A 57671-nucleotide genomic window follows, 5' to 3' on the forward strand; every position below is an offset into this window, starting at 1 on the left:
CGGTTCGGCGCCGAGCTCGCCGACGCCCTGGAGGAGCGCGCCGTCACCGTGCTGTACTGCGTGCCGACGCTGCTGGCGACCATCCCCCGGGAGCTGCCGCGGATCCGCAGCATCATGGTCGGCGGCGAGGCCTGCCCGGCCCAGCTCGTCGAGCGGTGGAGCCGGCCGGGGCGCCGCATCCTCAACACGTACGGGCCGACCGAGACCACCGTCACCGCGACCGTGGCCGAACTGCGGCCGGGCAGGCCGGTCACCATAGGCCGGCCGCTGCCCACGTACACGGTGGTGCTGCTCGACGAGCAGCGCCGGGCGGTCCCCGACGGGGCGGTCGGGGAGATCTGCGTCGGCGGCCCCGGCGTCGCCGCCGGTTACATCGGACGGCCGGAGCTGACCGCCGACCGCTTCATCGAGCATCCGCTGGCCCCTGAGGGCAGCCGGCTCTACCGCACCGGGGACCTCGGCCGGATCACCCCGGACGGCGAGATCGCGTACCTGGGGCGGGCCGACGACGAGGTGAAGGTCCGCGGCTACCGCATCGATCTCGGCGAGATCGACAACGTCCTGCTGGAGGACCCCGGCGTGGCCGAGGCCGCCACCGCACTGGTCGCGATGCCGCACGTGAGCGGCAACGGGAACGGCAACAGCAACGGGAACGGCACCGGGGACCACCGGGAGCTGTCCGCGTACATCGTCCGCACGGCGGGCGGCGGCGACGAGGACCTCGACGGGAACGCCCTCGTCGCCCGGCTCCACCAGCGCCTGAGGCACCGGCTGCCCGCCTATATGGTCCCGCCCTTTCTGGACTTCCTCCCCCAGCTGCCCGCCATGCCGAGCGGCAAGGTGGACCGCAAGCGGCTGCCCGCGCCGACCGGCCGCCGGCTGACCGGCGGCGGCCGGATCGTCGCTCCCGAAGGGGAGTGGGAGACCCGGGTACGGGACGTCTGGGCGGAGGTGTTCGGGATCCCGCCGGAGAGCCTGTCGGCCGAGGCGGACTTCTTCGCCGAACTCGGCGGGCACTCGCTGCTCGCCGCGCAGGTCGTCTCGCTGCTGCGCAGCCGCGGCATCGGGACCGGCACCGGCCCCGCGCTGCGCGACCTCTACGCGAACCCGACCGTACGGCGCCTCGCGGAGCGGCTGGCCACCGCGGCCGGCATCGCCGGCCCATCGGGCGTCAGCAGCCCGGAGCTCACCGGCAGTTCCGGCGGCACGGGCGGCATCGACGGCATCGGCAGCATCGGCAGCATCGGCGGCACCGCCAACGGGCACCCGCTGCACTCGGCCCCGCCGGTCCGCCCGCTTCCGCTCCGCCACGGCAGCGGCCGAATAGCCGCCGCCGGACTGGCCCAGGCCGGCGCCCTCTACGTACTCCTCTTCCTCTTCACCCTCCCCCTGGCCATCGTCTTCGCCTGGCGGGGCGGCGCGTTCACCTTCCGCTCGCCGGTGCCGGTCGCGCCCATGGCCGCCGTCCTGATCAGCTACGTCGCCGTCCGCTGGCTCGTACCGGTGGCCCTCGCCCGCCCCCTCGCCGCCGGCATCCGCCCCGGCCGCTACCCCCTCTGGGGCACCACCTACCTCCGCCTCTGGGCCCTGGGCCTGCTGCTGAGCGTCAGTCCCCTCCGCGAGCTGAGCGGCTCCCCTTTCATGAGCGGCTACCTGCGGCTGCTCGGCGCCCGCATCGGACCGCGGACGACCATCGCCACCAACACCGTCCCGCTGCCGGCCCTGCTCCACGTGGGCGCGGACGCCTCGATCGGCTACGGCGCCGCCCTGCGCGCCTGGCGCGTGGCGGACGGCTGGGTCACCGTCGCCCCGATAGAGATCGGCCCGGGGGCGTACGTCGGAGCGCATGCGGTCCTCGAACCGGGCGCCCGCATGGAGGCGGGGTCCGGGCTCGGCGAGCAGTCGGTGATCGGCCAGGGCGAGGTGGTGCCCGCCGGGACGCGCTGGGCCGGATCGCCGCCGTCGCCGGTCGCGATGCTGGCGCCCCAGGTGGAGGCGATGCTGCGCGCCGGCGACCGGCAGCCGGCGTGGCGACCGCGCCACCTCGCCGCCGCGCTGCTCGGGCTCGGCTTCCTCGAAGTCCTCTCCCTCGCCGTGGTGCTGCCGAGCACCGCCCTGTGCTGGGTCACCTGGCTGGCCTGGGGCACCCTGCCCGCCGCGCTGACCGTCTTCTTCCTCGGCGGCCCGCTGTACGTGCTCACCGCCTGCGCCGCGGTCGCCCTCGCCAAGCGCCTGATCCTGCCCCGGTCTCCGGTCGGCAGCCACCCCGTCCGCAGCGCCCTCGGCATCCGCAAATGGCTGGCCGACAAGCTGCTGGAATTCAGCCTGATCGCCACCAACTCCCTCTACGCGACGCTCTACACGGCCCCCTGGCTGCGGCTGCTCGGCGCACGGATCGGCCGCGGCGCCGAGGTCTCCACCGCCGCGCACCTCGACCCTGATCTGCTGACCCTCGGCGAGGGGAGTTTCGTCGCCGACATGGCGGGCGTCGGGACGGCCGCCTTCGCGGGCGGGCAGTTCGCCGCCCGGCCGACCGAGGTGGGGCGGCGCGCGTTCGTCGGCAACGCCGCCTGCCTGCCGGCCGGGACGCGAACCGAGCCCGGCTCCCTGATCGGCGTCGGCACCGTCCCGCCCCAGGACGACGTGCCGGCCGGCACCTCCTGGCTCGGCTCCCCCGCGATCCTCCTGCCGCACCGCCAGAGCAGCGGCGACTTCCCCGAGGAGCTGACCTTCCGCCCCACCCGCACGGCGGTCCGCCTGCGGCTGGCCATCGAGTACTTCCGCGCCACGATGCCCGCCTCCGTCCTGGGCGTCACCACCTTCCTCGCCCTCCTGGCCCTCTCCGGCGTCGCCCACCGCCCGACCCTGGCCCTGCCCGTGCTCCTCGCCCCGGTCCTCCTCATGGGCGCCGGCCTGACGGTCATCGCCTACTGCGCGGCGGTCAAGTGGCTCGTCGTCGGTACGTACCGGCCGCGCGTCGAACCCCTCTGGAGCCTGTTCGTCCGCCGTACCGAATTCGTCACCGGCCTCTACGAGGCAGCCGCCGTCCCGGCCGGCGCCGCCGCCCTCGCCGGAACCCCGTTCCTGCCGCCCGTCCTGCGCCTGTTCGGGGCCCGGATCGGCCGGCGCACCTGGATCGGCACCACGTTCCTCACCGAGTTCGACCTGGTCGACGTGGGCGACGACGCGGCGATCGGCGCGGGCGTAAGCTTGCAGACGCATCTGTTCGAAGACCGGGTCATGAAGATGTCGAAGGTCACCGTGCGGGCCGGCGCCACCGTCGGCACCCGGGCGATCGTGCTGTACGACGGCGTGGTCGGCGAGGGCGTCTGGCTCGACGCGCTCTCGCTGGTGATGAAGGGCGAGTACCTCACCCCCGGCACCGCATGGCGCGGCATCCCGGCCCAGGGCCTGGCCCTCCGGTCGGCAGACCCCTCGCCCCCGCCCCAGCTGACACCCCGCCCCGACAGCCACTCACGGTGAGAACCCATGCCACCAGCCACCGGTTTCCTCGACTCCGTCCGCCGCGCCTTCGGCGCCCGGGAAGAGCCCGGCGCCGCGCCGCTCCCCGAGCCCGGCGGACGCCCCCTGGCCCTCGTCTACCGGGGCCCGGCCGCCCGGCCCGCCGGCTGCTCCGAGGCGGTCGCCTCGCTCCTCAGCTCCGGCCCCTGGAACCTCGACGTCCGCTACACCGGCCCGCACGAGGAGATCCCGCTCTCCGCCGCGTCCCTGGCGCATGCTCACCTCTACGCCCAGCCCGGCGGCGGCTCCCTCGCCCCCGCCTACCGCCGCATGAAGAAGCACACCGACGAGATCCGCGCCTACGTCCACGGCGGCGGCCACTACCTCGGCTTCTGTCTTGGCGGCTACCTGGCCGGTGACGACCCCGGCTTCGACCTGCTCCCCGGCGACACCGACCAGTACATCGTCACGCCGGGCGCCACCGTCGACCACGACCGCGACACCGTAGTGGAGACCCGGTGGCGCGGCGTCCCCCGCACCGTCTTCTTCCAGGACGGCCCGCACTTCATCCTCGACCCCGGCGCCGACGCCACCGTGCTCGCCACCTACCCGAACGGCACCGTCGCCGCCCTCGTCGCCCCGTACGGCGCCGGCAAGGTAGGCGTGGTCGGCCCCCACCCCGAGGCCACCGACGACTGGTTCCTCGACGAGGGCCTCACGGTCCACCAGACCCGGGACCTGGGGGTGGACTTGGTGGACGAGCTGCTGTCCTGACCAAATACCGTGCCGTGCCGTCACGTTGAAGGTTTGTGTGCGACGCGGCGTACCCTCAGCAGTCGTCGAAGTAGTGGGGGTAGTACGTGTGCTTCGTCGAGACCTGCTCGGGCGTGAGGTCGGGCACGGTCATGCTTCCCGTGTTCAAGGCATCGTGGTTCGACCAGCCGCCGACGTCGATTCGGCGTCCGCCGCCATCCATATACCAGTCGGCGCCGAGCAGTTGCGCGACGAGGTCGGCGTGCATGACGAAGGCGCGAGTCGCCTGAGTGACGATCCACTGCGCGTGCTCCCGCTCCTGCGCCGACTCGCGACAGCATCGAGCCGCCATCTGCCAGAGCTTTGGCCACTGCACGCCGGGCGTCAGCGGGCCGATGTACGCAACCTGCTGGTCGTCCACGAGTCTCGACGCGTAGCCGAACACGGGGCCGAACATCGAGAACGCCGTGACCCTGCCTGTGCCCTTGTGGGCGGCTTCCGGCACGCGGATTCCTCCTGGGGACGGGCCGGCGTCCGGGCCGGTGGGCCCGGACGCCTGCGTGAACTACCTAGCAGCAGGGGCCGTCTCCACAGCAGGCCGGAGGGTTGCAGTCGGCCGCGGTACCCCACAGCCGCTCGTCCGCCTCGAAGCCCTGTGCCTTGAGGCGCCCGACCACATCGGTCATGAGGGCACGGGTGCGCACCTTGCTGTTCGGCCTGTGGTGGAGGAAATAGCCGAAGTTCTCCTGACACCAGTCGGCGTACTCCTCCGTGTGGAGCATGAAGATGTGCCAACCGGCGTCCACCTGCTTGCTCGGAGCCATCTCGTCACCGGCGTTGGTGCTGCCCATGACGTAGCACATGGCGATGGCCTCGCTCTGGACGCATTCGGCGACACAGCGCTCAAGGCCGTACTCCTCGGCGCAGAAGTCCACCAGGCGCTCAAACAGCTCCGGCGAGACGAGATGCCGACCTTGCCGGGGCTTGACCGACTGCTCTGAAGCGACTGTCATGGTTTCTCTTCCCTTCCACGGACTGTCCCGAAGGTAGGGAAGGCAGAGGGGGACGGTCCAAGAACTTGCGCGTACTTGCGCGCATTCACCCGAGCGCGTGGATGGCTTCTGCGATCAGGGCTCGGGCGTGCTTGCCGTACCTGGCAATCGAGACCAGCTCGGAAAACATACGCTCGTAGGTCTCGATTTCGCTCGGCTGCTTCACGGTTACTTGTGCAGTGGCAAGCTCGATGAGCACTTGCTCGTTGCCGAAGATCCAGAAGCCTTCCAGCGGCCACATGCGGCGGTTGACCGTGAACGGAACGATGCCGAGGCTCACTTGTTGCCGAGAGGTCACGGTCAACAGGTGTCCAAGCTGTGCGGCCATCACATCGGAGTTGCCGAACCGGGCACGCAATGCAGCTTCTTCCAGGATGATTCCGAAGCGCCGCCCCGCATCTCGTAGTATGTGCTGACGCCTCATGCGCACATCGACCGCTGCGTCCACGTCGTCAGGTAGGTGCCGGAAGGCAGAAATGGTGCCCATGATGGCTCGTGCATAGTTCCTGGTCTGCAAGATGCCGGGAATGACGCTCGGCTCGTAGATACGAAAGTGCTCGGTTCGTTCGTAAAGCGAAACGTGGGCTTGTTGGGCATGCCGCATGCCGTCACGCTGGAGCCTCCGCCACTCAACGTACATCCCTTCGATGCCGTGAGCGGCGGCAAGGAGATCCGGATACGCCTCGGGGGCGCCACACAATTCGGCGTAGGCGCGCAAGTCTGCGTCTGCCGGGAAGGTCTTGCCGTTCTCGATCCGGGACGCCTTGGACTCACTCCAGCCGGCACGGGCCGCAAAGGCCCGTGCCGTCATGCCGTTAGATTTCCGGATCTCTTTGAGCCGTTGCCCCAGGGCATGGCGGGCTGCCTGGGCGGCAGAATAGGGGGAGTTGGGCACCGGGGCGTCGTCCGGTCTCGTCAGACCGGGCGATACTCCGAGTGCGGGATGGCGCGTTCCCATACGGCTTCGAAGGCGCTGACGCACAGGTCACGAATCTTCGGATCGGTCGTCAGCTCCATCCAGTCTTCCGGGCTCTCTCCGTCTCCGGTGAAGTGCAGGACCAGGACAAGTTCGTTGTCAAAGACCCAGAAGTCGTTGCCAGGGAAAGCGATATCTGTCGCTCGGCGACGGGGAAGCCAGGCGATCTGCTCGCCCGCCCTTACGTTGGCGTCGGAGACATGGTGCTCGAACCGGAGGTAGTCCGACTCGGGTACCGAGAAGACCCGCGCTCTCCGGATCACAGCCCCGCGGTCTGTCGCCTGTCGGACCCACGTGAGCCATCGGCGCCGTTCGGGCTCGTTGTCCTCCGGAAGGTTGCGCTTTCCCGCCTTCCAGGCGATGAAGCTCGGGTCGGACTCCATGTACCCGTCGCGCATCTCCAGGTGAATGGCGGAACGCTGAGTCGAGGCCAACAGGTCCTCAAACGTTGGGGGCTTCGTCACCCTTTGCCTCCAGGAAGAACTGAACCATGCGCCGCGGGATCTCCACTACGTCTTCGTGCCCCGGGATGTCCATCTGGGACCGGCGTTTCGTGTCTGTGACCTTGAATCCCTGTACAAGGTAGCTGTTGCTCTCATCGTCCAGGTAGACCGTGGGGGAGCCCCCGTCCTTGCTCTCAGGGTCCTTGCCGAGCTTGTGCAGCGCCATGATGACCTCCTCGCTCGAAGAAGACGATCTCTGCGTGCGATTTTGCACCCGCCTCATCCTGGGGCGCACTCACCTTGCACGGACTTGCACGATCGTGAGGCAGCGATCGACCTGGCGCCACATCACTTGGGCCGCCGCTTCGTATCGTTGTTGATCTTCTTGACCTTCTCGCCGAGGTCCCCGGGGTCACCCGCCGGCTTCTTCTCGCTCACCGCCGGTCCGCCTCCAGGATCGTGCACAGCCTCTCGGCCTGGTGGAGCAGGAGGAGCGGGGGCACGATCTTGTCCACCATCACACCGCGAGTCGTACTGACGGTCGCGACAAGCGGCGGCTCGGCGTTGAATCCGGCACCGCGCAAGGCTTCGTGCAGCCGCCTGCACATGTCGTCCGCTTCCTGGTCTGCGGTCCGAACTCCCGTACCTGTCACCGTGGTTCTCCCCCAGGGCTCTTATCGCTACTGTCTGCGACCAGACTGCTGCGATGGGTCTATCGTCACCAGTAGCTGAGTGCCGGAGCGTGATCGAGGTGAAGGGCATATGCCACGAGTCAGGGAAGTGGACCCCGGGGAGGGGCTTGAGCAGTACATCGGCAGCAAGGTGAGAGATGCCCGTGTGGACAAGGCCAGGGCCAAGGCCGAGGGCTGTGAGTGGTCCCAGTCGTACCTGGCCAAGCGGGTGTTCGTGAGTCAGACGCGTATCTCCGAGGTGGAAACGGGAGACGTGCCGCCGGACAGGGACCTGGCGGGCAAGTTGGAGTCGGTGCTCGACCTGCCCAGGGACTGCCTGGTGGACCTGGTCAGGATCTTGGAGCAGGGCACGGTTCTGGACTACGCGAAGACGTATCTGAGGCGTCAGGACAAGGCCCGGATAATCCACACCGCAGGATCCATTGTTCCGGGCTTGCTCCAGACTCCTGACTACATTCGCGAGCTGCTGCTTACTGGACAGGCCGGAGACCCCACAGACCTCGATTCTTATGTTGAGCAGCGCATGGCGCGGCAGAAGCTGTGGGAGCAGGCTGACCCGCCCTGGATGTCGGCCGTCATCGACGAAGCCGCCCTCTACCGGGCAACGGCTCCTCAGCTGGAGCGACTGCTGGAAGCGCAGGGGTCGCCCAACATCACCATCCAAGTTCTGCCGTTCGGTGCTGGGCACATCACTGGGCACATCATTGGAACCATTGCAGTCCTGACTCTTCCCAACGGAGCCAGAGGGGCGTACACGGAGGGATTTCTCACTGGTAGCTACTCTGAAGATGCCGCAGAAGTCATCAAGTACCAGCGGATCTATGACCGGTTCGCCGCCAGCTCGTTGACTGCTGAGGCATCCACGGACAAGATCCACGAAGTAGTGAAGAGGTCCAAGTGAGCCAGACCCCTCCCCCTCCCAACTGGCACAAGTCCTCCTACAGCGGAGGCGTCGGCAATGACTGCGTCGAGGTCGCCGACAATCAGCCCCACGTCCTCATACGGGACAGCAAGCTGAGTGACGGTCCCGTGGTCGAGATGACACGCTCCGCCTGGTCCGCGTTCATCGGCACCGTGGCCAAGTAAGCGCTTGGGCGGGACCGTCCGCGACGGCCCCGCCCAAGCGCTCACAGCAACTCCCAACCAGTAGCTACTTCTTCGGCAGCCACCGCTTCCACACGTCCGGGTGCTCGTGCACCCAGCGCTTGGCCGCCTCGTCGGCGGAGAGGCCGTTCGAGGCGATCATTTCGGAGACCTCGTTCTGGTCCTTCTTGTCCCAGCTGAAGTTCTTCAGGAACGCCACCGCGGAGCTGCCGCTCTTGGCGAAGTCGGTGTTGAAGTACTTCTGGAGGGGCGTGGTCGGATACGCGCAGTCGATGGACTGCGGGTCCTTGGTGCCCTTCGCCGCGCAGGCGTCGGTGTACTTGGGGAGTTTGACCTCCACCATCGGCACCTGGTTGAAGAGCCACTGGGGCTCGTACCAGTACGTCAGGAAGGGCTTCTTCTGCTTGGCGAACTGCTGGATCTGGGTGATCTGCGCCGCTTCCGAACCGGCGAAGACCACCTGGTAGTTGAGGCCCAGGTTCTTCACCAGCGCCTTGTCGTTGGTGACATAGGACGGCGAGCCGTCCATCAGCTGGCCCTTGCTGCCGCTCTCCGAGGTGCGGAGCTGGTCGGCGTACTTGTTGAGGTTCTTCCAGTTGAGGACGTCGGGGTGGGCGTCGGCCCAGTACTTGGGGACCCACCAGCCGATGTGGCCGGTGACGCCGTTGCCGCCGCCCGCCGTGATCGTCTTCTTGTCCTGGACGTAGCGCTTCTCCTGGTCGGGGTGGCCCCAGTCCTCCAGGATCGCGTCGACGCGGCCCTGGCTGAGCGCGTCCCAGGCGGGGATCTCGTCCACCTGAACGGTGTCGACGTGATAGCCCAGTTGGTGCTCCAGGAGGTATTTGGCGACCGCGACGTTGGACTGGGCGCCGACCCACGTCTGCACGGAGAGCGTGACGGACTTGGAGCCCTTGGCCGCCGCGAACGGCGACGCCTGCTTGGTCATGTCGGCCTTGCCGCAGGCGGAGAGGGCCAGGAGCAGGGCTCCGGCCGTCGCCGCCGAGGTGGCCACGAGCTTGATGCGTGTACGGGTCATGGTCAGGCTCCCTTCCCCGTCGTCCGCCGTTCCGTCGGCTGGGTGACCCGGTCGAGCATCAGGCCCAGGCAGACGATGGCGACGCCCGAGACCAGGCCGAGGGCCAGGTTGCCGGTGGAGAGGCCGGTGACGACGTCGTAGCCGAGGGCGCCGCCGCCGACCAGGCCGCCGATGATGACGACGGCGAGGACGAGCACCACGCCCTGGTTCACGGCGAGCAGCAACGCGGGCCGGGCCAGCGGGAGTTGGACCTGCCGGAGGGTCTGCCAGCGGGTGGCGCCGAGGGAGCGGGCGGATTCCATGGCGGCGGGATCGACCTGCCGCAGGCCCTGGGTGGTGATGCGGATGACGGCCGGCAGGGCGTAGACCACGGCGGCGGCGACGGCGGGGGCGCGGCCCACGGCGAACAGCGCCACGACCGGGATGAGGTAGACGAACTGCGGCATCGTCTGCATCACGTCCAGGACCGGGCGCAGCAGCGCCTCGAAGCGCTTGCTGCCGGCGGCCAGGATGCCGATGCCGAAGCCCAGTGCCAGGGTCACCACCAGGGCGGCGAGGACCTGGGAGAGGGTGTCCATGGACGGGTTCCACACACCCAGTACGCCGATGGCGGCCATCGCGAGGACGGCGGTCAGGGCGGTGCGCCAGGTGCCGATGAGCCAGGCCAGGGCGGCGACGACGAGCAGCACGCCGTACCAGGGCAGCGCGGTCAGGCCGTTGCGCAGCGGGTTGAGCACCCAGTTGGTGAAGTGCGCGGCCCAGTCGGCGGTGCCCCCGACGACGGGGACGCCGGAGTAGAGGTGGCCGACCATCCACTCCTTGAAGTCGTTGACCGGGCGGGCGATGGCCACCGTCGCACCGGACGGCCAGACCGCCGAGCCGGCCAGCCGGCCGGCGAGCGCGAACGCGGCGGTGAGCACCGCGATCCCGGCCCAGGCGGGCCAGCCGCGCAGCCACGTGGGGCCGGTGGCACCGGTGTTGGCGCCCAGACGTTCGCCGGCCGCCGCGGTGGTGCGGTCCATGACGATGGCGAGCAGCACGATCGGGATGGCGGCGGCGAGCGCGGAGCCGACGTCCACGGAGGCCAGCGCCTGGTAGACGCGGTCGCCGAGGCCGGCCGCGCCGATCATCGAGGCGATCACGACCATGGACAGCGCCATCATGATCGTCTGGTTGACGCCGAGGAGGAGTTCCTTGCGGGCGAGCGGGAGCCGGGCGGTGAGCAGCCGCTGGCGTCCGGTGGCGCCGAGCGAGGAGGCGGCCTCCAGGACGCCGGCGTCCGCGCCGCGCAGTCCGAGCGCGGTCAGCCGCGCCATCGGCGGCGCCGCGTAGACGACGGTGGCCAGCAGCGCGGCCGGTACGCCGATGCCGAAGACCAGCACGACGGGGAGCAGGTAGGCGAAGGCGGGGAGCACCTGCATGGTGTCGAGGACCGGGCGCAGGATGCGGAAGAGGCGGTCGGAGAGGCCGGCGGCGAGGCCGAGCAGCGCACCGACGGCCACGGAGGCGGCGACCGCCACGACCATCAGGGCGAGCGTCTGCATCGTCGGGATCCACATCCCGAGCAGCCCGCTGACCAGGAAGGAGACCAGCGCGGTGGCGGCGATCCGGAGGCCGGCGACCCGCCAGGCCAGCAGCGTCAGACCGGCGGTCACGCCCGTCCAGCCCAGCGCGAGCAGCAGCAGGTAGACGGCGCGTACGGAGATCACCACGGCGTTGCTGAGGTGGCCGAGGAAGTACACGAACAGCCAGTGGCTGTCACGGTTGTTGATGATCCAGTCGCTGGTCTTGCCGAGCGGGCCGGAGACGTCGACGGTCAGTGCGCCGGGCCAGGCGGCGCCGGACCACTTCGCCTGGACGAGCGGGACCAGGACCGCCGCGGCGACGGCGAGCAGCAGGAGCTTGGCGAGGCCGCGGCGGCGCAGCAGGGCCGCCGCCGGACCGAGCCGGTCGGCGGAGCCCAGCGCGCCGGGCGTGGTGGTGGGTGCTGCGGTACTCATGCCCGACCCCGCTTCACGGTGCCCGTCGGCATGTTCATCGCGGCGGCGCGCTGGGCCTCGCGCCAGTGGCGCAGCAGGGCGGCGCGCAGCCGGGCGCGGCGGCCGGCGGCGGGGGCGCGGGGGGTGACGGCGCGGGCGGCGCCGCGGTGAGAGGCTACGGCGTACATCAGGCGGCCACCTCACCGTGCTCGTCGTGCTGCGGGCCCTGGAGGCGGGCGACCACGTTCAGCAGACAGGCGTGGTCGACGATGCCGAGGCAGCGGGTGCCGTCCACGACGCGGACCGGGCCGCCGGTGCGGGCGACCGTCTCGATGGCGTCGGAGATCAGCGTGTCGGGGGCGAGCGCCGGGCCGTCGCCGTCCTCGCCGTCCTCGGCGGGGCGCATCGCGCGGCGCACGGTCAGCACCTGCTCGCGCGGGACGTCCCGGACGAAGTCGCGGACGTAGTCGTCGGCCGGCGAGCCGACGATCTCCTCGGGGGTGCCGAGCTGGACGATCCGGCCGTCGCGCATCAGCGCGATCCGGTCGCCGACCCGCAGCGCCTCGGCGAGGTCGTGGGTGATGAAGACCATGGTCCGCCCCTCCTCGCGGTGCAGGCGGACGACCTCCTCCTGCATGTCGCGCCGGATGAGCGGGTCGAGCGCGCTGAACGGCTCGTCGAACAGCAGGACTTCGGGGTCCACGGCGAGCGCGCGGGCCAGGCCGACGCGCTGCTGCTGGCCGCCGGAGAGCTGGCCGGGGCGGCGCTTCTCCAGTCCGGCGAGGCCGACCTTGTCGACCATCTCGGCGGCCTTCTCGCGGCGCTTCGCCTTGCCCATGCCCTGGATCTCCAGGCCGTAGGCGACGTTGTCGACGACCGAGCGGTGCGGCAGCAGGCCGAAGTGCTGGAAGACCATGGCGGCCCGGCGGCGGCGCAGTTCGCGCAGCGCGCCGCGGTCCATGGCGCGGACGTCCTCGCCGTCCATCTCCAGTTTGCCGCTGGTCGGCTCGATCAGGCGGGTCAGGCACCGTACGAGGGTGGACTTGCCGGAGCCGGAGAGCCCCATGACGACGAAGACCTCGCCCTTGTGGACGTCGAAGGAGACATCGCGCACGGCGGCGGTGCAGCCGGTCTTCTCGCGCAGTTCCTGGGCGCTCAGCCCGGCGGCGTCGGCGTCGTCCGGAATGCGGTCGGCCTTCGGCCCGAAGACCTTCCACAGGTGCCGCACGGAGAACACCACGGGCCGCTCGTCCGGCCCGCCGTTCGCCGCGGTGTCGGTGTTGTTGCTGTTGCGGCTGTTTCCGTCGTTCTTACGGGGGTTGGGCACATCGGATGCGCCGACGGAGGTGGTGGCCATCACGCATCACCTCCTTGGGTCGGGGTCGCGTGAAGCATGTGGGCGCACTTCTCCCCCACCATGAGCACGCCAATCATCGGATTGACCGCCGGCATCGTCGGGAATACCGACGCGTCGGCGATCCGGATGCCGTCAAGTCCCCGGATCCTCAACTCCGGGTCAACAACGGCGAGTTCATCGTCGGCGGCGCCCATCTTGCAGGTGCCCGCCGGGTGGTAGACGGTGTGCGCGGCCTTGCGCACCAGCTCACCGATCTCCGCGTCGTCGGTGACCTCGGGCCCGGGGAAGACCTCCCGCTTGAGCCACTTGGCGAACGGCTCGGCCTGGGCGACCTTGCGGGCCAGCTTGATGCCGTCGACGAGGGTCTGCCCGTCGTAGTCGCCCTCGTCCTCGAAGTACCTGAAGTCCAGGGCGGGCTTGGCCTCGGGGTCCGCGGAGGTGAGGTAGAGCCGGCCGCGGGCGCGGGACTTGGGGATGTTGGGGGTCATCGACACACCGTGCTCGGGGCGCTCGTAGCCCAGCCGCTCGGGGTTGTCGGTGAACGGGATCTGGTAGAAGTGGAACATCAGGTCCGGGCCCTGGTGCTCCGGGTCCCGCTTGACGAACAGCCCGGCGTCCGAGTCCATCGCGGAGTTCCCCGGGATCGGCCCGTTGGTCTCCCACACGATCACCGACTCCGGGTGGTCGATCAGGTTCTCCCCGACGCCCGGCAGGTCCAGTACGCAGTCGATGCCCAGCGCCTCCAGGTCCTTCCGGGGCCCGATGCCGGAGTGCATCAGCAGCCGCGGGGTGTCCACCGCGCCCGCGCACACCAGCACCTCGCGCGCGGCCTCGACGTACACCTCCTCGCCGTCCTTGGTGCGGACGTGGACGCCCTTGGCGCGGGTGCCGTCCAGCTCCAGCCGGTGGGCCCAGGTCTCCAGCAGCAGCGTGAGGTTGGGCCGGTCGCCGGCCTCCATGTGCGGGTGGAGGTAGGCGACGGAGGCGGACGACCGCTTGTTGTTCTCCGGGTGGTACGAGAGGTCGAAGAAGCCGACGCCCTCGTCGAAGGGCCGGTCGTTGAAGCCCACGACCTCCGGCACGCCGAGCGCCGTCTGCGCCGCCTCGACCCAGTCGGTGGCGATCTGGTTCTGGTCCTTCTTCGCCACCCGCACGATGTTGTTGCGGAGCTTGCCGAAGAACGGGTCCATGTCGGCTGCGCCCCAGCCGGTGGCGCCGGCCGCCTCCCACTCGTCCCAGTCGGACGGCAGCGGCTTGAAGGAGATCAGCGTGTTGTGCGAGGAACAGCCGCCGAGCACCTTGGCGCGGCTGTGCAGGATGTGCGAGTTGCCGCGCGGCTGCTCGGTGGTGGTGTAGCCGTAGTCGAGGTCGCCGCCGAGCAGGCCGAGCCAGCGGCGCAGCGTCAGGACGTCCTCACGGTCGATGTCGGAGGGGCCTCCCTCGATCACCGCGACGGTGATGCCGGGGTCCTCTGTGAGGCGGGAGGCGATGACGGAACCGGCGGTGCCACCGCCGACAACGACATAGTCGTACACGGGCATGAGGGGTGTGCTCCTTACTGCAAAAGGTGCGCGGGGTCCGGGAGTCGAGGGGGCTGCCAGGGACGTGCGGGGGTCAGCCCGCGAACCAGCGCACCGGCTCCGGCCGGAGGTTCTCGTAGATGTGCTTGCTCTCGCGGTACTCGTCGAGCCCGGAGGGGCCCAGCTCCCTTCCGATGCCGGACTTGCCGAAGCCGCCCCACTCCGCCTGCGGCAGGTAGGGGTGGTAGTCGTTGATCCATACGGTGCCGTGCCGCAGCCGGGCGGCGACCCGGCGGGCGCGCGCGGTGTCGGCGGAGAAGACCGCGCCGGCCAGCCCGTATTCGGTGTCGTTGGCGAGCGCGACGGCCTCGTCCTCGGTGGTGAAGGTCTCCACGGTCAGGATCGGGCCGAACGTCTCCTCGCGGACCACCGTCATCTCGCGGTGGCAGCCGTCGAGCACGGTCGGCGCGTAGAAGTAGCCGCCGGCCGGCCGGACGTCGCTCGGCTCGGGGCGGGCGCCGCCGCAGCGCAGCTGCGCTCCTTCGGCCAGCGCCGAGACGACGTACGCCTCGACCTTCTCCAGCTGCTGCTGTGAGACGAGCGGGCCGCACTCGACGCCCTCGGCGGTGCCGCGGCCCAGCTTGATCTTCTCGGCGCGGCGGGCCAGTTCGGCGACGAAGCGGTCCCGTACGGACTCCTCGACGATCAGCCGGGCGCCGGCCGAGCAGACCTGCCCGCTGTGGATGAACGCCGCGTTCAGCGCCTGGTCGACGGCGGTGTCGAAGCCCTCGTCGGTCGCGCAGGCGTCGGCGAACACCACGTTCGGGTTCTTCCCGCCCAGCTCCAGGGCGATCTTCTTGGCGCCGGAGACCGCCGCCGCGCCCGCCTTCGTACCGCTGGCCAGCCCGCCGGTGAACGAGAACAGGTCCACGTCCGGGTGCTCCGCGAGCCGCTGCCCGACCGGCAGCCCGGCCCCGGTGACGATGTTGGCGACGCCGGCCGGGAGCCCCGCCTCGATCAGCAGCCCGATCAGGTGGACGGTCGACAGCGGGGTGACCTCACTGGGCTTGATCACAAAGGTGTTGCCGGCCGCCAGCGCCGGCGCGATCTTCCAACTGGCCTGGAGCAGCGGGTAGTTCCAGGGCGTGATCAGCGCGCACACGCCGACCGGCTCGTGCACCACGACGCTGTGCACATCCGCCGACCCGGCGTCGACGACCCGTCCGCCGCTCTCGTTCACCACGAGGTCGGCGAAGTAGCGGAAGGCGTTGGTCACGTCGTCGACGTCGACCCGCCCCTCCTCCAGCGTCTTGCCGGTGTCCCGGCTCTCGATCAGCGCGATCTCCTCGCGGTCGCGCTGGAGCAGGTCGGCGACCCGGCGCAGCAGCGCGGCACGCTCGGCCACCGCCGTACGCGGCCAGGCGCCGGCGCCGCCGTCGAAGGCCCGCCTGGCCGCCGCGACCGCCGCGTCGGCGTCCTCGGCACCGCCCTCGGCCACCAGCTGGAGCGTCGTCGCGTCGGCGGGGTCCAGGACCTCCCGCGTGGCGCCGGACGCGGCCGTCAGCCACTCCCCGCCTACGTGAATGGTCGCGCTTGTCTCGGTTGCCGACACGTCGATTTTCTGCCTTCCAGTTACCGATGCGTTCTCGCCGCTGACACCAGGGATTCAGTCAGCAACGGGAACCCCTCCCCGAAAGCCCTCCACCTATGCCCAAACATCCACGGAAAGTGACCCGAGTCACGCGAGCCGCTCCGCATGCGCCCGATTCGCCCGGAACGTACCCTGATTAGCCGTATGCCCTCACGGGATTCCCTCGGGACCGGAGGTAGCGAGATGACCGGCACCCGTCGCACCCTCACCGCCCTGACCTGCGGCGCAGCCCTCGTCGCCGCGACCGTCGGCGGCGGCGCCACGGCAGCGGCCGACGACTCCGGCAGCGAGGGCGACCTCGCGGACAAGACGGCCCAGCAGATCTCCGACGACGCCCTGCACGAGCTCCTCGCCGCGAAATCCCTGCGTCTGCGCAGCGCGACCAGCACCGACCCCACCCGGCTCGATCTCACGCTGGACCGCGACGGCAACTGCGCCGGCCACATCAGCCGGGGCCCGCTCGGCCGGGTCGACCTGATCAAGCGCGGCAAGGACGTCTGGCTGAAGCCCGACGCCGCCTTCTGGAAGAGCCAGCTCCCCGGCGGCGACGGCACCGCCGCCGCCAGGGTCTACCAGGACCGCTTCCTGCACGGCACCACCGACGACGCCTTCCTCCGGGGCCTGACCGCCGCCTGCAACCTCCGCGACTTCCAGCAGGAGGTCGTCGCCACCCCCGAGCCGTCCGCCCCTCCCCCCTCCCCGTCGTCGTCCCCCTCGTTCACCCTCACCAAGGGCAGGCCGACCACCGAGGAAGGGACCCCCGTCCTCCCCGTCACCGAGACGACCCGCGACGCCGCCCAGACCGTCTACGTCGCCATCGAAGGCAGGCACTACCCCCGGAAACTCGTCACCGAGATCGACCACCAGACCGGCACCATCCAGCTCAGCGACTACGGCCGGCCGGTCCCCTCCCACACCCCCGGTCCCGGCGCCACCGCCGACATCTCGGCTCTGGAGGGCCCCCTCCAGAGCGTCTGACCCGCCCGCCCCGCCCACAGGGCTGCTCGGGTAACGCCCGGCGAGCCGTCGGTGGCGGGGGTGCGAGGGGCGCGAGACACTGCGGGCATGGCGAGCAAGGCACCGAAGGCAGTACTTCAAGGCGGCCCCGAGGGCATCCCGGAGCGGATCGTCGAGGTGGATCCGGACGGGGGCGATCTGAAGGTTCCGTACCGCGGTGGCTACGAGCACTTCCGGATCACGAAGCGGGAGTGGGACACGGCCCAGGGGCGGCTGCCCGTCTACGAGTGGTGGGAGCGCACGGAGCTGCCGGGATAGCGCCGACAGCTCCGTGCCCGGCGGTCGGCCCGCGGGCCGGCCGCCGGATCAGCTCGTGGGGGCGAAGGACTCCAGGGCCGTGCGCTCGGTCTCCTGCTGCCGGGGCCAGTCCGTGGCCGGCCCCAGGACGAGGACCGCGAACTGCCGGCCGTCCGCGGCGGTGAACGCGGTGTCGACGGCCTGGACGCGGATGCCGAGCCGGTCGCTGTCGTAGGCGTAGACCAGCTGGGAGCCGCTGGGGCCGGGGGGCCCGGAGAGCGGGCCGAGGCTGATCTGCCGGTAGCCGGGGTTGCCGGCGAGCCCCTGGGACGCCTGCTCCAGGGCCTGCTGGGGGGTGAGGTTCGGTTCGGTGATCTGGAAGATCTGGAGCAGATAGCGGGAGTCCGCCGAGGTGTAGAAGACGCCGGTGGACCGCTCGTCGCGCTGCCAGCCGTCGGGGACGGCGAGGGTGAAGCCCTTGGTGTCGTGGACGAGGTGGTAGCCCGCCGGGGCGACGGAGGCCGTGGGCGAGGCGGTCGGCACACCGGGCGCGGTGCCGCCGGTGGCGGGCGCCGTGGGGGCGGTGACGGGGGCGGTGACGGAGACGGAGACGGACGAGGTGGGCGGGTGGGCGGCGGGCGGGCGGTCCGGGGCGCGGAAGAGGAGGTAGGCGCCGCCGGCACCGATGGCCAGGACCGCCACCACCGCCGCGGCGATGAGGGCTCTCGTACGGCGACCGGTGCCCGGGGCGGGCGGGAAGGGCGGGAAGGGAGCTTCGGGCGCGGGCGGGAACGGCGACTCGTGGGCAGGCGGGAACGGCGACTCGGGCGCGGGCGGGACAGCGGACCCGGCGGTCGGCGGGGCCGGGGTGCCGGACGAGGCGAACGGCGGCCAGGGCACGTCGGGCGGCGGGGCGCCGGCACCGGACGCCGCGCGGTCCGCGGACGGGGTGGTCGTCGGGCGGGGCGGCACGGGGCCCGTGTACGGGTGGACGGGGCGCGGGGGCCCGGTCTCCCAGGACTGGGTCTCGTCGTTCCAGCGCGGTGTGGATCCGTCGGGCATGGCCGGTCAGCCTCCCAGGAGGGCACTGACCGCCTGGACGACCGAGGCCCCGGAGGACAGCAGGCCGACGACGGAGCCGGCGTCGGTCAGCGCGGTGCGCAGCCGGGCCAGGCGGCCGGGGGCGGCGGCGCCGGTGTCGGTGATCTCGCCTTCGGTGTCGGCGAGTTGGGCGGTCAGGGCGGTGATCTCGGGGCTGCCCACGAGCCGTTCGAGGTCCTCGCGCAGGGCGCGGACGGCCTGGAGGAGTTCCTGCTGCGCCGGGTCGGGGGCGGGGGCGGAGCCCTGGTGGTGGGTGACGGTGTTGTGGTTGCCGATGGCGAAGGCGCCCTGGACGCTGCCGATGTGGATCCCGTGGATGCCCGTGCCGGACGTGTCGTTGCCGTCGTGTGCGCCGTTGCCGGGTGCGTCAGCCGTTGCCACGCTGGGGCCTGCCCTTCTTGGACGCGGAATCGCGCTGGATGGTGTTGTCGCCGTTGCTGACGAGGGTGTTGTGGTCGCCGATGCCCACGGCGCCCTGTGCGGACTCGACGTAGACACCGCCCTCGGCGACATTGACGATCCGCTGCTCGAATTCGTCGGTCCGATAGCCGGCGTCGTGCAGCGCGGTGGTGACCCCGGCCGCCACCCGGGCCTGAATGGTCTTCAGATAGCGGGCCACGTCCATGTCCTGGAACAGCGATGCCTCGCCGAAGGAGCCCAGCTCACGGACCGAGGCGGCGGGCCCCTCGGGGAGGGCGCCGCCGTTTCCGCCGGTGAGCAGCCGCCAGGTGGACCGCAGCCCGCGCAGCAGGGTGAGGACGGCCTCGCCGGCGGCGCGCGGGGTGTGGGTCAGCGCCCAGACCGCCGTGCCGAAGTGGTCGTGGTGGCGGTAGCGGTGGGCGATCCGGTCGGCGTCCTGGAAGAGCTGGCGCAGCGGCCACAGCACATGCGGGGCGACCTCCATCATCAGCATGCCGCCCTGGGAGTGGACCCGCACGAAGACGGTGGTGACCACGCCTTCGTTCCAGCCGCCGACCCTGATCCGCAGGAAGTGCCGGCGGGTCTCGCCGCCCTCCTCCAGCGCGGCGGCCCGGTGGGCCTCGAACGCCGCGGGGTCGTACGGTGCCGCCGCGCGGGTCGGCAGCCCCTCGGCGGGGAGGAAGACGCACTCGTCGATCTCCAGGGCGCGCAGCCGGTCGCGCACCGCCGGCGCCGTCTCCGGTGACCCGGACGGCACGCGCAGCGCCTCGACCAGCGGGACGATACGGGCCAGGATCGCGCCGTTGTCGAGCGGTTCGGGCGCGCGGTCGGTCCGGGGGACCAGCTCCACCGAGAGCGACCAGGGTTTGAACGCCTCGCCGGCACCGCAGAACGGGTCGGCGGCGCGGTACATCACCAGCGGTCCGTGCTGCTCGGCCCGGACACGGTGCCGCAGCCGCTGGAAGCGGATGCCCTCGGCCTGCTCGGCGGGGTCGGACAGCACGTCCGGGAAGCGCTCCCGGGACAGTTCACGGGCCAGCGCATGGGCGAACCGGCCGCGCTGCAACGCAACCAGCACGGCCAGCACCACCGGCAGCAGCAGCGCGACCCAGACCGGGAACAGCGCGGCGAAGCCGGACGAGCCGGAGGAACCAGTCACGGTCGCGGCGGAGCCGAGGCCGGCATAGGAGCCCGGCCCCAAGGCGCCGCCGAGGGCGCCGGACCCCGAGGAGCCGGAGAAGAGGTTCTCCAGCAGCCAGGAGAGCGGGGACGCGAAGCTCGTCACGGCATCGTCCCCGCTGAACGCCGCCACCGCCAGCCCCACCACGAGGAGGGTCAGCGAGAGGCGGCCGTACCAGCGGAAGAGGAAGGACAGGCCGCGGGCCAGCCACTCCGGGAGCGGCGCCCGGCGGACGAAGCGGCCGAGCCCCAGCAGGACGACCGGGACGAGATAGGCCGCCGCCAGCCACTGCGACAGCGGGAGGGCCACGATCCAGACGAGCAGCATCAGCGCCGCCCAGCCCAGTTCGAGGCGGCGGGCGCGCAGGGCGTGGGCGAGCACCCGGGCGGCGTCGATGCCCAGGGACGGCGCGGCGAACCGCTCCTCGTGGACGTACAGTTCGTCGATGACGGCGTCCCGGAACGCCTCGTCCATGTACGTGCCGGCGCACAGCAGGCGGGTGGCGTCGCTGGCGGCCGGCGGAACGGGCAGGACCGGTGGGAGGGACGCGGCGGCCGGCGCGGCGCCCGCGGATTTCCCGCCCGAACCCTCGGGCGGGCCCTTGCGCAGCCGTGGTGGACCGTCCGGCTCCTCCGGCTGCGCAGACACATCCATACCGCTCATCGGCCTCCCCCGTCACCGCTGTACCGACTGACCACCCGCCTCAACGCGCCGGTGTGCGGGCGCTGTTCCGGCAGCGCGCCGCTCTCACCCGTACGTGGCAAGGAAGCCGCAGCATAGAGGAGCGCGCCGCGCGGCGCACCGCGATTCGGGCCGTCAAACGGTTGAGCCCGCACGGCCGTTGGGACCGTGCGGGCTCGTCGGGGCCGCTGGGGTGGCTCAGATGAGGCCGAGACCGCGGACGGCCTCGCGCTCCTCGGCCAGCTCCTTGACCGAGGCGTCGATGCGCTCACGGGAGAAGTCGTTGATCTCCAGGCCCTGGACGATCTCGTACGCGCCGTCCTTGGTGGTGACGGGGAAGGAGGAGATCAGGCCCTCCGGGACGCCGTAGGAGCCGTCCGAGGGGATGCCCATGGAGGTCCAGTCGCCGTCGGCGGTGCCGTTGACCCAGGTGTGGACGTGGTCGATGGCGGCGTTGGCGGCCGAGGCGGCGGAGGACGCGCCGCGGGCCTCGATGATCGCCGCGCCGCGCTTGGCGACGGTCGGGATAAAGGTGTCGGCCAGCCACTTCTCGTCGTTGACGGTCTCCGCGGCGTTCTTGCCGGCGACCGTGGCGTGGAAGATGTCCGGGTACTGGGTGGCCGAGTGGTTGCCCCAGATGGTCAGGCGGTGGATCTCGGAGACCGGCGTGCCGGTCTTCTGCGCGAGCTGCGAGACGGCGCGGTTGTGGTCCAGGCGGGTCATCGCGGTGAAGCGCTCGCGCGGTACGTCCGGGGCGGCGGCCTGGGCGATCAGGGCGTTGGTGTTCGCCGGGTTGCCGACGACCAGGACCTTGATGTCGTCCGCGGCGTGGTCGTTGATGGCCTTGCCCTGCGGCTTGAAGATGCCGCCGTTGGCCTCCAGGAGGTCACCGCGCTCCATGCCCTTCGTACGGGGGCGGGCGCCGACCAGGAGCGCGACGTTGGCGCCGTCGAAGGCCACGTTCGGGTCGTCCGAGATGTCGATGCCCCGGAGCAGCGGGAAGGCGCAGTCGTCGAGCTCCATCGCGGTGCCCTCGGCGGCCTTCAGGCCCTGCGGGATCTCCAGGAGGCGCAGCTTGACCGGCACGTCCGCGCCGAGCAGATGACCGGAAGCGATGCGGAAGAGGAGTGCGTAACCGATCTGGCCGGCGGCGCCGGTGACGGTGACATTGACGGGAGTGCGGGTCATGGCGATCTCCTGCGCGGTGTTTTCCGGGGGCAAGCCCCTGGACCACCTTGGGTGGCGGTGGGTGTCCCTGCCCATCTATCGAGGTCTCTTGGTATCGAGAGACCCGGCCGTCAGGCTATCGGACCCCCGCCCGGCCCCGACGACGGGCCGGTGTGGGACACCTCACCGGCCACCTCACCGGCCCCGGAGCCGTCTCACCGGGGCGGCCACCGGCCCGGCGTACGCCCCGGCCGGTCCCCTGCGGCGGTGCGGTGGCCGCCCGCTGTGGAGGGAGCGCGAGCGGCCACCGGCCTGTGCCACACCCGTGGGGGGTATTCGAGCGCATGCCCGGTATCCGCAAGGGCAATCCCCCGGCCGCCGGCCCGGCCGCCGCGAACGGCGAATCCCGGCCAGCCGGCGGGCCTCCGGCGCGCCTCAGGCGGGCGCCATCGCCTTCTGGAGCCCGGCGTCCAGGGCGTCCAGGAACTGCTCGGTGGTCAGCCAGGGCTGCGCCGGGCCGATCAGGAGGGCCAGGTCCTTGGTCATCTGGCCGCCCTCGACGGTCTCCACGCAGACCCGCTCCAGCGCCCTGGCGAAGCGGATGACCTCGGGGGTGTCGTCGAGCCGGCCGCGGTGGGCGAGCCCGCGGGTCCAGGCGTAGACGGAGGCGATCGGGTTGGTGGAGGTGGGCTTGCCCTGCTGGTGCCGGCGGTAGTGGCGGGTGACGGTGCCGTGCGCCGCCTCCGCCTGGATGGTCCGCCCGTCCGGGGACATCAGGACCGACGTCGTCAGTCCGAGCGACCCGAAGCCCTGCGCGACGACGTCCGACTGGACGTCGCCGTCGTAGTTCTTGCAGGCCCAGACGTAGCCGCCGGACGACTTGAGCGCCATGGCGACCATGTCGTCGATCAGCCGGTGCTCGTACGTCAGCCCCTTGGCGTCGAACCCGGTCCGGAACTCGTTGTCGAAGACCTCCTGGAAGAGGTCCTTGAACCGGCCGTCGTACTTCTTCAGGACCGTGTTCTTCGTGGACAGGTAGACCGGGTAGCCGCGGTCCAGCCCGTAGCGGAACGAGGCCCGCGCGAAGTCGCGGATCGAGTCGTCGTGGTTGTACATGGCCAGCGCGACGCCGGGGCCCGGGAATTCATGGACCTCCAGCTCGATCGGCTCGCTGCCGTCCTTCGGGGCGAAGGCCAGGGTGAGGGTGCCGGCGCCGGGGACCTTGAGGTCGGTGGCGCGGTACTGGTCGCCGAAGGCATGGCGGCCGACGACGATGGGCTCGGTCCAGCCCGGGACCAGCCGCGGCACGTTCTCCATGATGATCGGCTCGCGGAAGATCACGCCGCCGAGGATGTTGCGGATGGTGCCGTTCGGCGAGCGGTACATCGCCTTGAGGTGGAACTCCTCGACCCGCGCCTCGTCCGGCGTGATCGTGGCGCACTTCACGCCGACGCCGTGCTCCTTGATGGCGTGCGCGGCGTCGACGGTCACCTGGTCGCTGGTGGCGTCCCGGTGCTCGATGCCCAGGTCGAAGTACTTCAGCTCGATGTCGAGGTACGGGAGGATCAGCCGGTCCTTGATCGACGACCAGATGATGCGGGTCATCTCGTCGCCGTCGAGCTCGACGACGGGGTTGGCAACCTTGATCTTGGCCATGAGGCGGACACATCCCTCTCGCGGTCGGTGCACCCCCCGGACGTCGCCAAGTTACCCGCGTCACACAGGCGCGGGCGGCTACGGCACGGGCGGCTCGCCGCGCCGCGCCCCGGCCACCGCGCCCCGGTGCCCGGCGCGCTCCGCCAGGGCCTACCGCACCGTGAAGTGCACGATGTCGTCCAGGAACGGCACGTGGATCCACGGCTTGGGCTGCACCATCAGCGCCAGGATCACGATGACGAAGCCGAGCACGCCGTACGTCACCATGTCGGTGAAGCGGGACCGCACGGCCAGCATCCCCACCGACGGCAGCGCCCACCGCAGCGCCGCGCCGGCCATCAGGGAGAGTCCGATCACGATCGAGCCGATGCGGAACGCGTCGACCGCGACCAGCAGCAGCCCGGCCGCGACGCCGCCCATGACGGCGAGCAGCGGCCACTGCCGGGCCGGCGCGGGGTAGCCGCCCGAGGCCGCCCGGCCGCCGCCCTCGGGGCGGGCGGTGTCGCGGGTGACCTGCGGAAAGCGGCGCGAGGTGCGCTGCGGCTCGGATGCGCCCTCTGAGTGCGCTTCGGCGGCCATGGGTGGCGGTCAGCCCCTTCCGTTTCCGGGTCGTGTCGTAGAACCAGGCTCTCAAACTCCCCCAGCCAACGCTGGGCGGTGCCCCCACCCCCGGCTAACGCTGGGCGGTGCCCCCGGCGGCGCGCTCGGCCGCCTCGACGACGTTGACCAGCAGCTGGGCCCGCGTCATCGGGCCGACGCCGCCCGGGTTGGGGGCGACCCAGCCGGCCACCTCGGCGACGCCGGGGTGCACATCGCCGACGATCTTGCCGTTCTCGTCCCGGCTCACGCCGACGTCCAGCACGGCCGCGCCGGGCTTGACGTCCTCCGGCTTGATGATGTGCGGCACACCGGCCGCGGCAACGATGATGTCGGCCTGCCGCAGGTGCGCGGACAGGTCGCGGGTGCCGGTGTGGCACTGGGTCACCGTGGCGTTCTCCGACTTGCGGGTCAGCACCAGCGGCATCGGGCGGCCGATGGTGATACCGCGGCCGACCACCACCACGTGCGCGCCCTTGATCTCGACCTCGTGCCGGCGCAGCAGCTGGACGATGCCGTACGGGGTGCACGGCAGCGGCCCCTCGATGCCGAGCACCAGCCGGCCCAGGCTCATCGGGTGCAGCCCGTCGGCGTCCTTGGCCGGATCCATCAGCTCCAGCACGCGGTTGGCGTCGATGCCCTTGGGGAGCGGGAGTTGGACGATGTAGCCGGTGCAGGCCGGGTCCTCGTTGAGCTCCCGGACGACGGCCTCGATCTCCTCCTGGGTGGCGGTCTCCGGCAGTTCGCGCTGGATCGACGCGATGCCGACCTGCGCGCAGTCCCGGTGCTTGCCGTTGACGTACCAGCGGCTCCCGGGGTCGTCGCCGACCAGCAGGGTGCCGAGGCCGGGCTGCACGCCCCTGGCCTTCAGCGCCGCGACGCGGTCGGTGAGCTCGGACTTGATCGCGGCGGCGGTGGCCTTGCCATCCAGAATCTGGGCAGTCATACCCCCATCCTCCCGGATGGAGGCACCCGCGTTCCAATCAGGCCGCGCGAACGGCAGTTGTCCGGAAATGATCATTGCAGTTGGACAAAGGCTGACCACCCTGACTGGACAGAGGGATTCCTCACCTAGAAGGATTGACGCGCAGTGCCGCAGGCATCGTCGGGGGCGGGCCAGTGAAACCACCTGTTTTTCCTCCGAGTCACGCCGCGTCGTCCCCCACTGACACCCAACGGAGGAAAGCAACAACATGAGCTTCGGCGACCCGAACAACCCATACGGCCAGCCGCCGCAGGCCCCCCAGGGCCCCTACGGCCAGCAGCCCCCGGTCCCCCCGCAGGGCGGAGCACCGGGCTACGGCTACCCGCAGCAGGGCGCCCCGCAGCAGCCGTACGGCTACCCGCAGCAGGGCCAGGTTCCGCCGCAGCAGGGTGCGCCGCAGTACGGCGGCTACCCGCAGCAGCCGCAGGCTCCGTACGGTCAGCCGGGCATGCCGGGGATGCCGATGGGGTACGCGAGCTGGGGCGCGCGACTCGGGGCGTTCCTGATCGACGGCCTGATCATCGGCGCGCTGCCGATCATCCTGTACATCATCGGCTTCGTCATGGCGGCCAGCTCGGCCAGCTCCGCCAGTTCGGCCAGTTCGGCCGCCTCCAGCTGCCCGCCGGGGGACTACAACTGCGTCTCGAACGCCTACCACTCGGCCGCGTCGGCCGGCACACCGGTCGGCGCCATGGTGGTCATGGTGATCGCGTGGCTGATCATCGTGGGCGGGAGCTTCTTCCTCATGGCCAAGGAAGGCAGCACAGGCCAGACCCCGGGCAAGAAGATGCTGGGCATCAAGGTGATCAAGGAGACCACCGGCCAGCCTCTCGGCTTCGGCATGACCTTCCTGCGCTACATCTGCCGCTACCTGAACGGTCTGCTGTGCGGCATCGGCTGGCTGTGGCCGCTGTGGGACGAGAAGTCCCAGACGTTCGCGGACAAGCTCGTCGGCAGCGTGGTCGTCCGCGCCCAGTAATGCCATACCGGGCCGCACGGACGCCCTGAACAGCCCGCCGAAGGCCCCCTCGCAGCAGCGACCGGGGGCCTTCGTGGCGCTCACCGATACCGCCTCAAGTCGCCTGAAGGACACCGCTCGTGAGCTATCCCAACCCGAACCCCTACGGCCCGCCGCCGGGCCAGCAGCCCGGATACGGCCACCCCCAGCAGCAGCCGATGCAGCCGCAGCAGCCCATGGCGCCGTACGGCGCGTACCCGGGCGGCCCGATGCCCGGTATGCAGCCGCAGCAGTACCCGACGGTGATGCCGGGCAGCGTCAAGGCGGCCCGGACGATGCTGTTCGTGCTCGCCGGACTCAACCTCATCGGCCTGGTCCTCGCGGTGCTGGGGCTGGGCGGCGTCAGCAAGGCGTCGCACGACGCCGCGTCCACGCCCTACTCGGACATGTCGGCGTTCAACGTCGGCAAGGGCCTGCTGATCGCGGCGATCGTGATCATCGTGGTGTTCACCGCCGCCGCGATCACGCTCGCCGCGCAGTTCGGCAACGGCGGCAAGGGCGTCCGCGTCGGCACCATCGTCTTCGGCGTCGGCACCATCCTGCTGAGCCTCGTGACCTTCCCGTTCGGCCTGGTGCACACCGTGCTGGGCATTCTGGTGCTGGTCTTCGTCAGCAAGGACGAGGGCAACGCCTGGTTCAGCAGGCCGCGTTACTGACCGCGGACGCACCACGCGGCGGAGGGCCGCACCCCGGGCAGGGGTGCGGCCCTCCGTTCTTGCGTGGACCTCAGTGGAAGAAGTGCCGGGTGCCGGTGAAGTACATCGTCACGTCGGCCTTCTTCGCGGCCTCGACGACCAGCTCGTCGCGGATCGAACCGCCCGGCTGGACAATGGCCTTGACCCCGGCGCCGATCAGGATCTCCGGGCCGTCGGGGAACGGGAAGAACGCGTCCGACGCCGCGTAGGCGCCGCGCGCCCGCTCCTCGCCGGCGCGCTCCACGGCGAGCTTGCAGGAGTCGACGCGGTTGACCTGCCCCATGCCGACGCCGACGGACGCGCCGTCCTTCGCCAGCAGGATCGCGTTGGACTTCACCGCGCGGCACGCCTTCCACGCGAACGCCAGCTCCGCCAACTCGTCCGCGCCCAGGGCCTCTCCGGTGGCGAGGGTCCAGGTGGCCGGGTCGTCGCCCTCGGCCTGGAAGACGTCGGTGTGCTGGAGCACCGCGCCGCCCGACAGCAGCTTGAGGTCACCGGGCTGGTGCGGGGTGCCGTCGACCTTCAGGACGCGGATGTTCTTCTTGCGGGCGAGGATCTCGACCGCGCCGTCCTCGTATGCCGGGGCCGCGATGACCTCGGTGAAGATCTCCGCGACCTGCTCGGCGAGCGCGACGGTCACCGGGCGGTTGACCGCGATCACGCCGCCGTACGCCGACACCGGGTCGCAGGCGTGCGCCTTGCGGTGCGCCTCGGCGACGTCCGCGCCGACGGCGATGCCGCAGGGGTTGGCGTGCTTGATGATCGCGACACAGGGCTGCTCGTGGTCGTAGGCGGCGCGGCGGGCGGCCTCGGTGTCCACGTAGTTGTTGAAGGACATCTCCTTGCCGTGCAGCTGCTCGGCATTGGCGATGCCGCCCGGCTGGCCGTCCACGTAGAGGGCGGCGCCCTGGTGCGGGTTCTCGCCGTAGCGCAGGGTGCTGCGGCGCTCCCACGTCCCGCCGAGGAACTCGGGCAGCCCGGCCCCGTCCGCCTCCGGCGCGTAGACGTTGGTCATCCAGGAGGCCACGGCCACGTCGTAGGCGGCGGTGTGCTGGAACGCCTCGGCGGCCAGCCGCTTGCGGGCGGCCAGGTCGAAGCCGCCGCCCTGCACGGCCGCGAGGACGTCGGCGTAGCGCTCGGGGCTGGTGACCACGGCGACCGAGGGGTGGTTCTTGGCGGCGGCGCGGACCATCGAGGGGCCGCCGATGTCGATCTGCTCCACGCACTCGTCGGGGGTGGCGCCGGAGGCGACGGTCTCCTTGAACGGGTAGAGGTTGACGACCACCAGGTCGAACGGCTCGACGCCGAGGTCGGCCAGCTGCCGCTGGTGGTCCGCAAGGCGCAGGTCGGCGAGGATGCCGGCGTGGACCTTGGGGTGCAGGGTCTTGACCCGGCCGTCGAGGCACTCGGGGAAGCCGGTGAGCTCCTCGACCTTGGTGACCGGCACCCCGGTGGCGGCGATCTTCGCGGCCGTCGACCCGGTGGAGACGAGCTGGACGCCCGCCGCGTGCAGCCCCTGGGCCAGCTCCTCCAGCCCGGACTTGTCGTAGACGCTGACCAGAGCGCGGCGGATGGGCCGCTGCGTACCTTCGGTGGCGGTCACGAGATACGTACCTTTCGTCCCTCTATGCGGTAGCCGTGACGGGCCAGGCGCCCCACGACCTCGACGAGCAGCGATCGCTCGACTTCCTTGATGCGCTCATGCAGCGCGGATTCATCGTCCTCGTCCCGGACCTCGACCACGCCCTGCGCGATGATCGGGCCGGTGTCGACACCGTCGTCGACGAAGTGGACGGTGCAGCCGGTGACCTTCGCGCCGTACGCGAGCGCGTCGCGCACGCCGTGGGCACCGGGAAAGCTGGGCAGCAGCGCCGGGTGGGTGTTGACCGTCCGGCCGCCGAACCGGGCCAGGAACTCCTTGCCGAGGATCTTCATGAAGCCGGCGGAGACCACCAGGTCGGGGGCGTGCGCGGCGGTCGCCTCGGCGAGCGCCGCATCCCACGCCGCCCGGTCCTCGTAGTCCTTGACCCGGCACACGAACGTCGGCAGACCGGCCCGCTCGGCGCGCTCCAGGCCGGCGATACCGGTCCGGTCGGCGCCCACGGCCACGATCTCGGCGCCGTACTCCGCCGCGCCCTCCGAGGCGACGGCGTCGAGCAGCGCCTGGAGATTGGTGCCCGAACCGGAGACGAGGACCACGATCCGGGCCGGGGCGGGGCGATCGGGAAGGGAGGAGGGGGCCACGATGGGGGTCTTTCTCGCGGTCGTAATGGCGGGTCTTCAGGTGCGATGTGGGAGTTGTACGGTCGCACAAAGCGAGGGGTTGCGTGAATACGGGGAACCCTACGAACGAGCCGACCGTCAGCAACGATACCGGCACACCGCGCGGCCCCCGCGGGACGGGGGCGGGCACGGGAGGTAGCGTCGGGCGGAAGAACGCATGCAGTTCATGGTGACCGTCCCGCCGGCCGACCCGCCGGACGGACGCCCAAGACAAGGGGAAGACACACTCCAGATGCCGGACCGACACCGCCGCGCGGCCCTCCTCCTCCCTCTCGCCGCCACCGCCCCCGGCGCGGTCCTGCTGCCGCGTGAGCGCAAGTCGTCGTCCTCCCCGGACTCACCGTCCCCCGGTACGCCGGACGCCGCCGGCACCCCCGCCCCCAAGGGAGCGCCCGCCGCCCCCGACCGGGACAACCCCTTCGCCCCGCCGCCCGCCGGCGCCCCCGACCAGGAGTGGCGCCCCCGCACCCCGGCCGGGCACGGCCAGGGCCAGGACGGCGGCGGCGACCACGAGCAGCAGGACGCGCCCCCGGCCTGGGGCAGCCAGTGGAGCAGCCGCCAGCCGGGCCGGCAGAGCGGCGAGTTCGGCAGCCGGCAGGGCCGCGGCGGCCCCCAGGGTGGCGGCGGCCAGGGCGGCCCCGGCAACCCGGGCGGTCTCCGCTGGGACCCCACCGACCCGGTCCAGCGCCGAGCCCGCTACGCCCTCCTCGCCGGCATGTGGTCGTTCTTCTTCGTGCTGTTCAGCCTGCCCGAGGTCGCGCTGCTGCTGGCCTCGCTGTCCCTCTACTGGGGCATCAGCTCGCTGCGCGGCAAGCCCGACCCGGCGAAGGCCCGCGCCGCGGCGGCCACCGCGGCCATAGAGGGCCGCCCGGCCCCCGCCGGCCTGCCGCCCGCACCGGGCGCCGCCCGGCCGCAGACCACCGCGGCGATCGCCGGCCTGGTGGCCGCCTCGCTGGCGCTGATGATGGTGGCCGCGACCTTCACCGTCCAGATCGTCTACCGCGACTACTTCACCTGCGTGAACGACGCCCTGACCCAGTCGGCGGGCAAGTCCTGCGAGAACCTCCTGCCGCCGCAGCTGCGACCGCTGCTCGGCCAGCAGCAGCAGTAGCTCCGGCCGGTCCGGCAGCGCCGGCCGCCGTCAGCTCTCCCGCCCGCCCTCGGAGACCGATACGGCGCCGGCGGCCGGGGGACGGCGGCGGCGGAGCGGGAGGCGGGGGACGGAAGGGCGGGGGGCGCGGCGGCGGGCTCTGGTGCGGCCGGCCGCCACACGGCGGTCCGTGTGCCGGTGCCAGGCGCGCAGCGCCAGCGCGCCCGGGACACCGAGGAGCGCCGTCCAGGCCGCCGCCGCCAGGCCCGTGAGCCACCAGCTCGGGCCGAAGGCGGCCAGCGCGCCGTTGCCCATCGCACCGCCGGCGAGCCCGGCCAGCACCGCCAGCACCGCGCCGCAGAGCGCCGCCGCCAGAGCCGCCACCTTCACGGTCGCCCAGCACGCCCGGTGCCCGTCCGGGGCCGCGTATCGGGCGAGCACCGCGCCGGCGGCCACCGGCGCCACCGCCGCCGCCCAGGTCAGCGGGGTTCCCGGGCCCGGGGCCGGCATGCCGCTGAGCAGCGGGAAGGGCGGCAGCAAGGGGTGCGCGGAAGTGCCCAGTGGGCCGACCGCGCTACCCGCGCCGAGCGTGAAACCGGGCCCCAGGCCGTATGCGGCGCCCCAGACGGCCGCGTTGGGGAGGAGCGTGAGGCAGAGCAGCAGCACCGTACAGCGCCCGGCCCAGTCCGGGGCGAGCCGGAGCAGGTCCTGGCAGAGCCGGCCGGGGTGCAGGGCGAGCCCGACGAGGGTGAGCAGGATCCCGCCGGCGAGCAGGGCGAGGGTGGCGGCCGACCCTGCCCGGAGGGCGGGAAGGACGGTCCGGGGCGCGGGGACGAGGGCCGGGAGCACCGTGGTCCGGAGGGCGGTGGCGACGGTCCGCGCGGCGGTGGCGAGCCGGGAACCGGAGGGCGGGGCGCCGGCATCGGGCGGCGGCGGGGCCAGGGCGCGCCGGATCCGGGGCGGCAGCAGGGTGGCGGCGCCCCGGCCGAGGGTGTGCCAGGCGGTGCCGGCGAAGGTGGCGACCGCGGTGCCGGGGACGTACAGCAGCGCACCGATCGGGTCGGCGGACAGCCGGCCGGTCGAGGTGTAGAGCAGTGCACCGGCCGCGACCAGCAGGTACCCGGCGAGCAGCGCGCCGAGCAGGGTCCCCGGCGGGACCGCCGGGGACGGCTCGGGCGCCGGGTCGGCACCGTCGTCGGACGCGGTGGCCAGAGTGTGCCGGGCGGACCGGTGGAGCAGCCAGACGGGGAGCGCCGCGAGCAGCAGCGGCGGCACCGCTACCGGCGCCGGGGCGCCGGACGGCGCCGCGGCGCGGAGGAGGCCGCCGCCGTGCGCCATGAACCACAGGTCGGCGGCCAGGTGCAGCGACCGGGACGGGCCGCTGTCGGGGTACGGGGAGACGACCCAGAGCAGCAGGACGGCGACCGCGAAGGCCCCGAGGCCGAGCCCGGCGGCGGTCACCCCGCCGACGAACGCGGCGCCGATCTCGGAGGAACGCTGCGCGGCGGTGCGGCCGTGCGAGGACAACGCAGGACCGCGATCGATCAGCTGACTCACACTGTCATGCTGCCAACAACACCCGTTTCAGCCATGTACTGGACGTCTGCCCGACGTGTCGCGCGGGATCCGCCGGTGCCCGTTTTCACACTTCTCCTATGACACAGCGCGACCGGCGGCACCCCTCCCCCGCCCTCGACACCCCGTCAGAAACCAGCGGAGAAACCAGGACTGATGGCCCGTCAGCAGCCTTCGAGGCGCTCTACGACGGGCATGCCGGGCCCCTGACCCAGCAGGTGTTCCTGCTCACCGGCCGGGCCCGGCTCGCCCGGCGGGCCGTCGAGCGGGCCTTCCAGACGGCCTGGCAGCGCTGGCCGGAAGTAGCGGTCGACGCGGATCCGGTGGGCTGGGTGCGGGCCGCCGCCCACGACTACGCGCTCGCCCCCTGGCGACGGCTGCGGCTGCGCGCCGCGGAGCGCCCGCGGCCCGAGACACCCGCGCCGCCGCCCGACGCCCCCGTGGACCGGGCGCTGCTGGAGGCGGTGCTGGCGCTGCCCGCTCCGTACCGCCGCACCCTGCTGCTGCACGACGGGCTCGGGCTCGGGCTGGCCGAGACCGCGGCGGAGGTGGAGGCCAGCACCCCGGCGGCGACCGGGCGGCTGACCCACGCCCGCGAGTGCATCGCCGAGCGGCTGCCGGAGCTCGGCCTCGACGGGCTGCCGCCGGGGCGCCAGGGCGAGGTGCTGCACGCCCGGCTGACCGCGCTGGCCGCGTCCCGGCCGGTGGCGCCGCCGGCCGCGCGGACCGTACGGGAGAGCAGCGAGCGTCGCACCCGGCGGACCACCCGTGCGGGCTTCGGGGTGACCGGGCTGCTGGCGCTGACCGCGGTGACGGTGGCCATCACCACACCGGGCGGCCACGCCCCGCCGCCGGAGCGCTCCGTGGCGGCCTCGCCGTCCCGGGAGGTCCGGCAGGCCGCGCCGGAGCGGCGGGCGGCACCACACCGGCGGACCGCGCCCCGCGCGCAGCACCGCGGCGCCCGCCTCACCCCGGACTTCCTCCGGTGAGCCGGCCGTCCCCCGCCCAACGGCCGTGGGCCCGTACCCCTGGGGGTACGGGCCCACGGCCGTGGAAACGGCGGTGCCGCCGGGGGACCGGTCCGGCGGCAGCCGGCAGGGTCCCCGAAGAGGGAGCCGTCAGCCGCCGAGGAGCTCGCGGGCCAGCAGCGCGGTCTCGGACGGGGTCTTGCCGACCTTCACGCCCGCGGCCTCCAGGGCCTCCTTCTTCGCCTGGGCGGTGCCGGACGAGCCGGACACGATGGCGCCGGCGTGGCCCATCGTCTTGCCCTCGGGCGCGGTGAAGCCGGCGACGTAGCCGACGACCGGCTTGGTGACGTTGGCCTTGATGTAGTCGGCCGCACGCTCCTCGGCGTCGCCGCCGATCTCGCCGATCATCACGATCAGGTCGGTGTCGGGGTCGGCCTGGAAGGCCTCCAGGGCGTCGATGTGCGTGGTGCCGATGACCGGGTCGCCACCGATGCCGACGGCCGAGGAGAAGCCGATGTCACGGAGCTCGTACATCATCTGGTAGGTCAGCGTGCCGGACTTCGACACCAGACCGATGCGGCCGGGCTTGGTGATGTCGCCCGGGATGATGCCGGCGTTGGACTGGCCGGGGGTGATCAGGCCGGGGCAGTTCGGGCCGATGATGCGGGTCTTGTTGCCCTTGGCCTTCGCGTACGCCCAGAAGGCGGCGGAGTCGTGCACCGCGATGCCCTCGGTGATGACGACGGCCAGCGGGATCTCGGCGTCGATCGCCTCGACGACGGCGGCCTTGGCGAAGGCCGGCGGGACGAAGAGGACGGAGACGTTGGCGCCCGTCTTCTCCATCGCCTCCTTGACGGAGCCGAAGACCGGGACCGCGTTGCCGTCGAAGTCGACCTCGGTGCCGGCCTTGCGCGGGTTGACACCGCCGACGATGTTGGTGCCGTCACCCAGCATCAGCTTGGTGTGCTTCATGCCGGTGGCACCGGTCATCCCCTGGACGATGACCTTGCTGTCCTTGGTGAGGAAGATAGCCATGGTGTTTGGAGTCCTCGTCCCTTACTTGGCCGCGGCCAGCTCGGCGGCCTTGTCGGCCGCACCGTCCATCGTGTCCACGCGCTGCACCAGCGGGTGGTTGGCGTCCGAGAGGATCTTGCGACCCAGCTCCGCGTTGTTGCCGTCGAGGCGGACGACCAGCGGCTTGGTGACGTTCTCGCCCTTGGACTTCAGGAGCTCCAGGGCCTGCACGATGCCGTTGGCGACCTCGTCGCACGCGGTGATACCGCCGAAGACATTGACGAACACGGACTTGACGTCCGGGTCGCCGAGGATGATCTCCAGGCCGTTCGCCATGACCTCGGCGGAGGCGCCGCCGCCGATGTCGAGGAAGTTGGCGGGCTTGACGCCGCCGTGGTTCTCGCCGGCGTAGGCGACGACGTCCAGGGTGCTCATGACGAGACCCGCGCCGTTGCCGATGATGCCGACCTCGCCGTCGAGCTTGACGTAGTTCAGACCCTTGGCCTTGGCGGCGGCCTCCAGCGGGTTGGCCGCGGCCTTGTCCTCCAGGGCCTCGTGCTCGGGCTGGCGGAACTCGGCGTTCTCGTCGAGGGAGACCTTGCCGTCGAGGGCGAGGACGTCGCCGCTCGCGACCTTGGCCAGCGGGTTGACCTCGACGAGGAGCGCGTCCTCGGCGACGAAGGTGCTCCACAGGGTCACCATGACCTCGGCGACCTTCTCGGCGACCTCGGCCGGGAACTTCGCCTGGGCGACGATCTCGCGGGCCTTCTCGATGGAGACGCCCTCGTTGGCGTCGACCGGCACCTTGGCGAGCTTCTCGGGGGTCGTCGCGGCGACCTCCTCGATGTCCATGCCGCCCGCGACCGAGGCCATGGCGAGGAAGGTGCGGTTGGTGCGGTCGAGGAGGTACGAGACGTAGTACTCCTCGATGATCTCCGGAGCGGTCTCGGCGATCATCACCTTGTGGACCGTGTGGCCCTTGATGTCCATGCCGAGGATGTCCGTCGCGCGGGCGACGGCCTCGTCCGGCGTGGCGGCCAGCTTCACGCCGCCGGCCTTGCCGCGGCCACCGACCTTGACCTGCGCCTTGACGACCGACTTGCCGCCGAGGCGCTCGGTCGCCGCGCGGGCCCCCTCAGGCGTGTCGATGACTTCACCGGCCAGCACCGGTACACCGTGCTTGGCGAAGAGGTCCCTCGCCTGGTACTCGAACAGGTCCACGCGCGTCCGTCCCTTGTCTTCTCAGAATCGCCGTAGTGATCGCGGTTCGTTGTCTGCGATGGGCGTGCCGCGAAGGGCAACGTGACGGCGCTGTCACAGGGGAGGCGTATACACGGAGTCCGGATACGCGGCATGTCCGTCCCGCAGGTTATCGCCGCAGGACGCGCGGCCCTAAATCGCAGATCACACTCCGGCGGTGATTACGGTCACAGATCTTTAAGCCAAGTTAGCTCTCCGTCGCATTTCCGCATGCCGCCGACGGGGTGCAGGACATATTCCGCGAGTCGCCGGGCACGGCGCGGCGGCTCCGTCGCCATCCGCCGTGCACTCCGATGCCGTGCGCCGTTCTTGCGCGGGGGCGGCGGCACCCGGGCGCCCCCGTCCGGTGCGGTTCCGGTTCCGGGAAAGCGGGAATCCGCTTGGGAAGAAGGTGCGCCAGGTCCGCACAACACCTCCGCACAGGGTGTCCGGAAAGACCTCTTGACCCTTCAACTCCCCCCAGCAGAAACTGCGTTGAGCACTTTCACATCAGGAGTCACAAGCTGGAGTCGCGCGCTTCGGGCTTGGTCCCGGGCAGGTCGGTCGGCAGACCGTTCTGCGCCGGGTGCAGACGGGGGAACTTGATGGGCAGTGGGGGGATGCACGACCGCGTCGGAGCTGAGACCGGTCGCGGCCGTGGACTCCTCCGCACCCGCACTCCCTCCCCCTTTCTCGATTTCTTGGTGTCCTCACACTCGGTGCCTAAGGGGATTGGAGGGGGAATGCCGACACATACGGCCTATCCCGGCGTCTATGTCGAAGAGCTTCCCAGCAGCATCCGCAGCATCACCACCGTTACGACATCCGTCACCGCGTTCGTGGGCCACACCCGGCGCGGCCCGCTGAACCACCCGGTACGGATCACCAGCTTCGCCGACTTCGAGCGCCGCTTCGGCGGGCTGACCTCGCGCAGCCCGGTCGCGTACGCCGTCCACCAGTTCTTCGGCAACGGCGGCACCGTCGCGGTGATCGTCCGGGTCGCCAGGGCCGGCACCGGCAAGGAGGCCCAGGTCACCCTGGAGTCCACCGAGGGCCACAGCGAGTGCCCCGTACTGGAGGTGCACGCCAAGGAGCCCGGCATCTGGGGCGACGGCCTGCGGGTCGCCGTCGACCACGACACCCCGTGCCCTGACGAGACCTTCGACCTCCAGGTCCTCGACGCGCACGGCTCCGCCCGGGAGTCCTTCTCCGGCCTCTCCATGGATCCCGGCGACGGCCGGTACGCCGAGACGGTGATCAACGCCGGCTCCGCGCTGATCCGGGTGGCGGTGGTCGGCGAGGGCCGCCCCGACCCGTCCGGCACCGTCTCCAAGGCCTTCCACCGCGAACTGCCCGATCTGAACGTCGAGTTGACGGTGAAGATCGGCGAGGTGGAGCGCGAGTTCACGCTCTACGACCCGGACTGCGACGGCCCGGCGCCGTGCGATGTCACCGAGCTGGCACTGCTGCTGGAGCACAAGCTGCGGTCCCTGCCCGACGCCCCGGGCAAGCACGCCTTCGCGGGCACCCAGGTCACCGCCTTCGGGCGCCGCATCCAGGTCGTCGCCGGCTCCACCGACCCCGACGACGTGGTCCGCTTCCTCGGCGAGTGCGCCAACGACCTGGGCCTGGAGGCGTCCGTCAACCCGCCGGTCTTCGCGCTGTGCGGCGGCGAGGACGGCGACCCGCCGGGGCCGCGCGACATCATCGGCAGCGAGGCCCGCAAGAGCGGCCTCCAGGCGCTGCGCGACGTCCCCGACGTCAATCTGCTCGCGCTGCCGGAGCTGGCGTCGTACGAGTCCACCGACGACATCGTCACGGTGCTCTCGGCGGCCGAGCGGCTGTGCACGGAGCGGCGGATGTTCCTGCTCGCCGACGCGCCCGCCGCCTGGGGCAGCGTGGACGCCGCCCGGGCCGGCATCGGCGCCTTCGACCCGGTCCGCGGCAACCACTCCGCACTGTATTTCCCGCACCTCCAGCTCACCGACCCGCTCACCGGCCGGCTGCGCTCCTTCCCGCCGTGCGGCGCCATCGCCGGCGTCATCGCCCGTACGGACGGCGAGCGCGGCGTGTGGAAGGCGCCGGCGGGCACCGAGGCGCGGCTGGCGGGGGTGCACGCCCTGACGGTGAAGCTGACGGACCGCGAGAACGGGCTGCTGAACCCGCTCGGCATCAACTGCCTGCGCACGTTCCCGATGGTCGGCCCGCTGGTCTGGGGCGCCCGCACGCTGGCGGGCGCGGACGCGCTGGACAGCGAGTGGAAGTACGTCCCGGTGCGCCGGCTGGCCCTCCACGTGGAGGAGAGCCTGCTGCGCGGCCTCCAATGGGTCGTCTTCGAACCCAACAACGAGCAGCTCTGGCAGCAGATCCGGCTCAACGCCTCGGCGTATCTGCACTCCCTCTTCGAGAAGGGCGCCTTCAAGGGCGGCACGCCGCGGCAGGCGTACTTCGTCAAGTGCGACAAGGACACGACGACGGAGGCGGACATCGAGAACGGGATCGTGAACGTCGTGGTCGGCATCGCGCCCGTCAAGCCGGCCGAGTTCGTGATCGTCAAGATCCAGCAGCTGGCCGGGCAGTTCGACCTCTAGCCCAGGGACGCGAAGGCACAGGACGTGCATGCACAGGACGTGCAGGCAAAGGACGTGAAGGATTCCGATGGCTGAGTTTCAGATCAACGCCCATCGCTTCGACCCGTACAAGAACTTCAAGTTCCTGGTGCTGTGGGACGGCCGTACGGTCGCGGGGGTCAGCAAGATCAGCCCGCTGAAGCGCACCACCGAGGTCGTCAAGCACCGCAACGGCGGCGACCCCAGCTCACCGCGCAAGTCCCCGGGCCGCTCCGAGTTCGAGGGCATCACCCTGGAGCGCGGGGTGACCCACGACCCGGAGTTCGACCGCTGGGCCAACAAGGTCTGGCAGGTCGGCGCCGGCCTCGGCTCCGAGGTCTCGCTCGCCGACTTCCGCAAGGACATCGTCATCCAGGTCCTCAACGAAGCCGGCCAGGTCGCCGTCTCGCACAAGATCTACCGGGCCTGGCCGAGCGAGTTCCAGGTCCTGGGCGAGATGGACGCCAACGCCAACGCCGTCGCCATCCAGAGCCTCAAGCTCGAATGCGAGGGCTGGGAGCGCGACTACGAGGTCCCCGAACCCCAGGAGCCGTCCTTCACCCATCCGGCGTGAACGGCAATCCGTCCGACGCGAGGGGCAGCCCTTCCGGCGTGAACGGCAACGCGTCCGGCGCGGGGAGGCAGCCCTTCCGGCGTGACGGGCAATCGTTCCAGCGTGAACGGCAACCCGTCCGGCACGACGAGTACCTACGGACGAGTACCTACGAACGACGACCAACGCATCCAGCACGACGACCGTCCACACGCTGTGACACCTCGCCGGGAACCGATTACTCTCCGTAATCGTTGCCGGAATGATGAGGAGGCGTCGCAAGGCAGGCAGGGGCAAGCGGTCGCAAGGCAAGCGCACGAGCCGGTCGGTCACAAGGCAACCGGTCTGCCACAAGGCAAGCGGTCGCGTGGCAGGCACACGAGCCGGTCGGTCGGCTGGTCGCAAGGCAAGCCGGTCGCAAGGCAAGCGCACGAGCCGGTCGGTCGGCCGGTCACAAGGCAAGCGCACAAAGCCAGTACCAAGGAGTCAGGAAGCCAGTACCAAGGCGCCAGCACCAAGGCCGTCGCCCGTACGCACCGGAACGATGCGTAGAGGCAACCGCAACGGCAACGGCAACGGCAACGGCCCAGGCAGCGGGACGAGGTGAGGAATGGCGGTCACGGGGCCCGCGGAACTGCTGGCCACCTGGGAGGCCGGGCTGGACCGGCAGAGCGGCGGCCGGGCTCTGCTGCTGCACCGCGCGGCCCGCCCCGGGGCGGACACCGACGCACTGCTGTCGGTGCCGCTCGGGGAGCGGGCGGCCGATCTCTTCGCGCTGCGCCGGGCGCTGTTCGGCGACCGGATGCAGGTGAAGATCGACTGCGCCGGGGCGGAGTGCGGGGCGGCGATGGAGTTCGAGCTGGACGCACGGGAGTTGGGCGCGACCCGCCCGCTGCTGCCCGCGGGCGTGCTGCGGGTGGCGGAGGGCGAGTGGGAGGTGGAGTTCCGGCTGCCCGGCGCCGCGGACCTCGCCGCCGTGGGCGCCGCCGCGGTGGACGGGGCCGACGCCCGGCGGCGGCTGGCCGCGCGCTGTGCGGTCTCGGCCGTGCGGGGCGGCCGGGAGGCGTCGGCGGACGAGGTCGGACGGCTGCCCGGACCGGTGCTCGACCGCTTCGCCGAGGCGGCCGAACAGGCCGACCCCGGCGCGGAGTTGACGCTGAACATCGCCTGCCCGGAGTGCGGCGCGGCCACACCGGCGGAGCTGGACATCGCCGCGTACCTGTGGACCGAGCTGGACGCCTGGGCCCGCGATGTGCTCCTCGACGTCCATCTGCTCGCCTCGGCCTACGGCTGGAGCGAGCCCGAGATCCTGGCGCTGAGCCCGCTGCGGCGCCGCTACTACCTGGAGCTGTGCGCGGATGTCTGAGCAGATGCCCGGTGAGTCCGGCGAGTCCGGCGAGTCCGGTGACTACTTCGGCCGGCTGCTGGCGCGGTATGCGCCGGTGGCGGCGGGCCCCGTCGATCCCTTCGGGGGGCCCGGCGGGGACGGCGGGGCGCCGGGCCATACGGGCGGGGTGCGGCGGGTGCTGGTGCAGCCGCGGCTGCCGGGGCCGTTCGAGCGGGTGGCGGCGCTGCGCGGGGCCGGGGCAGACGAGGAAGACGGGACCGACCCGCTGTATCCGCGGGCGGCGGCCGGGCCGACCGGGCCGTTCGCGGGCGAACAGCCGCGGTACGCGCGGGAGATCCGCACCACCAGCGAACGGGAGACCGTGCTGCGCACCGAGGCGGCGCGGGTGGCGGACCCGGCGCACGCCGGGCAGACGGTCGGTCCGGCCACGGGCCCGCTGCTGCGGCCGGCGGTCGCGCCGGATCCCGGGGTGCGGGCCGCTACCGCCGACGGTGTCCGGCCGCGCGGGCGGACCGGGGCGGCGGGCGCGGAGCGCGCCGTGCCGGGCCGGGCGGCGGCGTCCTCGGTGTCCGCGGCGGGGGCGGCGGGCGGGCCCGACGGGCCGGTCGCCGCGCTGCGACCGCGGGCGGACGTGCTGCCGCCGGCCCGTACACCCGCGCCGCGGGCCACGCCCGGCGGGCGGCGCGGGCAGCGCGGCCCCGCCGAGCGGGTGGTGCATGTGCAGATCGGCCGGCTGGAGGTCAGCGCGGCCGGTGCCGAACGGCCCGCGGCGGGCGGCCGGGCGGCGCGCGCGGAGCGCCGCGCGCCGTCGCTGACCCTCGCGGACTATCTGGCGCGCGGGGAGCGGGCGACGTGACGGGGAGAGCCGTGTCGGGCATACGCGGGACGCGGACAGGCGGGACGCGGATACGCGGTACGCGGACTGGCGGTACGCGGATACGCGGGACTCGGACAGGCCTGACGGGGACAGGCGTGACGGGGACAGGCGTGACGGGGACAGGCGTGACGGGGATTCGGGTGGGAGTGAGGGTGATGGGGGCGCCGATGGGCGGGGCGGGGATGCGCGGGGCGGGGATGCGCGGAGCGGGGATGCGCGGAGCGGGGATGCGCGGGAGGACGACGCGGTCGGGGCCGGTTTCGGGGGGACGGACGTCATGAGCAATGCACTCGCGGTCGCGACGGTCACGCAGGCGCTCGCACTGCTGATCGAGCACAACCTCCATCCCGAGATCGACATGGCCGTGTCGGTGGAGACGCGCAAGCCGCCGTCCGATCCGCCGACGGAACCGACGATCACCGTGTTCCTCTACCAGGTCACCCACAACTCCTCGATGCGCAACAACGACCTGGTCACCCGTGCCTCGGACGGAACGCTGCTGAAACGGCCCGCCGCGGCGATCGACCTCCACTTCCTGATCAGCGCGTACGGGGAGGAGCAGGAGCTGGTGGGGCAGCGGCTGATCGGGAGCGTGGTGCGGACGCTGCACGAAATCCCCGTGCTGCCGAGGGAGTTGATCGTGGAGGCGGCCGAACGGCCCTACCTGGCGGGGAGCGATCTGGCCGAGTCGCCGCAGAAGGTGCGCTTCACGCCGACCCAGATGGATGTGGACGAGACGTCCAAGCTCTGGGGGATGCTGAACAACACGCCGTACGCCCTGTCGGTGGCTTACCAGGCGTCGCTGGTGCTGCTGGACGGCCACCAGAAGCCGGCCCCGGCGCGTCCGGTGCGGCGCCCGGAAGTGACGGTGGTGCCGGAGGTGCCGGAGGTGCCGCCGGAAGAGTCGCTGCCGCCCGCGGTGCCGGAGCGGTCGGCGGGGACAGGCGGGGCGGCGGGGGCTGCCGGAGCTGCCGGATCCTCCGCCGCGGCTTCGGCGGGGACTGCGGCGGAGACTGCGGCCACGGATACCCGCACGGGCGGCACAGGGGACAAGGGCGACGCCGCTGCCGGGGCGACCGCCGCTCCCGCGAAGCGAAGCGCGAAGAAGGCGGCGGGTGCACGGTCCGCCAAGTCCGAGGCCACCGGCGGCAGTTCGGCCGGACGGCCGGCAGCTCGTACCCGTAACCGGCCGCGCAAGGCGACCGGCGGCGGCGCGGGCGGGGCAGGCGAGGCGGGCGGCGCGGGCCGTACCGACGGCGGGGGGAGCTGAGGCGCGGTGCGGGGAACGGGGGCGGGGAAGGATATGGCGGGCAGCGGTACGAGCGGTCCGGGGGCGGCGGCCGGCGGGACCGGCGGTGAGGCGGGCGGCGCGGTGCTGGCCGCGGCCGTACGGGCCGTACTCGCGCGCCTGGACGCCCATGCCGCGCGCGCCCGTCGGAGCGCGCCGGCGGAGGCGGACACACCGCACACCACGGCTGACGGCGCGCACCACACGGACCGCACGCACCACACGCACCACACGGACCATACGGACCATACGGACCATACGGACCGCACGGACGCCGGGAACACAGCGAACACCGGGAACACCCGGAACACCCGGAACACTGGGAACACCCGGAACACCCGGAACACTGGGAACACCCGGAACACCGGGAACACCGCGAACACCGCGAACACCGCGAACGTCATGGGCATCCCCGCCGCGCCCGCCCCCGCCCCTGCCCCCGCCCCTCCTCCCCCTTCCGATGCCTCCCCCCGGGCGCTCGATGCGCTCACGGCCTGTTTCGGGCTCACGCGGTTCGAGCGGGAGATCGTGCTGCTCACGGCTGCGGCGGAGCTGGATCCGACGACCGGTGCGCGCTGCGCCGCGGCGAGCGGCGATCCGGCCCGTGCGTATCCGACGTTCTCGCTCGCCCTGGCGGCGCTGGGCGAGCCGCACTGGAGTGCGCTCACGCCCGTTGCTCCACTGCGCCGCTGGCGGCTGGTGGACCTGGAGGACGAGACCCGGCTGACCACCACGCGGCTGCGGCTCGACGAGCGGATCCTGCACTTTCTCGTCGGTTCGCCGTATCTGGACGCCAGGTTGCACGGCCTGCTGCGCCGTACCGCCGCGCCCGAGGTGCTGCCGCCTTCGTACGAGGTGGCCGCGGACCGGGTCGCGGCGGGGTGGGCGGGGGCCGGTCCGGATGCCCCGTTGCGGGTCGAGCTGGTCGGCGGCGATCTCCGTTCCCGTGCCGATATCGCGGCGGTGGCGGCCCGCCGTTCGGGGCTGGGGCTCTATTCCATGGCCGCCGACGACGTACCGACCGATGCCGCGGAACGCGATCGGCTGGCGCGGCTGTGGCAGCGTGAGGCGATCCTGCTGCCGGCCGCCCTGCTCATCGAGGTCGGGGAGATGGACCGCGAGCAGCATGCGGCGGCGGATGCGTTCATCGCGGGTGCGGCGGTCCCGCTGGTGGTGTCGAGTCCGGATCCCCGGCAGACGGGGCAGCCGCGCGGTGAGCGGGTGACCGTGCCGAAGCTGTCCGATGACGAGCAGTTGGGGGTGTGGTCGGCCGCTTTCGCGGACCTGCCGGATATGACGGAGCGTCACTTAGCTGCTCTGGTGGCGCAGTTCCAGCTGCCACCGCATGTCGTGCGGTCCGCTGCCGCGTCCGTGCGGCGGGATCTGCCACGTTCGGCGGCCCTGGACGCCGCCGAGCTCGCGTGGCAGGCGGGGCTGGCCGAGGCGCGGATGGGGCTGGACGAGCTGGGGCGCCGGATCGAGCCGCGGGCGGGCTGGGACGATCTGGTGCTGGCGGAGCGGCAGTTGCGGATCCTGCAAGAGGTCGTCGCGCATGTGCGGCAGCGCAGCACGGTGTACCAGGACTGGGGGTTCGCGCAGGCGCTGCGCAGCGGTCTGGGGGTGACGGCGCTGTTCGCGGGCGGTTCCGGCACCGGGAAGACGCTGGCGGCCGAGGTCATGGCCAAGGAGCTGGGGCTGGATCTGTTCATCATCGATCTCTCCCAGGTGGTCAGCAAGTACATCGGTGAGACGGAGAAGAACCTGAGCCGGGTCTTCGACGCGGCGGAGCGGGGTGGCGCGCTGCTGCTCTTCGACGAGGCGGACGCGCTGTTCGGCAAGCGCAGCGAGGTCAAGGACAGCCATGACCGCTACGCGAACCTGGAGGTCAGCTATCTGCTGATGCGGATGGAGGCGTACCGGGGGCTGGCGGTCCTCACCACCAACATGAAGAAGGCGCTGGATTCGGCCTTCATGCGCCGTATCCGCTTCGTCGTCGACTTCCCGTTTCCGACCGAACGGGAGCGGGCGGAGATCTGGCGCCGGGTGCTGCCGTCCCGGGCGCCGATGAAGGGGATCGATCCGGGGCTGCTGGCGCAGTTGACCGTTGCGGGCGGGTCGATCCGCAATATCGCGCTGTCCGGGGCGTTCCTGGCCGCGGAGGAGGGCGACCGGCTCCAGATGCGGCACATGCTGGCCGCCGCGCGCACCGAGTACCTGAAGTTGGAGCGCTCCTTGACGCCGTCGGAGGTCCACGGATGGGTGTGAACGAGGCCGGGTACGGGGCCGGGTACGGGGGCGGGGAGGCGGTGGCGCGACCGTCGGGGGGCGGTGGCTCGGACGCCGTGCGCGGTGTCCGGATCGACATCGGGGAGCTGGTCCTGGACGGTTTCCCTTCCGGTGTGGACGCGGGGCGCGTATCGGCAGCGTTCCAGCGGGAGTTGGCTCGTCTCGTGCGGGAGCGCGGGGTGCCGTTGGCGGCGGACGGGGCGGGGGTCGCGGTGGACGGGCTGGCCGGGCTGCCGCAGCTGCCGGCGACGGCGTCTGCGGTGCGGATCGGGCAGGCGCTGGCCCGGGCCGTGCACGCGGGGCTCGCGGGACGGGGTGAGGTCCGGTGAGTACGGCGCAGTCGGCGGCGCAGGATGCCCGGGCGGCCCGTGACGAGAAGCGTCGTCAGCGGAAGGAGCGCGGCAGGTCGGCGGTTCCGGAGCCGAAGAGCATCGTGAGCGGGGCCGGGCAGCCGCTGGATCTGAGCGTGCGCCGGGAGCTGGAGGAGCAGCTCGGCCATGACTTCGGCCAGGTGCGGCTGCACACCGACCGGGATTCGGGGCAGTTGGCCGAGTTGATGGGCGCGGACGCGTTCGCGGTGGGCCGGGACATCTTCTTCCGGGAGGGCGCCTACCGGCCGGGGACGGCGGACGGGCAGCGGCTGCTGGCGCACGAGTTGCTGCACACGGTCCAGAATCCGCACGGCCTGGGGGCGCTGCGGGCGGGCCGCGACCTGGGTGCGGTGAGCGTGCCGCAGGAGTCCGCGGAGCGGGAGGCGGAGGCGGCGGCGCAGGAGTCCGTGCGGGCGGCGATGCTGGGCGCCGTACGGGACGGCGGGCCGGCGGCGGAGGTGGAGCCGGGGCAGGGGACGCCGGGGTGGCTGCGGTACGCGACGGTGGACGCGGACCGGCGGCGGATGGAGCTGGTGGACCCGGCGACGTTGGTGGACCGGCTGGCGAACGGGGTGCTGCGGTCGCTGCGCGGGGATCCGGAGGACCGGTCGGGGCGGGTGCGGCTGGAACTGGCGCGGATGGCACCGGAGTTGCAGGACTCGGTGCTGGACCGGCTGGAAGTGCGGCTGCTCAGTTCGGAGTTCGGTCGGCTGCTGGACCTGGTGGCGGAGGCCGAGGCGCTGCCGATGGGCTTCGCGCCGTCGCCCGCGCCGGAGCCCGTACCGGACGCCATCGCCCAGGTGCTGGACGAGCGGGCCGCCCGCGAGCAGCAGGCGCAGGGCGCCGCGCAGACGGAGAAGCAGCGCGCCGAGGACGCCGGCGAGGAGAGGCGGGACGCCAAGGGGCAGGCGGAGAAGAAGGACCAGGAGCAGAGCAGGGCGCAGCGCGACGCGGCGGCGGAGAAGCAGGAGGCGGGCGAGCGCACGGCGCAGGAGGACGTCCGCGCCGAGGAGAACGCGGACACCAGGCGGCAGGAGCAGCAGGCCGAGGAGAAGCAGGGGCAGGAGCGCCAGGAGGCCGATCAGGCCGATGCGGGCAGGGCCGACCGTGCCAAGGACGGCGCCGAGCGCACGAAGGAGGAGCGCAAGGCGCAGCGGGAGCGCGAGGAGGCGGACCCGGAGCAGGCGAACCGTCCCGGTGCCGACAAGCGCAAGCGCCGGGACGACGCGACCAGGCCCGCGGACGGGTCGAAGCAGGAAGAGCTCGAAAAGAAGAAGAAGGAGCAGCCGGGGCCGGTCCGCCCGGAGAAGGTCGATGAGCGGGCCGACGAGCGGGACAGTGCGCTGTCCGAGCACGGGCTGAACGAGAAGGACGAGGAGGACGGGCCGCCGCGCGAGGAGGAGCAGCCCATCGGGCTGGAGGCGGGTGCCGAGAAGGACAACGGTGCGGGCGGGGATGCCGGTGCGGTGCCCAAGGGCGGTCCGGGTGCGGGCGAGGCGGAGCTGAAGCCGGAGGACTTCCTTCCGGCCGCCGATCTGGACGTCTCGTCGGTACCGACCGCCGAGAACCCCGATGCCGCGCTGCCGTCGTTCCCGGCGCCGCCGCCCACCAAGGCCGAGCAGATCGAGCAGGAGCGGGAGAACGCGGCCGACGACGAGGAGCACGAGGACGAGCCGGAGGCCGAGACCAAGGCGCCGGGTGCGGAGCTGGGGCCGGTGGAGGGCGAGGCGCCGCAGCCGGAGCACGGCCCGGCGGCCGAGGCCGGGGACCGCAGCGAGAAGGATCTCCAGCCTTCGATGCCGGTCGAGCAGGAGGTGGGCCCGGATCCGGAGGCCGACGAGCGGCCGGCCCAGGAGCCGGAGGCCGAGGAGAAACGGGATCCGGAGCAGGCCCAGGACAAGGATGAGGACGGCGCGCGCCAGGCCGAGCAGGACGCCGACGACAAGGACGCGGACCGGGATGCGGAGGGCGGCAGCGGCGAGGAGGCGCCGGACGCCAAGGACGCGCAGGACGAGCAGGCGGAGAAGAAGGAGCAGGACGCCCAGGAGGAGAAGCGGGAGGCGCAGGGGCAGCCGGAGGGGGCGGCGGCCGGGAAGCCGGCCGGGGTTCCGGCCGACGGGGCGGCGGGTTCCGGCGCGGATGCGTCGGCGTCCTCCGGTGCGGGAGGGGCGACGGCGCCGCCGGCCGGTGCGCACACGGAGCGTACGCCGGGCGAGGACCGGCATCCGTCGCCCGCCGCGCGCCGGGGCGCCGAGCCCGTGCGGGCCGAGCGGGAGGCGCCGGCCGCGAAGAGCGCGGTGCCGAAGGAGGCCGGGCCGGGTGCGGCGCCCGGCGGGCCGGTGGGCGGGACCGAGCCGGCCGTGGCGCCGTCGGCCGCCGCCGGGCCCGGAGGTGCACCGTCCGTCGCCCAGGCTGCGGTGAGCCCGGCGGCCGAACAGGCGGACAATCCGGGGAAGATGGGCGCGCCGGCGCCCGAGGGGGCGAAGGCGCAGCCGGATGCCTCGCTGGAGAAGGACGGCGGGGGGTGTGCGCCGCCGGAGCCGGCTGCCGAGAAGCAGGAGGGCGGCGCGTGCGGCGGGGGCGGCGGCGGTGCGCAGGACGCCGAGGAGAAGAAGGAGCAGCCGCCGGACGTCTCGTCGCAGGATCCGCAGTCGGCACTGGACACGATGGGTCAACTCGCCCCGGACCAGGCGCAGGAAGCGCTGCCGGGGTTGGACGGTGCGGCGGACAAGAAGGTCAACGACGAGCAGCAGCGGCTGGACGCCGATCCGCCGAGGCGCGAGCGGCCTTCGGGGGCTCCGCAGACCCAGTCCGGGCCTCCGCAGGAGGAGGCTCCGGAGACTGCGGTCACCGGGCAGCTGGAGCGGCTGGGCCCCGAGGACCAGGGCGAGAAGCAGCAGGCCAAGGGGAGCGAGAAGGCCGAGGGCGCCAAACCGACCGACAACATCCCGACGCCGACCGTGCCGCCCAGCCAGGACGGCAAGCTGACGGCGGAGGACGCCAAGAGCGTGGCGGCGGCGGCCGATCAGGTCCCGACGACCGACCCCGAGCTGCGCAACAAGACCGTCGGGCCGGCCCCCAGGATCAAGCTGGAGGGGGAGAGCGATCCGCAGCGTACGGACAAGCAGGCGGAGAAGCTCAAGGAGAAGCAGGGCAAGATCCAGGACACCGGCCGGGCGGACGCGTCCAAGTCGCTGGGCGAGGACAAGATCTTCCCCGATGCGCCCAAGGAGGAGCTCCTGGGGAAGGCGCAGGGCGGCCGGGCCCAGGGCGGGGGCGGTGGTGGCGCGGCGGCCGGCGGGGCGCCGAAGCCGGGTGCCGGGGCGGTTGCCAAGCAGGAGCGTGGCGGGGAGATCAAGAGCGCCACGGGCCAGGCGCGGACCCAGGTGGCCGGCAAGGAGAAGGAGCAGCAGCAGGGCGAGCAGAAGGCCAAGCAGCAGAAGCAGCAGGAGATCGACAGCGAGGTCTCCCGCAACGCCGATCAGCAGACCGCCGAGCGCGGCCGGGTGGCCGACCAGGCCAAGACGGAGCGTCAGAACTGGCGCGACGAGCAGGACAAGAAGATCGATGACGCCGACAAGGACACCGACAAGGAGCACAAGGACGGCAACGACAAGATAACCAAGGAGCGCGACGGCAAGGACAAGGAGGTCGAGGACCGCAAGAACAGCGACAACAAGGACATCGGCGACAAGGCCGACCAGGCCGAGAAGGACGCCGAGAAGAAGAAGGAAGAGAAGAAGAAGGATTCCGACAGCCTCTTCGGCAGCCTCATCGATGCCATCGGCGACTTCTTCAAGGATCTGCTGGACGCGGTCACCAAGGTCTTCGACGAGGCCCGCAAGGCCATCAACAGCGTCATCGACACCTTCAAGGACTGGGCGAACAAGGCGATCGACGCGGTCCGCGACTTCGCCGTCAAGGCCATCAATGCGGTCGCCGACGCGCTCATCGCCATCGGCGATGTCCTGCTGGCCGCGTTCCCGGAGCTCCGCGACAAGTTCCGCAAGGCCATCAACGACCTGCGCGACAAGGCCATCGATACGGTCAACAAGCTGGCCGAGGGCCTCAAGAAGGCCGTCAACGACCTCCTCGACGCGCTCGCCGCCGGCCTCAACGCGCTCTTGAACGTCCTGGAGGCGGGCCTCAAGGCCGCCATCAAGATCTACCGCGATGCGATCGTCGGCGCCCTCAAGTTCGCCGAGGCCGCCATCCAGGCCCTCGGCCAGTTCGCGGCGCTCGTCGCGGACATCGCCCCCGACCCCGGCGGCTGGCTGTCGAAGGCCGGCAGCGCCGCCAAGACCGGCATCCAGGAACACCTCTGGGGCGCCATCAAGACCGCCGTCAAGCAGTGGTTCGACACCAAGGTCGACGGCATCCTCGGTCTCGGCAAGGCCGTGATCAACGTCCTGATCAAGGGCTGCATGTCCTTGAAGCAGATCGGCAAGATGGCGTGGGACGCGGTGATCGCCGCCCTCCCGATGATGATCGCCCAACTCGTCATCGAGAAGGTCGTCTCGATGATCATCCCCGCGGCGGGGGCGATCCTCACCATCGTCCAGGGTCTGATGGCCGCCTGGCAGTCCATCAGCGCGATCCTCTCCGCCTTCGGCAAGTTCTTCGCCTTCCTCAAGGCCGTGAAGTCCGGGCCCGCCGCCTGCCTCTTCGCCGAGGCGGTCGCCGCCGGCGTGGTCGCCCTCCTCGAACTGATCACCAACCTCCTCCTGGCCCGCCTCGGCCGCGCCGCCAAGGGCGTCGGCAGCCGCCTCAAGGGCATCGCCCAAAAGATCATGAAGGGCCTCAAGAAGACCGGCAAAGGCGCCCGCAAGGCCGCCGGCAACGCCGTCAACCGCGCCCGCGGCGCCGTCCGCAAGGCCACCCAGGCCCTCCGCAAACCCACCGGCCCCGCCAAGCCGAAGGGCCCCAAGGTCCCGGCCCGCCCCGGCGCCTCCACCGAACACCACCCCACCACCCACCCTCACGCCAAGGGCCCCGCCACCTCCCACGACCGCCCCAACAGCCGCACCCCCAACCGCGAACGCGACCACCGCCGCGACGAGGACGCCGCCAAGCGCCAACGCGACGCGGAGGACCCGAAGAAGCACCCGGAGCCCACGAAGCAACCCACCAGGGAAGAGCCGAACGCCAAGACCCCCAAGAAGGAACACGAGGAGAAGCCTCCGGAGCACAAGCCCGAGCACGAACCGGAGAAGAAACCCGAAACCCCCAAGAAGAAAAAGGAAACCGAAGCGCCCAAGCGCACCAGGCCCCGCAGGCCCAAGTCCCCCCTGGGCCGCGCCCTCAAAAAGATCAAGGGCAAGGTCAAGTCCGCCCTCAAGAAGGTCCGCAACGCCGGCAAGGCCCTGGGCAAGAAGCTCCGCAAGTCGAAGCTGGGCAAGGCCCTCAAGAACGGCGCCAAGAAGGCCCGCGACTTCTTCAGGAAGAAGCGGGACCACATGCGTGACCACAAGAAGCACCGTACGGAGCAGAAGAAGCGGCGCCGCGAGGAGCAGAAGAAGAAGGAGAAGTCCAAGGAGTCGAAGGACGCCCGGCTCCATAAAATCGCCGGCCGCATCAGGCCGAAGCTGGACACCGTTCTCGAAAAGGGCGTACCCCGCCCGATCATGATCGCAACCCTGTCCGGTATGCGCCTCTGGTACCGCCTCACAGGACTGTCCCTACGCGGTGGCGACACCGGGGTTGTCAACGCACGACTCAACCCTGACGAGAACACAAATAATTACGTCACCCAACAGCCGCTAACCGATCAACAGCAAGCGGCGGCCTCAGCGCCGGAGGACGGACGGGCACAGCAGCAGGATCAGCAAAGGGCCGTCCAGCGACAGCAGGAGCAAGCAGCAGCCCAGAGTTCCCCAGGAGGGCCCGCCAACCAGCGCGGGCAGAACGCACAGCAGCTGAACTCGAGCCTGGCCGCGATCCTCGCCTACCCATTTGAGCCGCACCCGACCTACCGAAAGACAGGTGAGGTGCAGTCCTACAAGGCAGCAGACAAACGCCGCGACAAGGAGCTGAAGCACAGGGAGGCGCATGGCCTCAAACCACGGAAGACACAGGTGACGGCAGATCACATACCGTCCGGTCGGGCTATCATCGCGTATCACCAGCGGCAGTTCATTGAGCAACAGGCGGCAGGGAACAGAAACCTTCGACGCATGCTGGATGATGAGGCAGCCGGGGTCATCACGCAGCGGGACAAGGAGAAACTCGACGCGGAGCGCTTGAAACTCCTCCGGAAGGAGAAATTGCTCGCGAAAGGCCAGGACGGCCTCAAGAGACACCAGAAGAAGGCCAAGGAGAAGTACGACCAAGCCCTTACCGTCATGCTTCCGGAAAAACCCGTGCACCAGAAGGGCCGTACCTGGGGGAGAAAGAACACACCGGAGCAGTACGAGCGTGACGCCCTGGACCTGACCCGTGCGGCCAAGTTCGACTTCCAGCGGTACTTGCAGTACCTCTCCACGCCACCCCAGGTGCTCACCAAAGCCTACGTGGCCCACTTTGTGCGACTTTACAAGCAGCTCGTGGACGACAGAGTTATCAACTACTCTCGTGGGATCGACATGATGTTCCTGCACTACTGGGGAAAGGCGAAATGAATTCCAGCGAAGAAATCCGGAGGATCAACGCCAGCTCCCGGCTCGCCGGCCCGAAGAAGAGGGAGCGGATCTTCGCTTACCTCTGCACCCTGGAGGATCACGGTGTGCCCGCCGCCGTCGAGGAGCTGACCGTGACCGACAGCCGGTATCTCGCCGAATACCTGGCGCAGCACCTCGAGTTGGTGGCAGGCCATCCGGCAGAGAAGACCCGGGCCGCTGAGGCACTCAGGGAGCACGGGGAACTCGTCAGCGCTGCCGCCCGCCTGGTCCCTTGGCTCCCCGAAAAGACCCTCCAGGGCTTCATCGAGGACTACCTCTCCACTGGCGACCCCGACGCCCCCGTGTCCAACGTCCTTTACACGATCGGCATTTATCGGCCCGAGCTACTCCGCCCTGTCGCCGACCGGATCCCCGATGACAGCATCCGGCAGTCGATGCTGTCCGGGGCGCCCGCCAGCGAGGTACAGCACCTGCTCGATCAATGGGAGGCCGGCAAGGACCCGTATCACCTGGTCCAACTGGCCTTCGCCCGCACCCCATTCGCGCAGGAGGCCCTGCGCGGTGTCCGGGACGAGTTCGGCGGCTCTCCGGAGTGGGAGACCCTGCTGGAGCTCTCGGGCGCCCTGCCGGACTCGCCCCTGCCAGCCGGCTGCGCCCCCGCATACATGGGGTTCGTCGCCGAACGCAGCGCCAGTCCGCACCAGGTGGCCCGTCCGGTATCGGGTGACGTTCCGCTGTGCCACCTGTGCGAGACACCGGCCGGGCACCTGTTGACCCTGTCGGCGGAGGAGCTTCCCTACGGGCTGACGGCAGACCCGACCTTCTACTGGTACGCCTGCGGTTGCGACGGCATCGAATCCACAACGGTACGGACCGAGCCGGGCCGGACCACGGTGTATTACGGTCCGCAGGGTCCCGCCGACCCGGACTTCAGCTTCGCGGGCGGCGAGCGATCACTCGTCCTCGAGACCCATCCCAACCAAGCGGGCGTGACCACCCGGGGAGTGACCGAGCAATCCCTGCATCAAGTGGGTGGGCTGCCGCGGTGGATCAGGCCGGATATCCATCCGCGCTGCCCCGAATGCTCGGGAGTCATGCGCTTCCTCGCCTTTATGGACAGCGCACGGACACCCTTCGGGCAGCTAAGTCTCGGCGGGATCGTCTACTGCTTCTGGTGTGACGACTGCCGCGTGTCGAGCACGAAGATTCAGTATTAGGAAGCAGAAGGGGGATTCCATGACCCGCTACGCCGACATACCCAAACCCATCCGTTCCGGAATAGTCGTAGTCGACCCCGAGCTCGGGATTCCGCAGCGCATCATCGTGTTGCAGTTCAATCCCGACACCCTGGAGCGGCAGGTGGCGCCGCAGGCCGCGGGCGGTGAGGCTGGCAGCGGGGGCGGCGGAGGCGGGAGTGGAGGGGACCGTAACGAAGCCCTCAGGCTCAAGGGCCCCGCGCAGGAGACGTGGAAGTTCACGGCGGAGATCGATGCCACCGATCAGCTGGATGTGGCGGCGCCGGATGGGATTCATCCGGAGTTGGCGGTGTTGGAGATGCTGGTGCAGCCGACGACCGCGCAGTTGTTGGCGGCGTCGAAGTTGACGAAGAAGGGGACTATCGAGATCAGTCCCATCGAGACGCCGTTGACGCTGTTCACGTGGGGGAGCAAGCGCGTGATGCCGGTGCGGCTGACCGAACTCTCCGTCAATGAGTCGGCGTTTGATGTGAATCTGTGTCCGATACGGGCTTCGCTCAGCATCGGAATGAAGGTGTTGACGGTGAGCGATTTACCGGCCGGGCATCCCGGGGCCGCGCTGTATCTCGCTCACCTGGCGCAGAAGGAGCAGTTGGCCAGGCGGGCGCGGGGCGGGTCGTTTGCGCAGTTGGGGCTGGGGAGGGGGATCTGAGGCATGGGCATCGAGCCGTATGAGAGTGCGTTGGACGACGTGCCGGGGGCGCATCCGTATCCGCGGAGCAGTCGGTATGCGGGGATCGGGATCGGGGTGCACACGATGCCCGATGGGAGTGAAGTGCGGTACGCCAAGCGGCGGTTGCTGCCGGCGTTGGAGGAGGCGCGCCACGATGCCGTGCCGCATGTGGTGGGCAGTGGTGAGCGGCCGGATCAGGTGGGGCAGCGGTATTTCGGGGATCCGGGGCAGTGGTGGCGGATCGCGGATGCCAATCCGGTGCTGGATCCACGGGAGTTGACGGATGAGCCGGGTAAGGAGATAGCCGTTCCGCTGCCGGGCGGGTTCCCGGGCGGGACGGGCGGGCCGGGGGTGCGGAATGGGTGATGATGCGCCGGTGGGGCGCGGGCCCATTCATGTGTCGCTGTATATGGGGCCCAAGTTGGCGCGGTTGGTGCCGCAGGAGGTCGTGGAGGCGCTGCTGTCGGCGCAGATCACGAGTACGGCGGGTGAGCGCAGTGGGTTTCAGCTGGCGTTCGATCTGACGAAGAAGGGCGCGATCGTCGAGCGGTTGCTGCCGGAGGGGTTCTTCGATCCGAAGACCAGGGTGATCGTGACCGTTGCCGTGCGGGGCACGCCGACCGTGCTGCTGGACGGGGTGATCGTGCGGCAGGAGGTGGGGAGCAGCAATCATCCCGGGCAGAGCACGCTGACGGTGACGGGGGAAGACCTGACGCTGCTGATGGACCTGGAGGAGCGGACGGATCGGTATCCGAATCTCGCCCCCTCGCAGCGCGTCGAGCGGATTCTGGGGAAGTACGCGGATTACGGGATCGATGCGCGGATCATTCGGGAGCAGATTCCGCAGCCGCCGCGGGAGCAGGTGCGGGTGGACTACCAGACGGGGACGGATCTCCAGTATGTGAATGATCTGGCGCGGGCGAACGGGTACACGTTCTATCTGGAGCCGGGGCCGGTGCCGGGGCGGTCGACGGCGTTCTGGGGGCCGGAGCAGCGGCTCGGACAGCGGCAGCATGCGCTGAACGTGAACATGGATGCCAACTCGACGGTGGATCAGCTGACTTTCGCGTATGACGGGACGGCGCGGGAGGAGCCGCAGGCCCGGGTGCAGGATCCGGTGACGCGGCAGGCGCCGCTGCTGTCCCAGCCCGATATCAGTCCGCTGCGGCCACCGTTGGGGCTGCGGGGGTCGCCGGCGCTCAAGCGGAAGACGCTGAGCGGGACGGCGAAGATGGATGAGGGGCTGGCGAAGGCGGAGGCACTGGGGCGGGCCGCCACGAGTGCGGATGCCATTTCCGGGTCGGGGTCGCTGGATGTGACGCGGCACGGATATGTGCTGCGGCCGAGGGAGTTGGTGGGGGTGCGGGGCGCCGGGGTCACCTATGACGGCGACTACTACGTGAAGTCCGTGACGCACAATGTGCGGCCCGGCTCGTATCTCCAGAATTTCACGCTGTCGCGGGAGGGGCTGATAGCCCGCAGCGGCACCGTCCGGCCGTAGACAAAGACACAGCCACATTCATCGCCATGGCCATAGCCAAGGCCATGGCCATGGGCCACCGTCCGGGCATGAACGCCCCCGGCCGCATCGCACCGTCCGCACGTAGAGGTTCGTAAGGAGAGAAGCCGCGCATGGCTGCTGCACAGAACAACCGCTTTCTCGGCAAGTTCCGTGGCCGGGTGGCGGCGAATGACGACCCGATGGGAATCGGGCGGTTGCGGGTCCAGGTCCCGGATGTGCTGGGGGACGAGACCTCCACCTGGGCGCTGCCGTGTTTTCCGTTCACGGGAGAGCGGGCCGGGCAGGTGGTGGTGCCGTCCGTCGGGGCGGGAGTGTGGGTGGAGTTCGAGCAGGGCGATCCGAGTTTCCCGGTGTGGACGGGGTGTTGGTACGGGCGCCGGGAGGAGCTGCCGGAGGATGCGCAGCCCGATCCGGCGACGGCGCATCCGGTGGTGATCCAGACGCCGGGGAAGCACAAGATCGTGATGTCGGACGTGCCCAGCAACGGAATTCTGCTGGAGGCTCCGGGCGGCGCGTACGTGAAGATCGACGCGACCGGGGTGCACATCAACAACGGCCACGGAGCGTCGATTTCCGTGGCCGGCGATCAAGTGGACATCAACGAGGGCCGGTTGACCGTGCCCAAAAAGCGATAGCCGGAGCGGGGGGAGTGAGGTCCACGTGGCCACCGGGAATGTCGGGAATGTTGTGCACGGGGGGACGCTGATCAGCTGCCCGCACGGAGGGCGCGCGTTATCGGCCGTCGCGGGCGGTGCCGGCGGTGCGGACGGGGCGCGGATCGATGGCGCGCCGGTGGCCACGACCGCGGATCCGTACACGGTCAGCGGGTGTGCGTATGTCGTCGGAGGCCGTCCGCAGCCGTGCACCAGCGTGCGCTGGATGCCGTCCGCCGCGGCGGACGCCGTGCGGGTCGACGGGGTGCCGGTGCTGCTGGACACCACCGCGGCGATGTGTTTCAGCGCCGGGCCGGTGCCGCAGGGCCCGCCGGTCGTGGCGTCCGTCCACCAGGGCCAGCAGGGGGTTTCCAGCCGATGAGCACCACACGGCATGTGCGTACCGAGATGGCTTTTCCGTTGCGGATCGACCGGCGCGGGCGGACCGCGCACGCCGGTCCCGACGAGCATGTACGCGATCTGATCGAGCAGTTGCTGTTCACGAGTCCGGGCGAGCGGGTGATGCGGCCGGATTTCGGATGCGGGCTGCTGGATCTGGTCTTCGCGCCGAACAGCCCGGAGTTGGCGTCGGCGGTCGAACTGTCCGTCCAGGCGTCGTTGCAGCGGTGGCTGGGCGATCTGATCGAGGTCGAGTCGCTGGATGTGGTGAGCGAGGAGAACGTCGTCCGGGTGTTTCTGCGCTATGTGGTGCGCGCCACCGCGAGCCGGCGTGACGACGTGTTCGAGGGGCGGGGCGAGGGATGAGGCGAGTGGCCGGTAATTCCGGGGCGTTCTCCGGTGGGTTGGTGTGCGGTACGGACAGCCGCCGGGGGCGTATCAGGGCGGCTCGGCTCAATGGCGTCGACGAGGTCGAGGTCGCGGACGACGGGGTGACCCTGACGGTCACCTTTCTGGGGAAGGCGCCGCACGGGCTGCGCCCGGAGAACGTCCGGATCGACGGGGGGCGGCGGGTGTCGGGGCTGGTGGCCCTGGAGATATCCGTCGAGCGGGAGGAGGATCCGGAGCTCGACGACCGGCTGTTCGTGACGCTGGACCGGACCGGCGACGTCTCCCGCTACCGGCTCTCCCTCGTGGAGACCGACCCGTACGGCCGGCCCGGCACCGCGCCGTACGAGGGCTTCGACCAGCGGTATTTCGGCCAGGAGTTCTTCTTCCGGGCCGACTGCCCGAGCCCCTTCGACTGCGCGGACGAGGACGCGGGCGGCTGCCCGGACACCTTCCGGCCGGCGCCGGTCATCGACTACACCGCGCGCGACTACGACACCCTGCGGCAGCTGCTCCTGGACCGGCTGCGGCTGACCACCCCCGACTGGGCCGAGCGCAATCCGGCCGACCTCGGCGTGACGCTGGTCGAGCTGCTCGCGTACACCGCGGACCGGATCAGCTACCAGCAGGACGCGGTGGCGACCGAGGCGTATCTGGACACCGCCCGGCGCCGGGTCTCGGTCCGGCGGCATGTGCGGCTGATCGACTACCCGATGCACGACGGCTGCAACGCCCGGGCGTTCGTGTCGCTGGAGGTCGTCGAGGAGCTGACGCTGCTCGCCGGCGGGTACCGCTTCGCCGCCGTCGACACCCGGACGTTCGGGCCGCACGACCGGCCGGAGATCGGGACGGTCATCGACGACCGGGACCTGGCCGTGCTGGACGAGCGCGGTGCGGTGGAGGTCTTCGAACCGGTCGCCGACGGGCCGCTCGTGCTGCGGCCGGAGCACAACACCGTCCGGCTGTGGACCTGGGGCGGGGAGGTCTGCACCCTGCGGAAGGGCGCCACCGCCGCGACGCTGCGGGACGCGTGGACGGACGAGGACTGCACCGGCCGCGCGCTGTGCCTCTCCCCCGGCGATCTGCTGCTCTTCGAGGAGGTGAAGGGGCCGCGTACGGGGACGCCGGGCGATCAGGACCCGGCGCACCGGCAGGCGGTCCGGCTCACCTCCGTCACCCCTGCCGTGGACCGGCTCGACGGGCAGCCGGTGCTGGAGGTGACCTGGGCGCCGGAGGACGCGCTGACGTTCCCGCTGTGCCTGTCGACCCGCGGCGGCCGGGACTGCGCCGCGGTCGAGGACGTGAGCGTGGCGCGCGGCAATGTCGTGCTGGTGGACCACGGGCGGTCGCTGGAGGGGGACGGGGGCGAGGTCCCGGAGACGGTGACCGTGCCGCCGGTCCCCGCCGTCCTGGGTTCCTGCGATCCGCCGGCGTTCGGCTGCTGGGCGGGCGGGCGCGGCGGGAACGAGGTGGCGCGGCTGGTCGACGACCTCATCGACCGGGCGGAAGGCGGACGGGCGCTCGTCCCGGACGATGTGCGGCAGCTGTTCACCGTGGTCGGCGAGGAGGCGGCCGAGCGGGCCGGGATCGGCCTGGAGCAGGCCGGGCGGCGCACCGAGAAGGTGGTGCCGGGGACCGCGTACGCGCAGGCCGCGGTGTTGCGGACGCTGCTCGCGCAGTCCGTCTACCCGGGGATCGCACCGCGGTTCCGGCCGCTGCTGCACCGCTCCCCCGTCGTCCAGGCGGTGCCGTTCCCGCAGCCGGCGTTCGTGGCCGCCGGGCAGGCGGCACGGCTGGCGGCGATCCCGGAGCGGGTGCGGGAGCGGCTGGTGGAGCTGTGGCGCGGCGCGCGGGAGCGGGACGGGCTGAGTGACGACGAGGTCG

50 protein-coding genes (1 of these 50 cut by a window edge) are annotated in these 57671 nt (G+C 71.4%); 26 read left to right on the forward strand and 24 right to left on the reverse strand.

Annotated elements, in window-relative coordinates; all coding sequences use genetic code 11:
• Together IEZ17_RS27155 and IEZ17_RS27160 are read left to right on the forward strand one after the other, a co-directional pair.
• On the forward strand, nt 1-3483 hold a 3483-nt coding region (locus IEZ17_RS27155), incomplete at its 5' end, for a Pls/PosA family non-ribosomal peptide synthetase (protein ID WP_229852694.1).
• Nucleotides 3484-3489: 6 nt separating this feature from the next.
• Nucleotides 3490-4236, forward strand: a complete 747-nt coding sequence (locus IEZ17_RS27160) for a BPL-N domain-containing protein (protein WP_189304541.1) — start codon at nt 3490-3492, stop codon at nt 4234-4236.
• Between the two features lie 55 nt (nt 4237-4291).
• On the opposite strand, the gene IEZ17_RS27165 is transcribed toward IEZ17_RS27160, so the two are convergent.
• From IEZ17_RS27165 to IEZ17_RS27190, 6 genes are all read right to left on the reverse strand, one after another.
• On the reverse strand, nt 4292-4720 hold the full coding sequence (locus IEZ17_RS27165; RefSeq protein ID WP_229852695.1) for a hypothetical protein: 429 nt from the start codon (nt 4718-4720) through the stop codon (nt 4292-4294).
• Between the two features lie 64 nt (nt 4721-4784).
• Nucleotides 4785-5228 (reverse strand): UCP032817 domain-containing protein, encoded by a 444-nt coding sequence (locus tag IEZ17_RS27170; protein ID WP_189304543.1) that lies wholly within the window; start codon nt 5226-5228, stop codon nt 4785-4787.
• Between the two features lie 85 nt (nt 5229-5313).
• Nucleotides 5314-6162: a helix-turn-helix domain-containing protein gene (locus IEZ17_RS27175; protein WP_229852696.1), complete on the reverse strand. Its 849-nt coding sequence runs from the start codon at nt 6160-6162 to the stop codon at nt 5314-5316.
• Between the two features lie 20 nt (nt 6163-6182).
• A complete protein-coding gene (locus IEZ17_RS27180; protein WP_189304547.1) occupies nt 6183-6707 on the reverse strand; it encodes a DUF6879 family protein in 525 nt (174 codons plus the stop codon).
• Nucleotides 6685-6912: a hypothetical protein gene (locus IEZ17_RS27185; protein ID WP_189304549.1), complete on the reverse strand. Its 228-nt coding sequence runs from the start codon at nt 6910-6912 to the stop codon at nt 6685-6687. Before IEZ17_RS27185 ends, IEZ17_RS27180 begins: the two co-directional genes overlap by 23 nt.
• A gap of 208 nt (nt 6913-7120) precedes the next feature.
• Entirely contained in the window at nt 7121-7339 is a 219-nt protein-coding gene (locus IEZ17_RS27190; RefSeq protein WP_189304551.1) for a hypothetical protein, read from the reverse strand.
• A gap of 109 nt (nt 7340-7448) precedes the next feature.
• On the opposite strand from IEZ17_RS27190, the gene IEZ17_RS27195 reads away from it, so the two are divergent.
• Together IEZ17_RS27195 and IEZ17_RS27200 are read left to right on the forward strand one after the other, a co-directional pair.
• Nucleotides 7449-8279, forward strand: a complete 831-nt coding sequence (locus tag IEZ17_RS27195; protein WP_189304553.1) for a helix-turn-helix domain-containing protein — start codon at nt 7449-7451, stop codon at nt 8277-8279.
• The gene (locus IEZ17_RS27200; RefSeq protein ID WP_189304555.1) at nt 8276-8464 is read left to right on the forward strand and encodes a DUF397 domain-containing protein; all 189 of its coding nucleotides are present in this window, start codon (nt 8276-8278) and stop codon (nt 8462-8464) included. The genes IEZ17_RS27195 and IEZ17_RS27200 overlap by 4 nt, the downstream gene beginning before the upstream one ends.
• Nucleotides 8465-8528: 64 nt before the next feature.
• On the opposite strand, the gene IEZ17_RS27205 is transcribed toward IEZ17_RS27200, so the two are convergent.
• From IEZ17_RS27205 to IEZ17_RS27230, 6 genes are all read right to left on the reverse strand, one after another.
• Nucleotides 8529-9518, reverse strand: coding sequence for an ABC transporter substrate-binding protein (locus IEZ17_RS27205; RefSeq protein WP_189304557.1), 990 nt, complete (start codon nt 9516-9518; stop codon nt 8529-8531).
• Between the two features lie 2 nt (nt 9519-9520).
• Nucleotides 9521-11518 (reverse strand): ABC transporter permease, encoded by a 1998-nt coding sequence (locus IEZ17_RS27210; protein ID WP_189304559.1) that lies wholly within the window; start codon nt 11516-11518, stop codon nt 9521-9523.
• On the reverse strand, nt 11515-11685 hold the full coding sequence (locus tag IEZ17_RS27215) for a hypothetical protein (protein WP_189304561.1): 171 nt from the start codon (nt 11683-11685) through the stop codon (nt 11515-11517). Before IEZ17_RS27215 ends, IEZ17_RS27210 begins: the two co-directional genes overlap by 4 nt.
• Nucleotides 11685-12854: a quaternary amine ABC transporter ATP-binding protein gene (locus IEZ17_RS27220; RefSeq protein ID WP_189304563.1), complete on the reverse strand. Its 1170-nt coding sequence runs from the start codon at nt 12852-12854 to the stop codon at nt 11685-11687. The genes IEZ17_RS27215 and IEZ17_RS27220 overlap by 1 nt, the downstream gene beginning before the upstream one ends.
• The gene (locus tag IEZ17_RS27225; RefSeq protein ID WP_189304564.1) at nt 12854-14395 is read right to left on the reverse strand and encodes a GMC family oxidoreductase; all 1542 of its coding nucleotides are present in this window, start codon (nt 14393-14395) and stop codon (nt 12854-12856) included. The genes IEZ17_RS27220 and IEZ17_RS27225 overlap by 1 nt, the downstream gene beginning before the upstream one ends.
• Nucleotides 14396-14468: 73 nt before the next feature.
• On the reverse strand, nt 14469-15986 hold the full coding sequence (locus tag IEZ17_RS27230; RefSeq protein ID WP_189304566.1) for an aldehyde dehydrogenase family protein: 1518 nt from the start codon (nt 15984-15986) through the stop codon (nt 14469-14471).
• Nucleotides 15987-16208: 222 nt separating this feature from the next.
• Between IEZ17_RS27230 and IEZ17_RS27235 the strand changes: the two genes are divergently transcribed.
• Nucleotides 16209-17003 carry a hypothetical protein gene (locus IEZ17_RS27235; RefSeq protein ID WP_189304568.1) on the forward strand — a complete coding sequence of 265 codons (795 nt, stop codon included), beginning with the start codon at nt 16209-16211 and terminating at the stop codon, nt 17001-17003.
• Between the two features lie 87 nt (nt 17004-17090).
• A complete protein-coding gene (locus tag IEZ17_RS27240; protein WP_189304572.1) occupies nt 17091-17300 on the forward strand; it encodes a DUF5988 family protein in 210 nt (69 codons plus the stop codon).
• Between the two features lie 48 nt (nt 17301-17348).
• Here IEZ17_RS27240 and IEZ17_RS27245 read toward each other — a convergent pair whose 3' ends face one another.
• The 7 genes from IEZ17_RS27245 to IEZ17_RS27275 form a co-directional block, all read right to left on the reverse strand.
• Nucleotides 17349-18341, reverse strand: coding sequence for a serine/threonine kinase C-terminal domain-containing protein (locus IEZ17_RS27245; RefSeq protein WP_189304573.1), 993 nt, complete (start codon nt 18339-18341; stop codon nt 17349-17351).
• 6 nt (nt 18342-18347) lie between these two features.
• Nucleotides 18348-18761 (reverse strand): hypothetical protein, encoded by a 414-nt coding sequence (locus IEZ17_RS27250; RefSeq protein WP_373299951.1) that lies wholly within the window; start codon nt 18759-18761, stop codon nt 18348-18350.
• Nucleotides 18748-20643, reverse strand: coding sequence for an AbeC-like domain-containing protein (locus IEZ17_RS27255; protein ID WP_189304575.1), 1896 nt, complete (start codon nt 20641-20643; stop codon nt 18748-18750). Before IEZ17_RS27255 ends, IEZ17_RS27250 begins: the two co-directional genes overlap by 14 nt.
• Nucleotides 20644-20859: 216 nt before the next feature.
• Nucleotides 20860-21849 (reverse strand): malate dehydrogenase, encoded by a 990-nt coding sequence (locus tag IEZ17_RS27260; RefSeq protein WP_189304576.1) that lies wholly within the window; start codon nt 21847-21849, stop codon nt 20860-20862.
• A 414-nt stretch (nt 21850-22263) separates the two neighbouring features.
• Nucleotides 22264-23484: an NADP-dependent isocitrate dehydrogenase gene (locus IEZ17_RS27265; RefSeq protein ID WP_189304579.1), complete on the reverse strand. Its 1221-nt coding sequence runs from the start codon at nt 23482-23484 to the stop codon at nt 22264-22266.
• A gap of 150 nt (nt 23485-23634) precedes the next feature.
• A complete protein-coding gene (locus IEZ17_RS27270; RefSeq protein WP_189304581.1) occupies nt 23635-24063 on the reverse strand; it encodes a DUF3017 domain-containing protein in 429 nt (142 codons plus the stop codon).
• 94 nt (nt 24064-24157) lie between these two features.
• Nucleotides 24158-25027 (reverse strand): bifunctional methylenetetrahydrofolate dehydrogenase/methenyltetrahydrofolate cyclohydrolase, encoded by an 870-nt coding sequence (locus IEZ17_RS27275; RefSeq protein WP_189304583.1) that lies wholly within the window; start codon nt 25025-25027, stop codon nt 24158-24160.
• Nucleotides 25028-25274: 247 nt separating this feature from the next.
• Here IEZ17_RS27275 and IEZ17_RS27280 point away from each other — a divergent pair, with 247 nt between their 5' ends.
• A complete protein-coding gene (locus tag IEZ17_RS27280) occupies nt 25275-26045 on the forward strand; it encodes an RDD family protein (RefSeq protein ID WP_189304587.1) in 771 nt (256 codons plus the stop codon).
• 119 nt (nt 26046-26164) lie between these two features.
• Nucleotides 26165-26740: a hypothetical protein gene (locus IEZ17_RS27285; RefSeq protein ID WP_189304589.1), complete on the forward strand. Its 576-nt coding sequence runs from the start codon at nt 26165-26167 to the stop codon at nt 26738-26740.
• A gap of 70 nt (nt 26741-26810) precedes the next feature.
• On the opposite strand, the gene purH is transcribed toward IEZ17_RS27285, so the two are convergent.
• Together purH and purN are read right to left on the reverse strand one after the other, a co-directional pair.
• Nucleotides 26811-28382 (reverse strand): bifunctional phosphoribosylaminoimidazolecarboxamide formyltransferase/IMP cyclohydrolase, encoded by a 1572-nt coding sequence (gene purH, locus IEZ17_RS27290; protein WP_189304591.1) that lies wholly within the window; start codon nt 28380-28382, stop codon nt 26811-26813.
• The gene (gene purN / locus IEZ17_RS27295; protein ID WP_189304594.1) at nt 28379-29023 is read right to left on the reverse strand and encodes a phosphoribosylglycinamide formyltransferase; all 645 of its coding nucleotides are present in this window, start codon (nt 29021-29023) and stop codon (nt 28379-28381) included. The genes purH and purN overlap by 4 nt, the downstream gene beginning before the upstream one ends.
• A 271-nt stretch (nt 29024-29294) precedes the next feature.
• On the opposite strand from purN, the gene IEZ17_RS27300 reads away from it, so the two are divergent.
• A complete protein-coding gene (locus IEZ17_RS27300; RefSeq protein WP_189304597.1) occupies nt 29295-30173 on the forward strand; it encodes a hypothetical protein in 879 nt (292 codons plus the stop codon).
• Nucleotides 30174-30203: 30 nt separating this feature from the next.
• Here the strand turns inward: IEZ17_RS27300 and IEZ17_RS27305 are convergent, their stop codons facing one another.
• Nucleotides 30204-31709, reverse strand: a complete 1506-nt coding sequence (locus IEZ17_RS27305) for a cell division protein PerM (protein ID WP_189304599.1) — start codon at nt 31707-31709, stop codon at nt 30204-30206.
• A gap of 98 nt (nt 31710-31807) precedes the next feature.
• Here IEZ17_RS27305 and IEZ17_RS27310 point away from each other — a divergent pair, with 98 nt between their 5' ends.
• Nucleotides 31808-32716 (forward strand): RNA polymerase sigma factor, encoded by a 909-nt coding sequence (locus tag IEZ17_RS27310; protein ID WP_308427707.1) that lies wholly within the window; start codon nt 31808-31810, stop codon nt 32714-32716.
• A 129-nt stretch (nt 32717-32845) separates the two neighbouring features.
• On the opposite strand, the gene sucD is transcribed toward IEZ17_RS27310, so the two are convergent.
• Together sucD and sucC are read right to left on the reverse strand one after the other, a co-directional pair.
• On the reverse strand, nt 32846-33730 hold the full coding sequence (sucD, locus tag IEZ17_RS27315) for a succinate--CoA ligase subunit alpha (RefSeq protein WP_189304601.1): 885 nt from the start codon (nt 33728-33730) through the stop codon (nt 32846-32848).
• Nucleotides 33731-33751: 21 nt separating this feature from the next.
• A complete protein-coding gene (gene sucC, locus IEZ17_RS27320; RefSeq protein WP_189304603.1) occupies nt 33752-34930 on the reverse strand; it encodes an ADP-forming succinate--CoA ligase subunit beta in 1179 nt (392 codons plus the stop codon).
• A gap of 761 nt (nt 34931-35691) precedes the next feature.
• On the opposite strand from sucC, the gene IEZ17_RS27325 reads away from it, so the two are divergent.
• The 16 genes from IEZ17_RS27325 to IEZ17_RS27400 form a co-directional block, all read left to right on the forward strand.
• The gene (locus tag IEZ17_RS27325) at nt 35692-37539 is read left to right on the forward strand and encodes a phage tail sheath family protein (protein ID WP_189304605.1); all 1848 of its coding nucleotides are present in this window, start codon (nt 35692-35694) and stop codon (nt 37537-37539) included.
• Between the two features lie 67 nt (nt 37540-37606).
• Nucleotides 37607-38131: a phage tail protein gene (locus IEZ17_RS27330; protein ID WP_189304607.1), complete on the forward strand. Its 525-nt coding sequence runs from the start codon at nt 37607-37609 to the stop codon at nt 38129-38131.
• Nucleotides 38132-38720: 589 nt separating this feature from the next.
• The gene (locus tag IEZ17_RS27335) at nt 38721-39476 is read left to right on the forward strand and encodes a T4 family baseplate hub assembly chaperone (RefSeq protein ID WP_189304609.1); all 756 of its coding nucleotides are present in this window, start codon (nt 38721-38723) and stop codon (nt 39474-39476) included.
• Entirely contained in the window at nt 39469-40314 is an 846-nt protein-coding gene (locus IEZ17_RS27340) for a hypothetical protein (RefSeq protein ID WP_189304610.1), read from the forward strand. Before IEZ17_RS27335 ends, IEZ17_RS27340 begins: the two co-directional genes overlap by 8 nt.
• A gap of 298 nt (nt 40315-40612) precedes the next feature.
• Nucleotides 40613-41605 carry a Pvc16 family protein gene (locus IEZ17_RS27345; RefSeq protein ID WP_189304612.1) on the forward strand — a complete coding sequence of 331 codons (993 nt, stop codon included), beginning with the start codon at nt 40613-40615 and terminating at the stop codon, nt 41603-41605.
• Between the two features lie 33 nt (nt 41606-41638).
• A complete protein-coding gene (locus IEZ17_RS27350; RefSeq protein WP_229852697.1) occupies nt 41639-43888 on the forward strand; it encodes an ATP-binding protein in 2250 nt (749 codons plus the stop codon).
• A complete protein-coding gene (locus IEZ17_RS27355) occupies nt 43879-44238 on the forward strand; it encodes a hypothetical protein (protein WP_229852698.1) in 360 nt (119 codons plus the stop codon). The genes IEZ17_RS27350 and IEZ17_RS27355 overlap by 10 nt, the downstream gene beginning before the upstream one ends.
• The gene (locus tag IEZ17_RS27360) at nt 44235-50897 is read left to right on the forward strand and encodes an eCIS core domain-containing protein (RefSeq protein WP_189304614.1); all 6663 of its coding nucleotides are present in this window, start codon (nt 44235-44237) and stop codon (nt 50895-50897) included. The genes IEZ17_RS27355 and IEZ17_RS27360 overlap by 4 nt, the downstream gene beginning before the upstream one ends.
• Before the next feature lie 104 nt (nt 50898-51001).
• Nucleotides 51002-52114, forward strand: coding sequence for a hypothetical protein (locus IEZ17_RS27365; RefSeq protein WP_189304616.1), 1113 nt, complete (start codon nt 51002-51004; stop codon nt 52112-52114).
• Between the two features lie 19 nt (nt 52115-52133).
• Nucleotides 52134-52805: a hypothetical protein gene (locus IEZ17_RS27370; protein ID WP_189304619.1), complete on the forward strand. Its 672-nt coding sequence runs from the start codon at nt 52134-52136 to the stop codon at nt 52803-52805.
• Nucleotides 52806-52910: 105 nt separating this feature from the next.
• Nucleotides 52911-53192: a LysM peptidoglycan-binding domain-containing protein gene (locus IEZ17_RS27375; protein ID WP_308427708.1), complete on the forward strand. Its 282-nt coding sequence runs from the start codon at nt 52911-52913 to the stop codon at nt 53190-53192.
• A complete protein-coding gene (locus IEZ17_RS27380) occupies nt 53185-54327 on the forward strand; it encodes a hypothetical protein (protein ID WP_189304623.1) in 1143 nt (380 codons plus the stop codon). The genes IEZ17_RS27375 and IEZ17_RS27380 overlap by 8 nt, the downstream gene beginning before the upstream one ends.
• Nucleotides 54328-54458: 131 nt before the next feature.
• Complete coding sequence (locus IEZ17_RS27385; RefSeq protein WP_189304625.1) at nt 54459-54983, forward strand: phage baseplate assembly protein V; 525 nt, start codon at nt 54459-54461, stop codon at nt 54981-54983.
• 157 nt (nt 54984-55140) lie between these two features.
• Nucleotides 55141-55383, forward strand: a complete 243-nt coding sequence (locus IEZ17_RS44240) for a hypothetical protein (RefSeq protein WP_308427709.1) — start codon at nt 55141-55143, stop codon at nt 55381-55383.
• Complete coding sequence (locus IEZ17_RS27395; RefSeq protein WP_189304629.1) at nt 55380-55766, forward strand: GPW/gp25 family protein; 387 nt, start codon at nt 55380-55382, stop codon at nt 55764-55766. Before IEZ17_RS44240 ends, IEZ17_RS27395 begins: the two co-directional genes overlap by 4 nt.
• 5 nt (nt 55767-55771) lie before the next feature.
• A protein-coding gene (locus IEZ17_RS27400; RefSeq protein ID WP_229852700.1) for a putative baseplate assembly protein crosses the window boundary here: on the forward strand, nt 55772-57671 show its 5' portion. It continues 1295 nt past the right edge of the window; 1900 of the gene's 3195 nt are visible here — the first part of the coding sequence; its start codon is at nt 55772-55774; its stop codon lies off the right edge, out of view.

Origin of the sequence: Streptomyces albospinus (assembly GCF_014648695.1) — a bacterium.
Lineage (GTDB): Bacteria > Actinomycetota > Actinomycetes > Streptomycetales > Streptomycetaceae > Streptomyces > Streptomyces albospinus.

What these genes read in the sequence shown, in the direction of transcription:
- IEZ17_RS27260 (WP_189304576.1), bottom strand. Translation starts at nt 21,849, where the DNA reads ATGACCCGCACTCCCGTCAATGTCACCGTCACCGGCGCCGCCGGCCAG.
- IEZ17_RS27375 (WP_308427708.1), top strand. Translation starts at nt 52,911, where the DNA reads ATGCCCGATGGGAGTGAAGTGCGGTACGCCAAGCGGCGGTTGCTGCCG.
- IEZ17_RS27370 (WP_189304619.1), top strand. Translation starts at nt 52,134, where the DNA reads ATGACCCGCTACGCCGACATACCCAAACCCATCCGTTCCGGAATAGTC.
- IEZ17_RS27240 (WP_189304572.1), top strand. Translation starts at nt 17,091, where the DNA reads ATGGCGAGCAAGGCACCGAAGGCAGTACTTCAAGGCGGCCCCGAGGGC.
- IEZ17_RS27255 (WP_189304575.1), bottom strand. Translation starts at nt 20,643, where the DNA reads ATGAGCGGTATGGATGTGTCTGCGCAGCCGGAGGAGCCGGACGGTCCA.
- IEZ17_RS27225 (WP_189304564.1), bottom strand. Translation starts at nt 14,395, where the DNA reads ATGCCCGTGTACGACTATGTCGTTGTCGGCGGTGGCACCGCCGGTTCC.
- IEZ17_RS27220 (WP_189304563.1), bottom strand. Translation starts at nt 12,854, where the DNA reads ATGGCCACCACCTCCGTCGGCGCATCCGATGTGCCCAACCCCCGTAAG.
- IEZ17_RS27280 (WP_189304587.1), top strand. Translation starts at nt 25,275, where the DNA reads ATGAGCTTCGGCGACCCGAACAACCCATACGGCCAGCCGCCGCAGGCC.
- IEZ17_RS27270 (WP_189304581.1), bottom strand. Translation starts at nt 24,063, where the DNA reads ATGGCCGCCGAAGCGCACTCAGAGGGCGCATCCGAGCCGCAGCGCACC.
- IEZ17_RS27185 (WP_189304549.1), bottom strand. Translation starts at nt 6,912, where the DNA reads ATGGCGCTGCACAAGCTCGGCAAGGACCCTGAGAGCAAGGACGGGGGC.
- IEZ17_RS27245 (WP_189304573.1), bottom strand. Translation starts at nt 18,341, where the DNA reads ATGCCCGACGGATCCACACCGCGCTGGAACGACGAGACCCAGTCCTGG.
- IEZ17_RS27160 (WP_189304541.1), top strand. Translation starts at nt 3,490, where the DNA reads ATGCCACCAGCCACCGGTTTCCTCGACTCCGTCCGCCGCGCCTTCGGC.
- IEZ17_RS27215 (WP_189304561.1), bottom strand. Translation starts at nt 11,685, where the DNA reads ATGTACGCCGTAGCCTCTCACCGCGGCGCCGCCCGCGCCGTCACCCCC.
- IEZ17_RS27275 (WP_189304583.1), bottom strand. Translation starts at nt 25,027, where the DNA reads ATGACTGCCCAGATTCTGGATGGCAAGGCCACCGCCGCCGCGATCAAG.
- IEZ17_RS27310 (WP_308427707.1), top strand. Translation starts at nt 31,808, where the DNA reads ATGACACAGCGCGACCGGCGGCACCCCTCCCCCGCCCTCGACACCCCG.
- IEZ17_RS27330 (WP_189304607.1), top strand. Translation starts at nt 37,607, where the DNA reads ATGGCTGAGTTTCAGATCAACGCCCATCGCTTCGACCCGTACAAGAAC.
- IEZ17_RS27210 (WP_189304559.1), bottom strand. Translation starts at nt 11,518, where the DNA reads ATGAGTACCGCAGCACCCACCACCACGCCCGGCGCGCTGGGCTCCGCC.
- IEZ17_RS27265 (WP_189304579.1), bottom strand. Translation starts at nt 23,484, where the DNA reads ATGGCCAAGATCAAGGTTGCCAACCCCGTCGTCGAGCTCGACGGCGAC.
- IEZ17_RS27195 (WP_189304553.1), top strand. Translation starts at nt 7,449, where the DNA reads ATGCCACGAGTCAGGGAAGTGGACCCCGGGGAGGGGCTTGAGCAGTAC.
- IEZ17_RS27300 (WP_189304597.1), top strand. Translation starts at nt 29,295, where the DNA reads ATGCCGGACCGACACCGCCGCGCGGCCCTCCTCCTCCCTCTCGCCGCC.
- IEZ17_RS27395 (WP_189304629.1), top strand. Translation starts at nt 55,380, where the DNA reads ATGAGCACCACACGGCATGTGCGTACCGAGATGGCTTTTCCGTTGCGG.
- IEZ17_RS27170 (WP_189304543.1), bottom strand. Translation starts at nt 5,228, where the DNA reads ATGACAGTCGCTTCAGAGCAGTCGGTCAAGCCCCGGCAAGGTCGGCAT.
- IEZ17_RS27325 (WP_189304605.1), top strand. Translation starts at nt 35,692, where the DNA reads ATGCCGACACATACGGCCTATCCCGGCGTCTATGTCGAAGAGCTTCCC.
- IEZ17_RS27340 (WP_189304610.1), top strand. Translation starts at nt 39,469, where the DNA reads ATGTCTGAGCAGATGCCCGGTGAGTCCGGCGAGTCCGGCGAGTCCGGT.
- IEZ17_RS27350 (WP_229852697.1), top strand. Translation starts at nt 41,639, where the DNA reads ATGGCGGGCAGCGGTACGAGCGGTCCGGGGGCGGCGGCCGGCGGGACC.
- IEZ17_RS27235 (WP_189304568.1), top strand. Translation starts at nt 16,209, where the DNA reads ATGACCGGCACCCGTCGCACCCTCACCGCCCTGACCTGCGGCGCAGCC.
- IEZ17_RS27335 (WP_189304609.1), top strand. Translation starts at nt 38,721, where the DNA reads ATGGCGGTCACGGGGCCCGCGGAACTGCTGGCCACCTGGGAGGCCGGG.
- IEZ17_RS27385 (WP_189304625.1), top strand. Translation starts at nt 54,459, where the DNA reads ATGGCTGCTGCACAGAACAACCGCTTTCTCGGCAAGTTCCGTGGCCGG.
- IEZ17_RS27380 (WP_189304623.1), top strand. Translation starts at nt 53,185, where the DNA reads ATGGGTGATGATGCGCCGGTGGGGCGCGGGCCCATTCATGTGTCGCTG.
- IEZ17_RS27355 (WP_229852698.1), top strand. Translation starts at nt 43,879, where the DNA reads ATGGGTGTGAACGAGGCCGGGTACGGGGCCGGGTACGGGGGCGGGGAG.
- IEZ17_RS27345 (WP_189304612.1), top strand. Translation starts at nt 40,613, where the DNA reads ATGAGCAATGCACTCGCGGTCGCGACGGTCACGCAGGCGCTCGCACTG.
- IEZ17_RS27205 (WP_189304557.1), bottom strand. Translation starts at nt 9,518, where the DNA reads ATGACCCGTACACGCATCAAGCTCGTGGCCACCTCGGCGGCGACGGCC.
- sucD (WP_189304601.1), bottom strand. Translation starts at nt 33,730, where the DNA reads ATGGCTATCTTCCTCACCAAGGACAGCAAGGTCATCGTCCAGGGGATG.